This is a genomic window from Nocardioides sp. SLBN-35, assembly GCF_006715725.1.
GTDB lineage: Bacteria > Actinomycetota > Actinomycetes > Propionibacteriales > Nocardioidaceae > Nocardioides.
The window spans coordinates 2246081-2301315 of the sequence record NZ_VFNU01000001.1; the positions used below are offsets into that span (position 1 = coordinate 2246081).

The 55235-nt window shown below is 71.5% G+C and carries 56 protein-coding genes and 1 pseudogene (2 of these 57 running past the window's edge); 29 read left to right on the top strand and 28 right to left on the bottom strand.

Annotated features, from left to right (window positions below; translation table 11 throughout):
* The 7 genes from FBY23_RS10905 to FBY23_RS10935 all read left to right on the top strand — a co-directional run.
* Positions 1 to 671 carry the 3' portion of a protein phosphatase 2C domain-containing protein gene (locus FBY23_RS10905; RefSeq protein ID WP_160158219.1) on the top strand. 160 nt of this gene lie to the left of the window's left edge, so 671 of the gene's 831 nt are visible here — the last part of the coding sequence; its start codon lies beyond the left edge, outside the window; its stop codon occupies positions 669 to 671.
* Entirely contained in the window at positions 668 to 1801 is a 1134-nt protein-coding gene (locus tag FBY23_RS10910) for an FHA domain-containing protein (RefSeq protein WP_141798166.1), read from the top strand. Before FBY23_RS10905 ends, FBY23_RS10910 begins: the two co-directional genes overlap by 4 nt.
* A gap of 10 nt (positions 1802 to 1811) precedes the next feature.
* Positions 1812 to 3335 (top strand): serine/threonine-protein kinase, encoded by a 1524-nt coding sequence (locus FBY23_RS10915; protein WP_141798167.1) that lies wholly within the window; start codon positions 1812 to 1814, stop codon positions 3333 to 3335.
* Between the two features lie 5 nt (positions 3336 to 3340).
* Positions 3341 to 9478 (top strand): Ig-like domain-containing protein, encoded by a 6138-nt coding sequence (locus tag FBY23_RS10920; protein ID WP_141798168.1) that lies wholly within the window; start codon positions 3341 to 3343, stop codon positions 9476 to 9478.
* A 26-nt stretch (positions 9479 to 9504) separates the two neighbouring features.
* On the top strand, positions 9505 to 10476 hold the full coding sequence (locus FBY23_RS10925; RefSeq protein WP_141798169.1) for a MoxR family ATPase: 972 nt from the start codon (positions 9505 to 9507) through the stop codon (positions 10474 to 10476).
* Positions 10473 to 11759, top strand: a complete 1287-nt coding sequence (locus tag FBY23_RS10930; protein WP_141798170.1) for a DUF58 domain-containing protein — start codon at positions 10473 to 10475, stop codon at positions 11757 to 11759. Before FBY23_RS10925 ends, FBY23_RS10930 begins: the two co-directional genes overlap by 4 nt.
* Before the next feature lie 70 nt (positions 11760 to 11829).
* Positions 11830 to 14277, top strand: coding sequence for a transglutaminase domain-containing protein (locus FBY23_RS10935; RefSeq protein WP_141798171.1), 2448 nt, complete (start codon positions 11830 to 11832; stop codon positions 14275 to 14277).
* 581 nt (positions 14278 to 14858) lie between these two features.
* Here the strand turns inward: FBY23_RS10935 and FBY23_RS10945 are convergent.
* The 5 genes and pseudogenes from FBY23_RS10945 to FBY23_RS26925 all read right to left on the bottom strand — a co-directional run.
* Positions 14859 to 15620, bottom strand: a complete 762-nt coding sequence (locus FBY23_RS10945) for a hypothetical protein (RefSeq protein ID WP_141798172.1) — start codon at positions 15618 to 15620, stop codon at positions 14859 to 14861.
* 7 nt (positions 15621 to 15627) lie between these two features.
* On the bottom strand, positions 15628 to 16035 hold the full coding sequence (locus FBY23_RS10950) for a hypothetical protein (protein ID WP_141798173.1): 408 nt from the start codon (positions 16033 to 16035) through the stop codon (positions 15628 to 15630).
* A 610-nt stretch (positions 16036 to 16645) separates the two neighbouring features.
* Entirely contained in the window at positions 16646 to 17089 is a 444-nt protein-coding gene (locus tag FBY23_RS26915) for a transposase (protein ID WP_396954512.1), read from the bottom strand.
* Positions 16995 to 17387: a transposase gene (locus FBY23_RS26920; RefSeq protein ID WP_396954478.1), complete on the bottom strand. Its 393-nt coding sequence runs from the start codon at positions 17385 to 17387 to the stop codon at positions 16995 to 16997. The genes FBY23_RS26915 and FBY23_RS26920 overlap by 95 nt, the downstream gene beginning before the upstream one ends.
* A 109-nt stretch (positions 17388 to 17496) precedes the next feature.
* Positions 17497 to 17748: pseudogene (locus FBY23_RS26925) on the bottom strand (transposase); the annotation flags it as partial.
* A gap of 337 nt (positions 17749 to 18085) precedes the next feature.
* Here FBY23_RS26925 and FBY23_RS10960 point away from each other — a divergent pair.
* The 8 genes from FBY23_RS10960 (at position 18086) to FBY23_RS10995 (ending at position 25230) form a co-directional block, all read left to right on the top strand.
* The gene (locus tag FBY23_RS10960) at positions 18086 to 18439 is read left to right on the top strand and encodes a DUF5994 family protein (RefSeq protein WP_141798174.1); all 354 of its coding nucleotides are present in this window, start codon (positions 18086 to 18088) and stop codon (positions 18437 to 18439) included.
* Positions 18440 to 18506: 67 nt separating this feature from the next.
* Positions 18507 to 19082 (top strand): DUF5994 family protein, encoded by a 576-nt coding sequence (locus FBY23_RS10965; RefSeq protein ID WP_141798175.1) that lies wholly within the window; start codon positions 18507 to 18509, stop codon positions 19080 to 19082.
* Complete coding sequence (locus FBY23_RS10970; RefSeq protein ID WP_141798176.1) at positions 19079 to 19399, top strand: hypothetical protein; 321 nt, start codon at positions 19079 to 19081, stop codon at positions 19397 to 19399. Before FBY23_RS10965 ends, FBY23_RS10970 begins: the two co-directional genes overlap by 4 nt.
* Before the next feature lie 144 nt (positions 19400 to 19543).
* The gene (locus tag FBY23_RS10975; protein WP_141798177.1) at positions 19544 to 20389 is read left to right on the top strand and encodes a triacylglycerol lipase; all 846 of its coding nucleotides are present in this window, start codon (positions 19544 to 19546) and stop codon (positions 20387 to 20389) included.
* Positions 20386 to 21168, top strand: coding sequence for a lysophospholipid acyltransferase family protein (locus tag FBY23_RS10980; protein ID WP_222117794.1), 783 nt, complete (start codon positions 20386 to 20388; stop codon positions 21166 to 21168). Before FBY23_RS10975 ends, FBY23_RS10980 begins: the two co-directional genes overlap by 4 nt.
* Positions 21165 to 22787 carry an AMP-binding protein gene (locus FBY23_RS10985; RefSeq protein ID WP_141798178.1) on the top strand — a complete coding sequence of 541 codons (1623 nt, stop codon included), beginning with the start codon at positions 21165 to 21167 and terminating at the stop codon, positions 22785 to 22787. The genes FBY23_RS10980 and FBY23_RS10985 overlap by 4 nt, the downstream gene beginning before the upstream one ends.
* The gene (locus tag FBY23_RS10990) at positions 22784 to 24250 is read left to right on the top strand and encodes a wax ester/triacylglycerol synthase family O-acyltransferase (RefSeq protein ID WP_141798179.1); all 1467 of its coding nucleotides are present in this window, start codon (positions 22784 to 22786) and stop codon (positions 24248 to 24250) included. The genes FBY23_RS10985 and FBY23_RS10990 overlap by 4 nt, the downstream gene beginning before the upstream one ends.
* Positions 24247 to 25230 carry an alpha/beta fold hydrolase gene (locus FBY23_RS10995; RefSeq protein WP_160158220.1) on the top strand — a complete coding sequence of 328 codons (984 nt, stop codon included), beginning with the start codon at positions 24247 to 24249 and terminating at the stop codon, positions 25228 to 25230. The genes FBY23_RS10990 and FBY23_RS10995 overlap by 4 nt, the downstream gene beginning before the upstream one ends.
* Before the next feature lie 85 nt (positions 25231 to 25315).
* Here FBY23_RS10995 and FBY23_RS11000 read toward each other — a convergent pair whose 3' ends face one another.
* Together FBY23_RS11000 and hisN are read right to left on the bottom strand one after the other, a co-directional pair.
* Complete coding sequence (locus FBY23_RS11000; protein WP_141798180.1) at positions 25316 to 25747, bottom strand: CBS domain-containing protein; 432 nt, start codon at positions 25745 to 25747, stop codon at positions 25316 to 25318.
* Positions 25748 to 25757: 10 nt separating this feature from the next.
* Complete coding sequence (gene hisN, locus FBY23_RS11005; protein WP_141798181.1) at positions 25758 to 26666, bottom strand: histidinol-phosphatase; 909 nt, start codon at positions 26664 to 26666, stop codon at positions 25758 to 25760.
* Positions 26667 to 26745: 79 nt separating this feature from the next.
* On the opposite strand from hisN, the gene FBY23_RS11010 reads away from it, so the two are divergent.
* A complete protein-coding gene (locus FBY23_RS11010; protein WP_141798182.1) occupies positions 26746 to 27204 on the top strand; it encodes a DUF2231 domain-containing protein in 459 nt (152 codons plus the stop codon).
* 114 nt (positions 27205 to 27318) lie between these two features.
* Here the strand turns inward: FBY23_RS11010 and rsgA are convergent, their stop codons facing one another.
* From rsgA to FBY23_RS11025, 3 genes are read right to left on the bottom strand one after another with little or no spacing between them, the layout of a single operon-like run.
* On the bottom strand, positions 27319 to 28320 hold the full coding sequence (gene rsgA / locus FBY23_RS11015) for a ribosome small subunit-dependent GTPase A (protein ID WP_141798183.1): 1002 nt from the start codon (positions 28318 to 28320) through the stop codon (positions 27319 to 27321).
* The gene (gene aroA / locus FBY23_RS11020; protein ID WP_141798184.1) at positions 28320 to 29618 is read right to left on the bottom strand and encodes a 3-phosphoshikimate 1-carboxyvinyltransferase; all 1299 of its coding nucleotides are present in this window, start codon (positions 29616 to 29618) and stop codon (positions 28320 to 28322) included. Before aroA ends, rsgA begins: the two co-directional genes overlap by 1 nt.
* Before the next feature lie 13 nt (positions 29619 to 29631).
* On the bottom strand, positions 29632 to 30144 hold the full coding sequence (locus tag FBY23_RS11025; protein WP_141798185.1) for a DoxX family protein: 513 nt from the start codon (positions 30142 to 30144) through the stop codon (positions 29632 to 29634).
* A gap of 50 nt (positions 30145 to 30194) precedes the next feature.
* Between FBY23_RS11025 and FBY23_RS11030 the strand changes: the two genes are divergently transcribed.
* The 4 genes from FBY23_RS11030 to rsrA all read left to right on the top strand — a co-directional run bounded on the left by FBY23_RS11030 (position 30195) and on the right by rsrA (position 32688).
* Positions 30195 to 31010 carry an SOS response-associated peptidase gene (locus FBY23_RS11030; protein ID WP_141798186.1) on the top strand — a complete coding sequence of 272 codons (816 nt, stop codon included), beginning with the start codon at positions 30195 to 30197 and terminating at the stop codon, positions 31008 to 31010.
* Positions 31007 to 31666 (top strand): alpha/beta family hydrolase, encoded by a 660-nt coding sequence (locus tag FBY23_RS11035; RefSeq protein ID WP_141798187.1) that lies wholly within the window; start codon positions 31007 to 31009, stop codon positions 31664 to 31666. The genes FBY23_RS11030 and FBY23_RS11035 overlap by 4 nt, the downstream gene beginning before the upstream one ends.
* Positions 31667 to 31735: 69 nt before the next feature.
* Positions 31736 to 32395, top strand: a complete 660-nt coding sequence (locus tag FBY23_RS11040; protein WP_141798188.1) for a sigma-70 family RNA polymerase sigma factor — start codon at positions 31736 to 31738, stop codon at positions 32393 to 32395.
* On the top strand, positions 32395 to 32688 hold the full coding sequence (gene rsrA, locus FBY23_RS11045; protein WP_141798189.1) for a mycothiol system anti-sigma-R factor: 294 nt from the start codon (positions 32395 to 32397) through the stop codon (positions 32686 to 32688). The genes FBY23_RS11040 and rsrA overlap by 1 nt, the downstream gene beginning before the upstream one ends.
* 84 nt (positions 32689 to 32772) lie before the next feature.
* Here the strand turns inward: rsrA and FBY23_RS26930 are convergent, their stop codons facing one another.
* The 4 genes from FBY23_RS26930 to FBY23_RS11060 all read right to left on the bottom strand — a co-directional run bounded on the left by FBY23_RS26930 (position 32773) and on the right by FBY23_RS11060 (position 36014).
* Positions 32773 to 32847 (bottom strand): 50S ribosomal protein bL37, encoded by a 75-nt coding sequence (locus tag FBY23_RS26930; RefSeq protein WP_370249596.1) that lies wholly within the window; start codon positions 32845 to 32847, stop codon positions 32773 to 32775.
* Between the two features lie 144 nt (positions 32848 to 32991).
* Entirely contained in the window at positions 32992 to 33384 is a 393-nt protein-coding gene (locus FBY23_RS11050; protein ID WP_222117795.1) for a thioesterase family protein, read from the bottom strand.
* 31 nt (positions 33385 to 33415) lie between these two features.
* A complete protein-coding gene (locus FBY23_RS11055) occupies positions 33416 to 35116 on the bottom strand; it encodes an acetolactate synthase (protein ID WP_222117796.1) in 1701 nt (566 codons plus the stop codon).
* 40 nt (positions 35117 to 35156) lie between these two features.
* A complete protein-coding gene (locus tag FBY23_RS11060) occupies positions 35157 to 36014 on the bottom strand; it encodes a DUF2785 domain-containing protein (protein WP_141798190.1) in 858 nt (285 codons plus the stop codon).
* 111 nt (positions 36015 to 36125) lie between these two features.
* Between FBY23_RS11060 and FBY23_RS11065 the strand changes: the two genes are divergently transcribed.
* Entirely contained in the window at positions 36126 to 37604 is a 1479-nt protein-coding gene (locus FBY23_RS11065) for a sensor histidine kinase (protein WP_141798191.1), read from the top strand.
* A gap of 26 nt (positions 37605 to 37630) precedes the next feature.
* Here the strand turns inward: FBY23_RS11065 and FBY23_RS11070 are convergent, their stop codons facing one another.
* Positions 37631 to 37885, bottom strand: a complete 255-nt coding sequence (locus tag FBY23_RS11070) for a WhiB family transcriptional regulator (protein ID WP_038678054.1) — start codon at positions 37883 to 37885, stop codon at positions 37631 to 37633.
* Between the two features lie 186 nt (positions 37886 to 38071).
* Here FBY23_RS11070 and FBY23_RS11075 point away from each other — a divergent pair, with 186 nt between their 5' ends.
* On the top strand, positions 38072 to 38497 hold the full coding sequence (locus FBY23_RS11075) for a hypothetical protein (RefSeq protein WP_141798192.1): 426 nt from the start codon (positions 38072 to 38074) through the stop codon (positions 38495 to 38497).
* A 76-nt stretch (positions 38498 to 38573) separates the two neighbouring features.
* Here the strand turns inward: FBY23_RS11075 and FBY23_RS11080 are convergent, their stop codons facing one another.
* From FBY23_RS11080 to sodN, 7 genes are all read right to left on the bottom strand, one after another.
* Positions 38574 to 39338, bottom strand: a complete 765-nt coding sequence (locus FBY23_RS11080) for a hypothetical protein (protein ID WP_141798193.1) — start codon at positions 39336 to 39338, stop codon at positions 38574 to 38576.
* A gap of 138 nt (positions 39339 to 39476) precedes the next feature.
* Positions 39477 to 40292 (bottom strand): RNA polymerase sigma factor SigF, encoded by an 816-nt coding sequence (locus FBY23_RS11085; RefSeq protein WP_141798194.1) that lies wholly within the window; start codon positions 40290 to 40292, stop codon positions 39477 to 39479.
* A complete protein-coding gene (locus tag FBY23_RS11090; protein ID WP_141798195.1) occupies positions 40289 to 40711 on the bottom strand; it encodes an anti-sigma factor in 423 nt (140 codons plus the stop codon). Before FBY23_RS11090 ends, FBY23_RS11085 begins: the two co-directional genes overlap by 4 nt.
* Positions 40712 to 40811: 100 nt before the next feature.
* A complete protein-coding gene (locus tag FBY23_RS11095) occupies positions 40812 to 41387 on the bottom strand; it encodes a hypothetical protein (protein ID WP_141798196.1) in 576 nt (191 codons plus the stop codon).
* Between the two features lie 172 nt (positions 41388 to 41559).
* Complete coding sequence (locus FBY23_RS11100; RefSeq protein WP_141798197.1) at positions 41560 to 42114, bottom strand: hypothetical protein; 555 nt, start codon at positions 42112 to 42114, stop codon at positions 41560 to 41562.
* A 215-nt stretch (positions 42115 to 42329) separates the two neighbouring features.
* A complete protein-coding gene (locus FBY23_RS11105; RefSeq protein ID WP_141798198.1) occupies positions 42330 to 43115 on the bottom strand; it encodes a hypothetical protein in 786 nt (261 codons plus the stop codon).
* A gap of 213 nt (positions 43116 to 43328) precedes the next feature.
* Complete coding sequence (gene sodN / locus FBY23_RS11110; protein ID WP_141798199.1) at positions 43329 to 43754, bottom strand: superoxide dismutase, Ni; 426 nt, start codon at positions 43752 to 43754, stop codon at positions 43329 to 43331.
* A gap of 58 nt (positions 43755 to 43812) precedes the next feature.
* Between sodN and FBY23_RS11115 the strand changes: the two genes are divergently transcribed.
* The 4 genes from FBY23_RS11115 (at position 43813) to FBY23_RS11130 (ending at position 48212) form a co-directional block, all read left to right on the top strand.
* Entirely contained in the window at positions 43813 to 44136 is a 324-nt protein-coding gene (locus FBY23_RS11115) for a S24 family peptidase (protein WP_141798200.1), read from the top strand.
* Between the two features lie 130 nt (positions 44137 to 44266).
* Entirely contained in the window at positions 44267 to 45382 is a 1116-nt protein-coding gene (locus tag FBY23_RS11120) for an NADP-dependent malic enzyme (protein WP_260806574.1), read from the top strand.
* Positions 45383 to 45403: 21 nt separating this feature from the next.
* Positions 45404 to 46378: a zinc-binding dehydrogenase gene (locus FBY23_RS11125; protein WP_141798202.1), complete on the top strand. Its 975-nt coding sequence runs from the start codon at positions 45404 to 45406 to the stop codon at positions 46376 to 46378.
* A 349-nt stretch (positions 46379 to 46727) separates the two neighbouring features.
* Complete coding sequence (locus FBY23_RS11130) at positions 46728 to 48212, top strand: DHA2 family efflux MFS transporter permease subunit (protein ID WP_141798203.1); 1485 nt, start codon at positions 46728 to 46730, stop codon at positions 48210 to 48212.
* 53 nt (positions 48213 to 48265) lie between these two features.
* Here the strand turns inward: FBY23_RS11130 and FBY23_RS11135 are convergent, their stop codons facing one another.
* From FBY23_RS11135 to FBY23_RS11145, 3 genes are all read right to left on the bottom strand, one after another.
* Positions 48266 to 49330: an alpha/beta fold hydrolase gene (locus FBY23_RS11135; RefSeq protein ID WP_141798204.1), complete on the bottom strand. Its 1065-nt coding sequence runs from the start codon at positions 49328 to 49330 to the stop codon at positions 48266 to 48268.
* Positions 49331 to 49413: 83 nt separating this feature from the next.
* Positions 49414 to 50019: a hypothetical protein gene (locus tag FBY23_RS11140; protein ID WP_141798205.1), complete on the bottom strand. Its 606-nt coding sequence runs from the start codon at positions 50017 to 50019 to the stop codon at positions 49414 to 49416.
* A gap of 67 nt (positions 50020 to 50086) precedes the next feature.
* Positions 50087 to 50713 (bottom strand): TetR family transcriptional regulator, encoded by a 627-nt coding sequence (locus FBY23_RS11145; protein WP_141798206.1) that lies wholly within the window; start codon positions 50711 to 50713, stop codon positions 50087 to 50089.
* 129 nt (positions 50714 to 50842) lie between these two features.
* On the opposite strand from FBY23_RS11145, the gene FBY23_RS11150 reads away from it, so the two are divergent.
* The 3 genes from FBY23_RS11150 to FBY23_RS11160 are packed head-to-tail and all read left to right on the top strand — an operon-like array spanning position 50843 to position 53478.
* Positions 50843 to 52021: a ferredoxin reductase gene (locus FBY23_RS11150; RefSeq protein ID WP_141798207.1), complete on the top strand. Its 1179-nt coding sequence runs from the start codon at positions 50843 to 50845 to the stop codon at positions 52019 to 52021.
* Between the two features lie 10 nt (positions 52022 to 52031).
* Positions 52032 to 53177, top strand: coding sequence for a fatty acid desaturase (locus FBY23_RS11155; RefSeq protein ID WP_141798208.1), 1146 nt, complete (start codon positions 52032 to 52034; stop codon positions 53175 to 53177).
* A 25-nt stretch (positions 53178 to 53202) separates the two neighbouring features.
* Positions 53203 to 53478, top strand: a complete 276-nt coding sequence (locus FBY23_RS11160) for a hypothetical protein (protein ID WP_141798209.1) — start codon at positions 53203 to 53205, stop codon at positions 53476 to 53478.
* Positions 53479 to 53561: 83 nt separating this feature from the next.
* On the opposite strand, the gene FBY23_RS11165 is transcribed toward FBY23_RS11160, so the two are convergent.
* The 3 genes in view from FBY23_RS11165 to FBY23_RS11175 are tightly spaced (at most 10 nt apart) and all read right to left on the bottom strand, a layout consistent with a single transcriptional unit that may run on beyond the window.
* Positions 53562 to 54203 carry an acetoacetate decarboxylase family protein gene (locus FBY23_RS11165; RefSeq protein WP_141798210.1) on the bottom strand — a complete coding sequence of 214 codons (642 nt, stop codon included), beginning with the start codon at positions 54201 to 54203 and terminating at the stop codon, positions 53562 to 53564.
* A complete protein-coding gene (locus tag FBY23_RS11170) occupies positions 54200 to 54868 on the bottom strand; it encodes a hypothetical protein (protein WP_141798211.1) in 669 nt (222 codons plus the stop codon). Before FBY23_RS11170 ends, FBY23_RS11165 begins: the two co-directional genes overlap by 4 nt.
* 10 nt (positions 54869 to 54878) lie before the next feature.
* Positions 54879 to 55235 carry the 3' portion of a TetR/AcrR family transcriptional regulator gene (locus FBY23_RS11175; protein WP_141798212.1) on the bottom strand. The gene runs 315 nt beyond the window's last position, so the window shows 357 of its 672 coding nt (coding positions 316-672); its start codon lies beyond the right edge, outside the window — the gene reads right to left on this strand; it ends in the stop codon at positions 54879 to 54881.

Sequence of the window (55235 nt, forward strand, 5' to 3'; positions counted from 1 at the left end):
GCATGGGCGGCTACGCCCGCGGCGACGTCGCGAGCCGGCTGGTCGTCGAGTCCTTCGAGTCGCTCGCCAGCCTCCACGAGGTGCAGCCGGCCGACGTCGAGGCCGCCATCGCCACCGCGCAGACCCGGGTCGCCTCGCTGGCAGCCGAGTTCAGCTCCGCGCCGGGCTCCACGCTGGTCACGGCGGCCTACGTCCTCGAGGACGGGCGCGGCTACTGGCTGCTGGCCAACATCGGCGACTCCCGGGCCTACACGTACGCCGGCGGCGTCCTCGAGCAGATCTCCAAGGACCACTCGGTCGTCCAGGAGCTGATCGACGCGGGCCACCTCACCCGCGACGAGGCCATCGGCCACCCCGAGCGGCACGTCGTGACCCGCGCGATCGGCGCGCTGACCACCTCGGAGGCCGACTTCGCGCTGATCCCCGCCGAGCCCGGCTCGCGGTTGCTGCTGTGCTCCGACGGCCTCACCTCGGAGCTGTCCGACACCGCGATCCTGCACATCCTGTCCGAGGGCATGGCTCCCGACCGGACCGTGCTGACCCTCGTCGACGCGGCGGTCGCGGCCGGAGGCCACGACAACGTCACCGTGGTCGTCGTGGACGTCGAGGGCGTCGGTGTCACCGCGCCCGCCGCCGAGCACACCGCCCCCGGCCGACAGGGCGGCCGATGACCAGCTACCTGCCGGGCGAGCTCGCCACCCTCGTCACCGACGAGGGGGTCGTGGTCTCCACCCCGGACCGGCTCGCCGAGGTGGCCGCGCTGCGCGAGCGCGACCTCGAGGCGCCGACGGTCGTGGAGGTGCTCTCGCGCGGCGACCTGCGCGCCCTGCCCGAGTTCGCCGCGGTGCGCCTCGACGGCACGGAGGCCCGGATCCTGGTTCGCGGCGGCCTGGTCGTGCGGGTCGACGGGTTCGCCGTCGACGGCCGCGACGCGACCATGTGGACCGAGGCCACGGCCACGCTGAGCCCCGGCGCAGTGGTCGAGGTCGCCCCGCTCGGCGCGCCGGCCGCCGGTCCCGAGCTGCCGCTCGCCGGTGGCGTGGTCCGCAGCGCCGGGGTGACCTGGCGCCCGGTGCTCTGCGGCACCTCCGCCCCGGCTCCCGCCGCCGCTCCCACGCCGCCCCCGCCACCGGCCGCGCCCGCCGCACCGCACGCCCCCGCGTCCGAGTACACCGTCGTGCGCGGCAGCCAGCGCCCCGCCGTACCCCCGCCGGCCGGGCCGGACGCCCCGACCACCCCGCCGCCCTCGGCCCCGCCCTCGGCCCCGCCGCCGGCATGGCAGCCGACGGGCACGGTCGACCCCTCGCCCGAGCACGACGGCCGCACGATCACCCCCGCCCAGCTGCAGGCCCTGCGCGCCGCCGCGGCGCCGGGTGCGGCCCCGCACGGCACTCCGCCGGGCGCCCCGCCCAGCGCCCCGCCGCCCACCCTGCGCCCGCCGTCGGTGCCGGTCCGTCCCTCAGTGGCCCTCGCCCTCTCGACCGGCCGGGTGGTCCCCGTGCGGCGCCGGGTCCTCATCGGCCGCAGCCCCCGCATCCAGCAGGTCGGGGGTAGCCAGAACCTCCCGGCCCTGGTCACCGTGGACGACCCCTACGTGTCCAGCACCCACCTGGAGGTTTCCGCCGACGGCGGCCGGGTGACCGTGACCGACATGTCCACCAACGGCACGCTGCTCGCCCGCCAGGGCCGCGTCCCCGTCCCGCTCGACCGCGGTGTGGTGACCGAGGTCGCCCTCGGCGACGTGCTGACCCTGTCCAAGGGCCTGACCGCGACCCTCGTCCCCGCCCCGGACGAGGTCTGAGCAGGGCACGATGCAGCAGCCACCGCAGATCCCCGGCTTCCACTTCGTCGACCTCGTCGGCGAGGGCGGCTTCGCGGACGTGTTCCGCTACCAGCAGGAGCTGCCGACCCGCCAGGTCGCGATCAAGGTGCTGCGCAGCGGCAGCGACGCCGCGTCGATCGAGCTGTTCCGCGCCGAGGCCAACGTGATGGCCCAGCTGTCCAACCACCCCTCGATCGTGCCGATCTACCAGGCCGGGGTGAGCTCGGACGGCCGGGCGTTCCTGGTCATGGAGTACTGCCCGCCGCCCCACGTCGCGCAGCGCTACCGGGCCCAGCCGCTCGCCGTCGCCGAGGTCCTCGACATCGGCGTCAAGATCGCCAGTGCCGTCGAGACCGCCCACCGGGCCGGCATCCTGCACCGCGACATCAAGCCCCACAACATCTTGACCAGCACCTTCGGCGTGCCGCTGCTCACCGACTTCGGCATCGCCTCGGTGGTGGGGGAGACCGGTGCCGGCGCCCAGGGCCTCTCGATCCCTTGGTCGCCGCCCGAGTCGCTGGCCGCCGACAGCCACGACGTGCGCAGCGACGTCTACTCGCTGGCCGCGACCCTCTACTCGCTGCTCATCGGGCACCCGCCGTTCGAGCGCCGCGACGCCGCCAACGACAACGCCTCACTGATGACCCGGATCGAGCGCGGCCAGCTCACGCCGCTGCGCCGCCCCGACGTGCCGGCATCCCTGGTCGACGTGCTGCGGCGGGCGATGTCCGTCGAGATCGAGCGCCGCCCCGTCTCGGCGATGGTGCTGGGCCGCCAGCTCCAGGACGTGCAGATCGAGCTGCGGCAGTCGCCGACCCGGCTCGAGGTGATGGACGCCTCGCCGTCCGCGCTCGGCGAGGAGCACCCCAACGACGCCCGGACCCTGGTCCGGCCGGTCTCGGTGATCATCCCGGCGGCGGTGCACGAGCGGCTCGGTCCGCTGCAGCCCGGCGCCGACGAGGACACCCTCAATCCGGGCCACTCCGGTCACTCCGGTCATTCCGGGCACGCCGCGCACTCCGGACACCGCGGCACGACCGGCGGCCGGTCCGCCCGCCGCACGGGTCCGCAGCGCTCCGAGGCCCGCCGCCTCGGCGTACCCGCCCGGATCGGCATCGGCGTGGTCGCGGCGATCCTCCTCGGTGCGGTCGGCTACGCGCTGCTCGCGGGCAGTGCCGGCGACGACAAGGGCAAGGACGGCACCCTGCGCGGCGAGGACCCGCCCGACCCGGTCGAGCTGCTGGACCGCCCGGACCCACCGGTCGTGACCAAGGCCGGCAAGGGCATCCGGTGGACCTTCACCTGGGCGCCCGCCGATCCCCGCAAGGGCGACGAGTTCAAGGTGCTGCTCTCCGGTGACGGCGTGGAGCCGGCGCCCCCGGAGTACACCGACGCCACCAGCAAGACGCTCACCGTCAAGCGCAACGCGACGGTGTGCGTCCAGGTGGCGCTCTCCCGCGAGGGTGGCCAGACCTCCGCCCTCTCCAAGGTCGAATGCGTGACGGGCAGATGACGACGATGACCAGGATCCGCCGATGGCGCCGTACGGCGTCCGCCACCGTCCTCGCGCTGGTGGTGGGCACGCTCGTGGTGCTCGCCTTCGAGCACGACGGCAAGCCGTTCACCGAGGTCGACCTCAACGACGGCGGCGTGTGGGTGACCAACAACCAGCTGGGACTGGTCGCGCGGCTGAACCCGCAGATCAAGGAGCTCGACCTCGGCGTCGACGCCGGCAGCACCGACTTCGACATCTTCCAGCGCGCCACCAGCCTGTACGTCGACGACGACTCCACCGAGCGCATGGTCAAGCAGGTCGACGTCGTCCGTGCGAACGTGCTCGACCCGACCTCGCTGCCGACGGGTGCGATCGTCGCCAACGGCGGGTCCACGTTCGCCGTGGTCGATCCGGTCAGCGGCGACGCCTGGGTCCGCTCGGCCGAACGGTTCCGCGGGTTCGCCGCCAAGGAGACCACCCCCGACCTCAAGCACGCCCTCACCGCCGCGGTCGGGACCGACGGCCGGGCGTGGGTCCTGGGCCGCGACGGCAAGGTCACCTCCTTCACCCTCGACGAGAGCGGCGCCGCCGTCGAGGGCGACACCCACGAGCTCGGCAAGGGCGTCGGCACGGACCCGGCGATGGTCGCACTGACCGTGGTCGGCGACGTCCCCGTGCTCTTCAACCGGTCCTCCTTCGAGCTCTCCCGCCCCGGCACGAAGCCCGTCGTGCTCGAGACCGCCGACCCGTCCGAGGTCGAGCTGCAGCAGCCCTCCGACGAGAGCGACGACGTCTATGTCGCGACCCGGGAGGGCCTGCTGGTCACTCCCGTCGGCGGCGGCGAGGTGCACGAGGCCAGCAGGGGCAGCGTCTCGGGCCGGCCGGCCGCCCCGGTCCAGATGACCGACACCGGCTGCGTCTACGCCGCCTGGTCGGACCCGGGCTCGGCCCACAACTACCTGCGCGACTGCGCGGGCAGCGACCGCGACGACACCTTGCCGATCCCGGGGATGCAGCCGGGCGCCTACCTCCAGTTCCGGGTCAACCGCGATGTCGTGGTCCTCAACGACTCGGTGACCGGCGACGCCTGGCTGGTCCAGGACCCGGGCAAGGCCAAGATCGACAACTGGCCCGCGGTCGACCCGCAGAACGAGAACAAGTCCAAGCTCAAGGAGATCAGCGAGGAGGTCCCCGAGCAGGAGAACCGCGCGCCGGAGCCGGAGGACGACCACCTCGGCGCCCGGCGGGGCCGCACGACGGTGCTGCCGGTCGTGGCGCTCAACGACCACGACCCCGACGGCGACATCATCAGCATCGCGAAGACGACCCACGTCGGCGGCCCGGAGCTGGAGGTCAAGATCGTCGGCGGCGGCACCCAGCTGCAGGTCACCGTGCCCGGCGACGTCACGGGCACCTCGACCTTCCGCTACTACGTCACCGACGGCCGGGTCAACGAGCAGGTCTACGCGACGGTCACCCTCGACATCGAGGAGAACGACAAGAACGTCAAGCCGGAGCTGATGCCGAAGCGGGACCCGAAGCTGACGGTCGCCAGCGGCGCGAGCTCCAGCTACTACCTGCTCGCCGACTTCTACGACAAGGACGGCGACGACCTGACCCTCACCTACGCCGACGCGCGCGGCGGCGAGGTCGAGTACCGCCCGGACGGCACCATCACCTTCACCGACAACGGCACCGGCGCGAAGGTCACCGAGATCGACTACACCATCGAGGACGGCACCACCGTCTACGACGGCAAGCTCCCGGTGGAGATCCTCGGCGACACCGCGCCGCCCGAGCTGATCCCCGACCTGGCCTCCGGCATCGCCGACACCGCGGTCGTCGTGCAGCCGCTGACCAACGACCGCAACCCCGAGGGCACCGACCTCACCCTCAAGAGCGTCAAGGTGCTCGGCGACGACGCGGGCACCGAGATCTCCAAGGACCTCGAGGGCGGCACCTTCACCTTCACCGCCGACAAGGCGCGCAGCTACTACCTCGCCTACACCGCCTACAACTCCTCGGCGACCAGGTCCTCGGTCATCCGGCTCGACATCGAGTCGCCGCCCAAGGACAACCGGCCGCCGATCGCCGTACGCGACAAGGCCGCCATCACGCCGGGCGGCAGCGCCCAGGTCGACCTCCTGCTCAACGACCTCGATCCCGACGGCGACGTGCTCGTCGTCAAGCGGGTCGGGCCGCCGTCGGTCCCCGGCGTGAAGGTCTCCGTGGTCGACAAGCGGATCGCCGTGGCCAGCTCGACGGCCGACCTCACCGGCCGTCCGGCCACCGTCGACTACTGGGTGTCCGACGGCCGCAGCACCGTCACGGGCCAGCTGGTGATCACCCAGCGGCGCTCGACGAAGGAGAACCGGCACCCGATCGCCAACAAGGACCAGGTCACGGTCCGCGCCGGTGCGGTGACGACGATCCCGGTGCTCGCCAACGACTCCGACCCCGACGGCGGCAAGCCGCGGCTGTTCCAGTCCGACCTGCGCAACGAGGACCTCGACGTGTGGGTGGCCGGCGACACGCTGCGCCTGCGCGCGCCCGAGGAGCCCGGCAACTACTCGGTCTTCTACGGCGTCCGCGACGCCGAGGGCCTCAAGGCCTCCGCGGAGGTCGCGATCTTCGTGATCCCCGACTCCGCCAAGAACAACCATCCGCCCCTGCCGCAGCCGATCACCGACCGGGTGATCGCCGGGCGGCCGAAGGTGATCGGCGTCGACCTCGGGGGAGCCGACCCCGACGGCGACTCGGTGGCCTTCCGCAGCATCCTCACCGCCCCCTCGCTCGGTCGTGTGATCGACACGGGCGTCGACTGGATCCGCTACGAGGCGTTCGACGACAAGTTCGGCACGGACTTCTTCCAGATCCTGGTCCAGGACAAGTACGGCGCGACCGGGGTCGCCGAGGTCCGTGTCGGCGTGGTCCCCGAGGAGACCGAGAACCAGGCGCCGGTCGCGATCGACGACAGCGTGCTGGTGCAGCCGAACCGCACCATCTCCTACAACGTGCTCTCCAACGACGCCGACCCCGACGACGACGCGCTGCGGATCGAGTCCCTCAACCCGGACGACAAGGCCAAGCACGACAACGGCTTCGTCGAGCTCGCCGTCGGCGACGCTCCCGAGACCGGGTCGGCGGCCACCAACCTCGGCTACACCATCGAGGACGCCGCAGGGGCCAAGGACAACGCCGTGCTCAAGGTGACCGCGAGCCGCGACGCGCCGTTCTATGCGCCGATCGCCCGCGACGACGTGGCCGACCTGGGCGACATCATCGGCCGCGACCCCGGCGAGATGGTCGAGGTCCCGGTGCTCGACAACGACCTGGACTTCGACGGCGCGAAGGCCGACCTGCGGGTCACCGGCTGCGACGCGGGCAGCAAGGGCATGTGCGAGGTCGCCGCTGACGAGGCGAAGGTGCGGATCGAGCTGGCCGCCCAGGACCAGGTCGTGCTCTACCAGCTCGACGACGCCGACGACGAGTCCTCCGGGACCTTCGGCGTCATCTACGTGACCGGCACCGACAACGTGCCCCCGCAGCTGACCACCGACAAGGACCTGGTGCCGGTCAAGGCCGTCGCCGGCAAGCCGGTCACCTTCGACCTCAAGGACGTCGTGGTCACCCGCGCCGGCCGCGAGCCGCAGATCGTGCCCGACTCCGTGCCGTCGGCCGTCAACGGCCTGGTCGAGGTCTCCGAGGCCTCGCCGACCTCGCTGGTCTTCACGCCCACGCGCAACTACGTCGGACCGGCCTCGGTCACCGTCAAGGTGTCCGACGGGCGCACCGCAGCCGAGGACGCGGCGCTCACCTCGCTGCTCACCGTCCCCGTCGACGTCGAGCCGTCGGGCAACGTCGCCCCGCAGATGCGCGACGCCTCGATCGACGTCACCGAGGACGGCGACGCCGGCGAGGTCGACCTGTCCGGCCTGACCCGCGACGCCAACAAGGACGACCTGAAGTCGATGACCTGGTCGGTCGAGTCGGCCGACAACGGCCTGGACGCCCGGATCGGCTCCGACAGCAGCATCTTGAGCATCAAGGCCGGCGGCGGCGTCAACGACGGCGACGCGCTGCAGGTCAAGGTGCTCGCCGACGACGGCCACGGCGGCACCGACGAGGGCGTGGTCACCGTGCGGGTGGTCGGCAGCGACCGTCCGCTGCTCGACATCCCGGCGATCAACCTGACGGCGACGCGCGACGAGGAGACGACCGTCGACATCGCCGACTACGCGGTGAACCCCTATCCAGGCGAGCCGATCCAGGTCCGTGAGGCACGGCGTGACGGCGGCAGCGGCCGGCTCGAGGGGGTGAAGACCGACGGCTCCACCGTCCGGTTCACCCCCGTCGAGACCGGTACGTCGATCCTCCGCGTCACCGTCGCCGACGCCTCCGACGATCGCGAGCGCGACGCCACCGCACGGATCACGGTGACCGTGGTCGCCGTACCCGATGCGCCGGACCGGCCGTTCCTGTCGTCGGTGGAGGCCTCCTCCGCGGTGCTGACCTGGCAGGAGCCGGCGACCAACGGCGCAGCGATCGACCAGTACGAGGTCTCGGGCGACAACGGCTTCAAGCAGACCTGCACCGACACCACCTGCCGGCTGGTCGACCTGACCCCCGGCAAGGCCTACACCTTCCGCGTCCGGGCCCACAACAGCGAGGGCTGGAGCGAGCAGGGGCCGGCCTCCGAGCAGATCATCCCCAACAAGGCGCCGGAGCTGATGTCGCCGCCGACGATCGTGGTGGAGTCCAAGCCCACCGGGGGACGGATGGACCGCCAGCTCACGCTGCGCTGGTCGCCGCCTGCCAACGAGGGCTCGCCGATCACGTCGTACGAGATCAAGGAGGCGGGCAGCGCGACGACCTGGACCGCCGGTGGCAACGACACCTCGCGCGTGATCCCCGGCCTCGACAACGGGACGCCGTACGCCTTCGAGATCCGGGCGGTCAACGACGTCGAGCCGCGCCGCCAGTTCTCGGGACCCTCGAAGGCCGTCGCGCCGTTCGGCGTACCGATGAGGTCCGGTGTCGCGCCACAGCTGACCGCCAGCGAGGACGGCGCGGTCAGCCAGGACCCGTGGGTGCGCATCGACTGGTCTCGGTGGTCGGAGTCGCAGAGCAACGGCAACGCGGTCTCCTCCTACGAGATCACGTGCAACGGCTGCAGCCGCTCGACGTACACCGTCGACGGGTCGGCGACCTCGAAGACCTTCGACCCCAGCGACGGGATCCAGAAGGGCAAGACGGTCACCTTCACCATCGCCGCCACCAACGACGCGGGGACCAGCGACCGCAGCCCGAGCGTCTCCGGACGTCCGTGGACCAGGTCCGGGCCGGTCCAGAACCTGACCGAGGTCGGCACCTCTCCCTCGGACCGCACCGCCGTGATCGCCTGGGACCCGCCGGCCGACGACGGTGGTCTCGCGATCCGCCACTACGTCGTGCAGTCCGGCGGCACCTACCAGACCTTCGACAGCGCCCCGGGTGCCGGTGGACGCGCGATCACGTTCGTCGACAACGGCAGTCACGACGTCAAGGTGTGGGCCGTGACCTTCAACGGCAACAGCGCGGTGGACGGGCAGACGGCGACGCGCTACGGGGTCAAGACGTGGGGACAGCCCTTCGCGCCGACGAGCTCCGGCTCGGTGGAGAGCAACTACTACCGCATCGACCTGCCGATCGCCGAGGGCCGCGAGAACGGCATGCCGGTCACCGGCGTCGAGATCAGCGTCGACAACGGCGCGTTCACCCCGCTGACCGGCTCCGGCTACGGTGAGGTCGTCGACCAGGGCGGCACCCAGCGCACGATCCGGGCCCGGACCGTCTCCACGGCCGAGGGCGAGCGCAAGTACAGCCCCGTGGCCACCTTCATCGCCAAGTCGAAGCCGAAGGCGCTGTCGGTCAGCATGGCCTGCAACAGCAACAACACGAGGTGCTCGGTCAACCTCTTCGCGGCAGGCTTCCTCCAGCAGCCCAACCCGACCCACTTCACCGTGTCCGGCGCCAACCTGCTCAACAACGACCCCGCGACCTGCAACACCGACCAGTCCGTCAACGGGGGCTACAACGGCTCCGGGTTCGGCAACTGCTACTACGACGGGCCCGGCAACGTCAGCATCACGGTCGCCGGCATGACAGCCAAGAACTACTAGTCCGTCGGGACAACGGAAAGGACACCATGTCGCTCACCACCGAGGAGACCGAGTGGTTCTCGCAGACCTTCGCCCAGCTCGTCGCCAACGTCGAGCAGGCGATCGTCGGCAAGACCGAGGTCGTCCGGCTGGCGTTCGTCACGCTGCTCGCCGAGGGGCACCTGCTGCTCGAGGACTACCCGGGCACCGGCAAGACCTCGCTCGCCCGCGCCATCGCCCAGACCATCCAGGGTGACCACCACCGGATCCAGTTCACGCCGGACCTGCTGCCCAGCGACGTCACCGGCGTCACGATCTTCGACCAGCGCTCCCAGCAGTTCGAGTTCCACCAGGGCCCGATCTTCTCCAACGTGGTGCTGGCCGACGAGATCAACCGCGCCTCGCCCAAGACCCAGTCCGCGCTGCTCGAGGTGATGGAGGAGAACCAGGTCACCGTCGACGGCGTGACCCACCAGGTCGGCCAGCCGTTCATGGTCATCGCCACCCAGAACCCGATCGAGCAGGCCGGCACCTACCGGCTGCCCGAGGCCCAGCTCGACCGGTTCCTGATCAAGACCTCGCTCGGCTACCCCGACCACGAGAACACCGTCCAGATCCTCGCCAACGCGCCGAAGGGCAAGGCGGCCACCGTGCTGCGCGCGATCATCAGCGGTGACAACGTGCTCCACCTGATCCGGCTCGCCCAGCAGGTGCACGTCGAGCCGACCATCTACGAGTACGTCTCGAGCATCACCGAGGGCACCCGCGAGGCGCCCGAGGTCGTGCTCGGCACGAGCGTGCGCGCCGGCCTCGCGCTGGTCCGCGCCGCCCGGGCCCAGGCGCTGTCCTACGGCCGCAGCTACGTCGTGCCCGACGACGTGAAGACCCTCGCGGTGCCGGTCCTGGCCCACCGCATGGTCCTCGACCCCGAGGAGGACTTCCGCGGTACGACGACCCAGGACGTCGTGCGCCGGGTGCTCGAGCGCGTCTCGGTCCCGCTGGAGCCCGCCCGTTCATGAAGGGTCCCCGCTCCTGGGCGGCCGGCCTCCGCCGTACGCTCACCGACCTCTCCCGGCGCCGCCAGGCGCTGGCCGGCCGACTGCGTGACGGCATCGCCGAGCGCACCCGGCGGGTCCGCGGCGTCGTCGAGCCGATCACCCAGACGGTCACCCCGGCCGGCTGGGTGGTCGCGGTGATGGCGCTGGCGCTGCTGGTCGCCGGCCCGATGCTGCACTGGCGCGAGCTGGTCGTGGCGGGGGCCTTCCTGGCGCTGGTGCTGCTGCTCGCCGTGGTGTTCGTGATCGGCCGGCTGCCGCTGCTGGCGCGACTCGACCTCGCCCGGGACCGGGTGATCGTGGGGGAGCGGGCCAACGGCTACCTGACCGTCGCCAACCCGAGTGCGCGGCGATCGCGCTCGCTCGTGGTGGAGTTCCCGGTCGGCGCCGGCCGGGCGGCCTTCGAGCTCCCGGGCCTGGCGCCCGGTGCCGAGCACGAGGAGCTCTTCGCGGTCCCCACCGCGCACCGCGCGGTGCTCGACGTCGGCCCGGTCACGGCGGTACGTGCCGACCCGCTGGGCCTGCTGCGCCGTGAGCGGCACCTCAGCGAGATGGACACGCTCTACGTCCACCCCAAGACCCTGCGCGTCGAGGGCTCCGCGGCCGGCCTGGTCCGCGACCTCGAGGGCCGCACCGTGCCCAAGGTGTCCGACAACGACGTGTCCTTCCACGCCCTGCGCGGCTACGTCTCCGGTGACGACCGGCGCCACATCCACTGGAAGTCCAGCGCCAAGACCGGCACCCTCATGGTCCGCCAGTTCGAGGAGACCCGGCGCTCCCACCTGCTCACGATGGTGAGCTCCCGGCTCGAGGACTATGCCAACGACGACCAGTTCGAGCTGGCCATCTCCGTCGCCGGCTCGCTCGGCACCCAGGCGCTCGCCGACGGCCAGCAGCTCAGCGCCGCGTCGTCGCACGGCTCGCTGCCCGCCACCAGCGCCCAGCGGTTCCTCGACGGCCTGTCCGGGCTGACCTACGACTGGCAGGCCGGCCGTCTCGTCGACGTCGCCCGCCACCTCAGCGGCGACGAGCTCGCCGCGAGCGTGATGGTGCTCTGCATCGGGTCCGGGGTCTCGATCACCGACCTGCGCCGGGCGCGCCAGTACCTCCCCGTCGACACCCGGGTGATCGCGGTGCGCTGCCTGGTCGGCGAGGAGCCGTCGGTGCGCTGGCTCGGCGACCTGGGCGTCGCCACGGTGGGCCGCCTCGAGGAGCTCGGCGTCGCCGTACGACGGGTGTCTGCATGACGTCACCCCACGAAGTTCTTCGCTTCCCCCGCTTCGCTCCTCCAGCGAACAACTCCGCGGGGGCCCCGACATGAGCCACCCGATCGGCGCCCCCGTACCGCCCCCCGCGCGCGAGCGCAGCGGGCCGGTGATGATCGTCCCGCACCGACGCCGCGGCCAGGGCGCCCTGCCGTCGTGGTGGCTGGTTCTCGTCGACGCCCTCCTGGTCATCGGACTGGGTGTCCTGTGCGCCTGGCCGCTGGGGCAGGCCTGGACCGGCCACCGCTGGCTGGTCGCCGTCGTCGTCGGCCTGGCCCTCGGCGTTGCGGTCGCCTGGGCCGGGGCCCGGTGGCGGTTGGGGCCGTGGCTGACCGCGCTCCTCGTGGCCGCCGCCTACCTGCTCGTCGGGTCCGCCGTCGCGGTCCCCAACCGCACCCGCAACGGCTTCGTGCCGACCGCCGACTCGCTGCGCGACCTCGTGGTCGGCCTGGTGCAGTCGTGGCGGGAGTCGCTGACCCTGCCGGTGCCTCTCGGGGAGACCGGCGTCGTGCTGATCGTCCCGCTCGTGACCGGCCTGGTCGGCGGACTGGCCGCCGGCGTGCTGCTGTGGCGATCGCGCTGGCCGGGTCTGGCGGGCGTCGTCCTGGCGCTGGTCCTGGTGCTGGCCTCCGCGTTCGGCGACGTGAGCGCGCAGGCGGCGCTGACCCGCGGCCTGGTCGGCGCGGTCGTCGGCCTGGTCTGGCTGCGCTGGCGCTCGCTGCGCCACGTCCGGGCCCGCTGGGGACGCCGGGTGCTCGCCACCCTGGTCGTGGTCGGCGTCGCCGGCGGTGCGGCGACCGGGCTGGGTGCCCTCGCCGATCCCCAGGCCAACCGGGTCGTGCTCCGCGACCACGTCGACCCGCCGTTCGACCCCCACGACTACCCGAGCCCGCTGGCGAAGTTCCGTGCCTACAAGAAGGAGCCGCTGCGGACCGAGACCTCGCTCTTCTCCGTCGACGGGCTCGAGCCCGGCACGCTCGTCCGGCTCGCGGTGATGGACACCTACGACGGGATCGTGTGGAACGTCTCGGGCGGCCCGAACGCCGCCCACGACTCCGGCACCTTCCGCCGGCTGCGCAACGACCCCGACGCCAACGCCCGGGCCACGGTCCGCGGCGAGATCACGGTCACCGGTTACACCGGCGTGTGGGTGCCGAGTGTCGGTGAGACGCTCTCGATGACCCCGGTCAGGGACGGCCGCACCGACGGCGACGCCGCCGCCGAGCTGGTCATCAACCGCGAGACCGGCACCGTCGCACAGATCGGCGGCGTCGAGACCGGCACCACCTTCGAGGTCGAGGCGATCGACCCGCCGCCGCTGGTCGACGAGGAGATCGCCGTGCTCGCCGCGGACCGCTCGGTCTCGCTGCCGGCGCCCGCGATCGTGCCCGAGGAGCTGGTCGACCGGGTGCAGCGCTGGCAGGTCGAGGACGCCTTCGGCGGTGGCGACGGCGGTCCGCTGGCGCAGTTCCTCCGCGACGCCTTCCGCGAGCACGGCTTCTACTCCGACGGAATCGACGACGACGTCCCCGCCGGTCACGGCGCCAGCCGCCTGGCCGAGCTCGCCAAGACGCCGACGCCGGTGGGCGACGCCGAGCAGTACGCCGCCGCGATGGCCCTGATCGGCCAGCGGATGGGCCTGCCGATCCGCGTGGTCATGGGCTTCAAGGTGCCGCCGGGCGGGGGAGAGGTCCGCGGCGAGAACGTCAGCGCCTGGACCGAGGTCAAGCTCGCCGGCGCCGGCTGGGTGCCCTTCGACCCGACCCCCCCGGAGGAGAAGAAGCTGCGTCGTCCCAACGACGACCCCAACGAGGACCCGCAGCCACAGGTGCTCCAGCCGCCGCGCGTGCCAGGCGAGCCGAAGGAGGCCAGCGACAACCTCCAGCAGGGCGACGGCCAGCGCAAGGAGCTCGACGTCCTCGCGGTGCTGGGCACGATCCTCGGGATCGCCTTCGACATCGCCAAGGTGGCGCTGCTGCTCTCGCCGCTGTGGGGTGTGCTGCTGTTCAAGTTCCTGCGTCGGCGTCGTCGACGCCGCGCCGACGACACGACGCTGCGCCTGACCGGGGCCTGGCACGAGCTCGCGGACCGGGTGCGCGACCTCGGCGTGCGGCCGATGCCGGGCGCCACCCGCCGTGAGAGCGCGTACGCCGTCGCGGAGCGCTACGACGCCGTCCCTGTCGTCACGCTCGCCCACACCGCCGACCGCCACGTCTACGGCGACGGGGAGCCCACCCCCGAGGAGGCTCGCGCCTACTGGGCCGACGTCGACACGGCGCTGCGCCGCATCCGCAAGGCGACGCCGTGGTGGCGCCGCCTGGTGGCCCGGTTCTCCCTGGCCTCGGTGCCGTGGCGCTCCGGCCTGGAGCGGCTCCGCTCCGCGCTCGGGCGGCGGGTCCGTGGTGCGGGGCGCTGGTTCGCCGGGCTCGGCCCGGTGGTCCGGGTCCGCGCAGGTGGGCGTCGCCTGGTGCGGGGAGTGCTGGGGATCTTCCGCCGCTGAACGGGATCGATCCGGGGTGCGGGGCGCAGAGGTCCGTTCCTGCGGCAGGAGGGACGACCCCAGCCGATTTCTGGAGCCCACCTCCCGGCCAGGGCCTCGCCGTCGTGGGCCCGAGATGTCGGCGCCGGACGTCGACTGTCTGTGCACTACCCCTTGCGGGCGCGAGCAAGCCCTGAGGCAGGTCGGCGACAGAGTCCCGTGGGGTGGTGGGCTTTGAGGTGATCCTCGGCGCCTACCCGCCGCTGTCGATCGCGGTTGCCGACGCAAGATCTCGTTCTCCTGCTCCAGCAGCCGGATCCGCTCCTTGGCCTCACGCAACTGGGCGTTGTCGGCCGCGGTGGTCCCAGGCTTGATCCCGTCCTCGACGTCGGCGGTCTTCATCCAGTTCGTCAGACACGACTCGCTGATCCCGAAGTCGGCAGCGATCTGCTTCAAAATGGACGCCCGGCTCACGGTTCCTCGCGACACGGACCACTTCGTCGCGGAACTCCTTGGGGTACGGCTTCGGCACAGTGCACGTCCTTCCAGCGGCGCCCCTCGGCACCACAGATCAGCTGTGACTATCCGTGCAGCAGGCCCAACTAGCCCTTCGCTGCTGTTTCTGCCTCTGCGGCGAGCTTGCCGAATGTGTAGCCTCTCCAACTGCTCATCTCGCCACCTGGTGTGGTCTCGAATGAGATCGCTTGGGGGAGGGTGCCCCGGACGACAATCGCATCCTCGGCGATTCCCGGTGCTGGTTCGACCCGAACTAGGGGGCCCGGAGGGGCTGCCCAGCGTTCGCCCATCACAACCACCCGGGTTGCGGCTGGAAGCGCCTTGGCGAAGGCGTCAAGCCCGGTGATGGTCGAAGGAGCGCCTGCCTTGCGGGTGGACTGGCCCTTCTGGTCGATGACCTCAATCCCTCTAGAAAGCGCGACATAGACGTACTCCTGGTCACCAGTGCTCGGCGGTCGCCGGTAGGTGTGACCGACCTTCACCCGCACCAGAGCGAACTTCTCCCGGATGTCTGGGTATCCGAGTCCAGATTCGGACTCGAGCACAGTCGGACCGTCTTCGATTCCGTCGATCGTCCCGGTGACGGCGATCGTGATTCCGGGGACCTTCAGTAGAGCTTGGGGCGACGGGAACGATTCTGCGTCGATGCTGCCGCCGGCAGCGAGAATTGAAAGGTCGACCTTAGAGCTCTGATCCGCCGTCGAGGAAGCCACTGCGGGATCTCTCGCCGCATCGTCCGTTGAACATCCAGCGAGCACCACTGCTGCTGACGTCAGCGCCACAATGTGCCTGCTCCTGCCCTTGATCGCGGCCCGCAACTTGCTCTGATGTGCACCTGTCTTGGTCATGTTTCTCTCACCACCAGCTCTGTACATGGGCGATGTGGTGGGCACCGTACGTGCGGGTCCACGCTTGGCCACCACCCTGGTACCCCGAGATCATGCAGCTGTCGTACGAGTCCGGAGACGCGTAGTAAGGATCGCCGTTCCCATAGTGGGCCATCCCGGCCGTGTGGCCGATCTCGTGGCACACCGTCTTTCGCGCCGCATATTCAGTCACCCCGCCGTAGTTCCTGAGCTCGGAGAAGTTGATCCTGACGCGCCAGCGATCACAGAAGCCCGTCGACGGATTGGTCACGGCGCACTGCGTCGATCCCCAGGCCTGAATGCCGAGGAACTCCTGACCGATACGTACGTCGGTGCCGGTCTGGCAGGGACTGTGCATGGCGACGCCGACTCCAGTTTGAGACTGGAAGTTGGTCATTGACGCGATCGATTCACCTTGAACCGTGCCGTTCGGAGGGTAGTCCGGCGCCCAGCAATACGTATGGGTCCCTCTGTCCGGAACAATGCCCGGAGCGGGCCATATGTCAGCCCTGGCAGGTGTCGCTGTGAGGGTGATCGTCAGCGCCGTCGGCACTGTCAGCGCTTGGAGAAGAAGTAGGAGCCGGCCGGCGGGCCGGCGTCGCCTGGTTCTGGTTGGGTTCATCGACGTATCTTCCGAGAGCGTGTCCGCGTATCTCAGGAGATCGCCGGACGCCAATACGACGTCGTGGGCCCCCCGCTTTGGTTCCTAGATTTTTGCGCGAGGGTTTACCAGAACACGCAGGTTCGAGGCGGGCATCCCCTCGAGTGGACTCCCTGACGGTTGGTCGCGGCGGCGGCGCCTGGGTGGGCACGACGGCGTGGCCGTTGAGGAACGCCTCGGTCGCATGGGGGTCTTCTCCATTCTCGATTTTCCAGGGTGTTGCGAGGATGAACGGGCACTCCGGGGAGGTGCGCACTGGCACCGTGTGAGGTCGCGGCCGTCGCGGTCAACGGGTCGGGCTGATCTGGGCCCGAAGTCCGGACACACGTCCGGTGAACCGAGGGATCTAGGCGGTCAGCGACCGAAAGAGTCCCGTGGGGTGGTGGGCTTTGAGATGATGCGCTCGCGGGAACGTCGCGAACGCCAGCACTTCGGCCTTCGCCTCGTCCATCAGCGGACCGATCTTGGGGAACGACTTGGTGAGCTGGTCGCGGACCTCGTCCCACGCAGGGCGACCGCGTCGGCGTCGGGTTGTGCGAACGCGGGGCGGAACACTGCGGCGACCATCCCATGACGGGTGGACGTGCGACTTCGGTACGTGGGCGAGCAGGTTGCGGGCGAAGTGCACTCGACACCGCTGGTGGCCAGCGCCTTGGAACGACCGCTTCAGGGCCTTGACCGGGCCGGCGTGCTGATCACTGATGACGAGCTTGACCCCGTGCAGTCCGCGCTGCTTCAGCGTGGCGAGGAAGCCGCGCCAGAACGTCTCGTCCTCCCCGATCTGCGCTATCGCCGACGTCGAGCCCGAGGACTTCGCGTGAGCCGTCGGCGGCGATCCCGGTGGCGACCACGACCGCCATGGACACCACCTGGGAGGTGATGTTGCGGACGTTGAGGTAGGTCGCGTCGAGGTAGACGTAGGGGAACTCGATGTGGTCCAGCGGCCGGGTGTGGAACGCCCCGACCTGCTCGTCCAGGCCGGCGCAGATCCGGGACGCTTCGGACTTGGAGATGCCCGAATCGGAGCCCATGGCTTCGACCAGGTCGTCGACGCTGCGGGTGGATACGCCGTGGACGTAGGCCTCCATCACGACCGCGTACCACCATGGCAGGGCTTGGTCGATGCGGCGGCGGGGTTCGGAGGATGACGGGTAGGAACGATCCCTTGCGGAGTTTGGGGATGCGCAGCTCGACGTCGCTGGCCTTGGTCGTGAGCATCCGTGGCCGGTGGCCGTTGCGTTCTGTGACCCGTTCGGGGGTGCGTTCGTAGGGTGCGGCGCCGATGCGTTCGGTCGCTTCGATCTCGATCAGTTCCTGGAGCGCGACGCGGACCGATTCACGCAGGTCGACGCCGTCGCCGGTGCGGAGCGCCTCGAGGAGCTCGGACAGGGCAGACTGGGGCAAGGCAATCAGTGGTTCTCCTTCAGTGCGTGCTTGGCCGTTACACACCGAAGATCCCGCCGATGGCCGTCTACCTCAGACAGCCCCGCCGTGGTCCCTCAAACCCACCACTCCCGGGGACTCTTACCAGGTCGTCGTCTCGGCAATCTCCGGCGATCGGGCACGGACGCTCGCATGCTCGAGATTGTGGGCGCGGCCCGCAAGGTCGGCTGGCGCTGTCCCCGGATCGAACGTGGGCGGGCCTGCCTGACGTACCGTTGGCTCAAGAGGCTCCTGCGGCACGTCCGGTGCCGTGATGAGCGCGACGAGAGGCGGCACCATGGGTGCGCCCAGATTCCACTACCCACACAGGTATCCCGACGCGCTCGGACTCCTGAGACTGCGGTTGACCGACGCGCCCCACGGTGCCGTCGCCGACGGGATCTGGCTGCCCTACGGCCGCGACCTGGTCCGCGAGGGAGCGCACCTGATCGACGAGTTCCCGGCGGATCGGGGTCGCGTCGACCGCCTGGTCTACGCTCCGGGCGACTGGGGCGTCGCCGCGAGCGAGATCTTCACCCGGCACGGCCGGGTCAAGGTCGGCTTCCTTCCCGAGGCCCGCGGACGCGGGGTGGTGCTGATCCGTCTGCACACCTCCGAGGTGCTGCGGATCCGCATCGTGTGGCCGGACAGGCTCCGTGACGAGGTGTTCGATCCGGACGCTGCCGCGAAGCCGGAGGGTGTTGGCGATGCACGGTAGCGTCGGAGGTGACCGGTCACCCTGAGGCCCACTCCTGGACGCCCGGACCGGTCGAGAGGTGGCCGTCATGACGACGCCAGGCACACCCGCTCTTCCCGCCCCCGACCTGACGGAGGGTCGTGGTCCTGCGCAGGCGCCCGTCCGCCAGCCGCTCCGGCTTCGCATGGCCCGGAAGGGGGAGGGCAACCGGCTCGACGGGGGCTGGTGGCCGCAGAGCCGGGACCTCACGGTGGAGCTGGCAGACCTGGTCGACCACTTCCCGCTCGCCAGCGGTCGCGTGGTGCGAGCTCTGTTCTCCCCACCCGACTGGGATCCCGCGCCGCGGAAGGTGGGCGTCGAAGGCGGGTACGTCAAGGTCGGGTCGTTCCCCGGCGATGACACGCACCTCATCGACCTGAAGACTGCCGACCGCACCGTGCTCCACGTCCTCGTGATTCCTCCGGGTTTCAGCGAAGGTCAGGGCGCCGAGGCGCTGCTGGCGGCTGCGACACCAGGCAACTCGGATGCTGCCGGCGACCTGCTGTCCGTCGTGTCCGAGCATCAGGACGTCGATCCGGCCGACCACTGGGAGGACGACGGCGGCCACTGGTGGGGCGACGGCAGGGTTGCTCCGTCCTTCCGGACGGAGATCCGGAACGGATGAGGTTCTTGGTCGAGTCATCGGTTGCCCGAGAGGCGGCGTGGTGGCTCATCGACGACGACGGTCTCGTTCTCGCCTGGTCAGGCGTCACGTTCGCGAGCCTGGCGATCGCCGACCACGCGGCGCACCGGTTCCGGCTGGAGCCCGACGGCCGTGAGTTCCGGCTCCAGGAGCGTGCAGGGAGCTCGTGGCGCTGGACCGCCTGGGATGCTTCCGGTGAGCGGGTCGCCGTTTCTGGGGACTGGTTCGCGACGAGAGCAGAGGCCGGTGACGCGGCGAGAAGGATGGCCGGCCTCGCCGGCGCAGCCATCGGCCCGTGAGCGGGCTGCGGCGCGCCTGCGCGCCGTAGCCCGACGACTGGTCTGGACCGGTCCTGTGATCTCCGTCCCGGACCGGGGCGGAGCCTTGCTCCGGGGCGTCACCTGTGGGGATACTCGTAGAAACTAGAACGTGTTCTACATGGGGTGAGCAAGGTGTACGACTTCAACGACCACGGCGCCGGGGCGCCCGACGGCGGCGGACCGCACCGCGGGCTGCTCCTGCTCGAGTTGCCGCGCTGGAGCGTGGAGTACGGCGCGTCCCGCCTCGTCGACCTCGCCCGCACGGCCACCGCTCCGGTACTGCCGGGCGAGCGCGACCTCGGCCATGGCCGGCCGGTGCTCGTGCTTCCGGGCTTCTCGGCCAACGACCGGCTCACCGGGCGGCTCCGCGGACACCTCGCCCAGCGCGGCTGGGACGTCCACGGCTGGAACCTCGGCAGCAACCACGGCCTCACCGAGAGGATCGTCACCGGCCTGCCGCGACGCTTCGCCGAGATCGCGGACCGGTACGACGAGCCGGTCGCCGTCGTGGGCTGGAGCTTCGGCGGCCTGCTGGCCCGCTGGCTGGCCCACGAGCACCCCGACCGGGTCCGCCAGGTGGTCTGCCTCGGCTCGCCGTGGCGGGCCGAGGGGGAGCGCACCCGCGCCACCGGGATGTTCGAGAAGTCGCGCGAGAGGCACGGCATCGTCGCCGACGCCCGCGAGATCGTCGACCGGCTCCGAGGCCCGGTCCCGGTGCCGCTGACCGCGGTCTGGTCGAGGACCGACGGCATCGTCCCGTGGCGCGGCTGCACGGTCGAGGAGCAGGACGGCGGTCCCGGGAGGGCTCCCGCCGAGAACGTCGAGGTGGTCAGCAGTCACGTCGGCATGGTCGCCAACCCGCTCGTGCTCTCGGTCGTGGTCGACCGGCTGCGCCAGGACCCGGCCGCGTGGCGGGCGTTCGCCTGGTCGCGGCTGGTGCCGGGGCTGGTACCGGGGATCGCATCGTGAGCGCGCTCGCGGGCCGCGACCCGGCGTACGTCGCCAAGGCACTGCCGCTGCTCAAGCTGGCGATGCGGGCCTACTTCCGCTCCAGCGTGAGCGGCATGGAGAAGGTTCCCGACGGTGGCGCTCTCATCGTCGGCAACCACTCCGGCGGCCTGACGCCGATGGACGTGCCGATCATCGCCGTCGCCTTCGCCGACGCGTTCGGCGCCGAGCGGCCGCTGTACTGCCTGGCCCACGACATGCTCTTCACGGGTGCGGCCGGTCCGGTGATGCGGAGGTTCGGGTTCGTCAACGCGACCCGCGAGGCGGCTCACGAGATCCTCACCAGCGGCGGCGTCACCATCGTCTTCCCGGGCGGCGACCACGACACGTTCCGCCCCACGCTGCAGTCGAGGGTCGTCGACTTCAACGGGCGCACCGGCTACCTCCGCACGGCCCTTCGGGCCGGCGTACCCATCGTCCCGGTCGTCTCGATCGGCGGCCAGGAGTCGCAGCTGTTCCTGACCCGAGGCGAGTGGATCGGCAAGCGCTCGCCGCTGCGCAAGGTGATGCGCACGGACCTGTTCCCGATCGGCTTCGGCTTCCCCTTCGGGCTGTTCCCGGCGCCCCTCAACCTGCCGCTGCCGACCAAGATCACCACCCGGGTGCTCGATCCGATCGACGTCGAGGCGGAGTTCGGGCCCGATCCCGACCTCGCCGAGGTCGACCGCGTCGTCCGCGGCCGGATGGAGGACGCGCTGGCCGAGATGGCGCGCAAGCGGCGCTTCCCGGTGCTGGGGTGAAGGCCGTGCTCGCCAGGCTGCGCACCCAGCTGTGGGTGTTCCGGATGCTCGTCACCAGCCGGATGCTGGTGCCGATGAGCCCGGCGAAGTACGTCCGGCTGGCGCGGATCCTGCGCCAGCAGGGCACGAACGCGACGACGAGCTTCGCCTTGGCCGCCGTACGACGCCCGCACGGCCCGGCCCTCGTCGACGAGCGCGGCACGCTGAGCTGGCAGGACCTGCAGGACCGCTCCGCCGCCCTGGCAGCGGGCCTGCTCGAGGTCACCGGCGGGCCGGTCGAGACCGTCGCGATCCTGTGCCGCAACCACCGCGGCTTCGTGGACGCGCTGATCGGCAGCTCGCGGCTCGGCGCGAGCGCGCTGCTGCTCAACACCGGTTTCTCCGGGCCGCAGCTGGCCGACGTGATGGAGCGCGAGGGAGCCCGCGTCATCCTGTACGACGAGGAGTTCGCCGGTGTCGTCGCCGACGCTCGGGCCCGGGTCGACGGGCTGGTCGAGCTCCTCGGCTGGACCGATTCCCCCGTCCCCGCGGGGGTCCTGAGCATCGACGGCCTGATCGCGGAGCACGCCGGCCAGGTGCCGCCGAAGCCGGCGCGGCGGGGGCGCGTGGTGCTGCTGACCTCCGGCACGACAGGGACGCCGAAGGGGGCGCGACGCAGTGGAGGCGGCGCGGACGAGCTGGCGGGGATGCTGGAGAAGATCCCGTGGCGCGGCGAGGAGACGGTCGTCGTCGCGGCGCCGATGTTCCACGCCTGGGGCTTCGGGCAGCTGGTCATCGCCGCGACGATGACCTGCACCGTCGTCACGCGGCGCAGGTTCGACCCCGAGGCGACCCTCGCGCTGGTCGAGGAGCACGACGCGAGCGGGCTCAGCGTCGTACCCGTCATGCTCGAGCGGATCATGGACCTGCCGGCGGCCACGCTGGACCGCTACGCGCTGCGCTCCCTGCGCTTCGTCTCGGCCAGCGGGTCGCGGATGAGGCCGCAGTCGGTGACCGCGTTCATGGACCGCTTCGGCGACCTGGTCCACAACAGCTACAACGCCACCGAGGCCGGCCAGATCAGCGTCGCCCAGCCCGCCGACCTGCGCCACGCCGCCGACACCGCGGGCCGGGCCGTGCGCGGCACCCTGCTCCGAGTGGTCGACGACGCCGGGCGTGAGGTCGGGACCGACGTGGTCGGCCGGATCCTGGTCCGCGGTGCCTCGCCGTTCGACGGCTACACCGCCGGCGCGTCCAAGGAGTTCATCGACGGCTACATGGTCAGCGGCGACGTCGGACGCCTCGACGCGGCCGGCCGGCTCTACGTCGTGGGCCGCGATGACGACATGATCGTCTCCGGTGGCGAGAACGTGTACCCGATCGAGGTCGAGAAGGTCCTCGGCGCCCACCCCGCCGTGCGCGAGGTGGTCGTCATCGGTGTGGACGACGAGGCGTTCGGCCAGCGGCTGGCGGCGTACGTCGCCCTCTCGGGGGAGGCCACTCCTGACGAGCTCCGCGCCCACGTGAAGGACCGGCTCGCCGGCTACAAAGTGCCGCGCGACGTCGTCCTCCTCGACGCGCTGCCCCGCAACGCCTCGGGCAAGATCATGGTCCGTGAGCTGCCGGGGGTGGCGTCGTGACCCGCCCGGCGATCGAGCGGCCAGCTATCGAGAGGATGGCGGGGATCGACGCGGGATTCCTCTACATGGAGACGCCGTCGGTCCACATGCACACGCTCAAGATCGCGGTGCTCGAGGCCGACGACGCCCTGACGTACGACGCATTCGTGGCCGGCATGCTCGCCCGCCTCAAGCGGCTGCCACCGCTGCGCCGCCGTGTCGTCGAGGTGCCGTTCGGGCTCAACCACCCGGTGTGGGTGACCCAGCCGCGGATCGACGTACCTCACCACATCCGGCGCCACCGTGTCGGCGGTGACGGCACCATGCGCGAGCTGGAGCAGCTCATCGGCATGATCGCCAGCACCCCGCTGCACCGCGACCGGCCGCTGTGGGAGCTGCACTACTGCGAGGGACTCGAGGGCGGCCGGGTCGCCGTCGTCGGCAAGATGCACCACGCCCTCGCCGACGGAGCCGCCGCCAACGCGCTGCTCGCCAATGTCACCGACGTGCGCTCCGCGGCCACGCCGGAGGCGGTCCAGGAGGAGTACGCCTCGACCGACCGGCTGCCGAGCAGGATCAACCTGCTCCGGCACGCCTGGGCCGACGCAGCTGCCCAGATCACCTCCATCCCGGCGCTGCTGCTGCGCACCCTGCTCGGCATCCTCGGCGTGGTCCGCGAGCGGCGGGCCGGTGCGAGATCTCCGGTGCCCGTGCTACACGCGCCCCGCGTGTCCTTCAACGGCGCCCTCACGCCGCTGCGCTCCTTCGCGACCGTCACGCTGCCGCTCGCCGAGCTCAAGCGGGTCCGGGCCCAGCACCGGGCCGCCGGCCTCGAGGTGACCCTGAACGACATCGTCCTCGCCATCACGTCGGGTGCCCTGCGCCGCTGGATGGCCGAGCACGACGAGCGGCCGGCGTCCTCGCTGCTGGCCGGCGTCCCGGTGAGCGCCGACGAGCGCGACGCCGTACCCCGCCTCGGCGGCAACCGGGTCTCCAACCTGTTCACCACCCTGGCCACCGACGTCGACGACCCGGTCGAGCGGCTGCGGACCATCGCCCGGACCACCGCCGACGCCAAGCGGATCAACGCCCAGCTCGGCTCCTCGATCCTCGCCGACTGGTCGCAGTTCACCCCGCCGCGGCCGTTCGCGGCGGCGGTGCGCGCCTACTCGCGGCTGAACGCGGCGTCCTGGCATCCCGCCGCCTTCTCCGCGATCGTTTCCAACGTCCCCGGCCCCCGCGGGCCGGCCACCGTCGGTGGCGCTCGCCTCGCCGACCTGTTCAGCGTCGGCCCCCTCGTCGACGGGATCGGGCTCAACGTCACCGTCTGGTCCTACGTCGACCGGATGAACTTCTCGCTCCTGGCCTGCCCCGACCTGCTGCCCGACGTCCACGTGCTGGCGTCGTACCTCCCCGCTGCCCTGGCCGAGCTCGACCTCGAGCCGCCCGCGGCGGCCCCCACCCTGCGAAGGAACCCCGCGTGACCGCTCGTGTCATCAAGTCCGTCGGCCTGACCGTCGGCCGGACCGCCGTCCGCACTGTCGGCGGCGCCGCCGTGTACGGCGTACGGACCGGCATCCGTCGTACCCAGCGCTTCCCGGCGCTGCCCACGCTGCCGCCCGGACGCCTGGTCGAGCTGCCCGGGCGGGGGGAGACCTTCGTCGTCGACACGGGGGAGCCGGCTCCCGGCGCACCGACGCTGCTGCTCTTCCACGGGCTGGCCACGACGTCGTACCTCACCTGGTTCAGTACCCTCGACGAGCTCGCGGCGAGCCATCGCGTCGTGATGCTCGACCAGCGCTGGCACGGCCGCGGCATCGTCTCGGAGCGGTTCTCCCTCGAGGACTGCGTGGACGACGCGGCCGCCGTCCTCGACGAGCTCGGCATCGCCTCGGTCGTCGCCGTCGGCTACTCCATGGGCGGCGCCCTGGCCCAGCTGTTCTGGCGCCGGCACCCCCGGCGCACGGCCGGGCTGGTGCTCGCCTCGACCGCGGCGTGCTGGAACGAGAGCCGCGGCGACGCGGTGTTCTACCCGACGCTCGGCCGGGCCAACGACCGGTTCCGCGACCACTTCCGCGAGCGGGTGCGCGAGGTGCGCGCCGGCCTCGGCGAGGACCGGCACGTCGGCGACGAGATGTCGACCTGGGCCTGGGGCGAGTTCCGCAGCACCAGCGCCTGGGCGATGCCCGAGGTGCTCGGCGCCCTCGGCGGCTTCGACGCGCGGCCCTGGCTGGGCGAGATCGACGTCCCCACCGCCGTCGTCGTCACCGGCCGCGACCACGCCATCGCGACCTCACGCCAGCGCGCCATGGCCGCCGCCATTCCCGGCGCGAGTGTCCATGAGACGCCCGGCGGCCACGCCTCGGTGGTCTTCGACGTGCACCGGTGGCGCCCGGTCTTCCTCGCCGCCGTCGAGGGCGTCGTGTCCGAGCTTGCGAGGACACGAGACACGGCCGAAGGTTGAGGAGCGTCGGCTCGGCCCGAGCCTGCGAGGGCCGAGTGACGCGTCTCGAAACCGGGTGAGGTGCTGCCCGGACTTTCCTGGGTCCCTAGCTCTGATGCACGTAGTTGTCGAGCTGGTCGCGCTCGAACTGCAGCTGGTCGATCTTGTGCTTGACCAGGTCGCCGATGCTGACGATGCCGACCACCTGATCGCCGTCGGTGGCGGGGATGTGGCGGAACCGGCGCTCGGTCATCACGGCGAGGACCTCGTCGAGGTCGTCGTCGGGGGAGCAGGTGCTCACCTCGGTGGTCATGATCGCCGAGACGACGTTGTTGATGACCGTGCCGTCGCTGTGCAGGTGGCGTACGACGTCGCGCTCGGACACGATCCCGTCGAGCGAGGTGCCGTCGGAGCTCACCACCACCGCACCGATGTTGTGCTCCGAGAGGAGCGCGAGCAGCTCGCGGACCCCCGCCTCGGGACTGATGGTGACCACGTCGCGAAGCGACTTCGACTGGAGCACGTCAGCGATGCGCATGTGACGCAGGTTACTCGGCGTCGCCCTCGTCGTCACTGCCCTCGTCCGACACGCGGTGCCGGCGGGAGCGCAGGTCGGACACGCTGCCCGGTCCGGTACGCGGCCAGTCGGGGTCGTCGTCGAGGTCGCTGACGCTGCCGAGGAAGGACAGCGCGGCCTCGTGGAGGTGTCCGTTGCTGGCCAGCGCGTTGCCGCCCCACGGGCCCTCGCGGCCCTCCAGCGAGGTGAACCGGCCGCCCGCCTCGCGCACGATGATGTCGAGCGCAGCCATGTCGTAGACCTCGAGCTCGGGCTCGGCCGCGATGTCGACGGCGCCCTCAGCGAGGAGCATGTAGGACCAGAAGTCGCCGTACGCCCGGGTCCGCCAGACCCGGCGCATCAGCGCCAGCATGTCCTCGCCGAGACCGCGATCCTCCCAGCCGCTGATCGAGGAGTACGAGAACGAGGCGTCCTCCAGCCGTCGTACGTCGGACACGTGGCACTCGGTCGCCTTCATCAGCGACTTGCCGGTCCACGCGCCCTGGCCGGCCGAGGCCCACCAGCGGCGCTGCAGCGCGGGCGCCGACACCACGCCGAGGACGACCTCGTCGTCGACGGCCAGCGAGATCAGCGTGGCCCACACGGGCACGCCGCGCACGTAGTTCTTGGTGCCGTCGATCGGGTCGATGATCCAGCGTCGCTGCGAGTGCCCGGAGGTGCCCTGCTCCTCGCCCGTGACGGCGTCGCGGCTGCGCGCCTTGGAGAGGGTACGGCGGATCGACTCCTCGACCGCCTGGTCGGCGTCGGTCACCGGCGTCAGGTCCGGCTTGCTCATCACGTGCAGGTCGAGCGCGCGGAACCGGGCTTGGGTGAGCGAGTCCGCGTCGTCGGCGAGCAGGTGCGCCAGACGCAGGTCGTCGGTGTAGTCGGGGGCAGCCACAGGGGCACCCTAGCCGTCGGGCGCCGCGCGACCGGCGCGGGTGCGGCTCCCGTGACCAGCGGTCGTGCAGGATTCAACCATGGAGATCAACGGCCTTCCGCTGCACCCGCTCGCCGTTCACGCCGCCGTGGTGCTCGCGCCGCTCGTCGCCCTCCTCGCCCTCGCCTCCCTCGTGCCGGCCTGGCGCGACCGCCTGCGTTGGCCGCTCGTGGTCGGTGCCGTGATCGCGATCGGCGCGGTGGTGCTGGCGTTCGTCTCGGGCAACAGCTTCCGCGACGCCAACGAGTTCTTCTCGACGCCGCCCTCGGAGATCACCCGCCAGATCGACCACCACCACTCGCTGGCGCTCAAGCTGCTGTGGACCTCGATCGGGTTCAGCGTCGTCGCATTGGTCTCCGGCCTGCTCCACCCCAAGGAGGGCGCGCTGCGCTGGCTGCTCGGCGTGCTTCTCGCCGCCGGCGCGGTCGCCGTCATCGTGCTGGTCGCTCTCACCGGAGACGCGGGCGCCAAGGCGGTCTGGGGCGGCTTCAACGGTTGAGTTGCCGCATCCTCACCGTTGAGTTGCCCCGAACTCGCCGTTGAGTTTCCGGCAGCGGCAACTCGACGGTGAGGATGCGGCAACTCGACGGTGAGGATGCGGCAACTCGACGGGTCAGTAGTCGGTGACCGACCGCGCGGCGAGCAGCCGCCGGAACGAGGCCACGCGCTCCGGATCGGCCTCACCGGCCGCCACGGCCTCGTCGAGCCCGCACTCGGGCTCGTCCTCGCCGTGGGTGCAGCCGCGCGGGCAGTCCTCGGTCATCTCGTCGAGGTCGGGGAACGCCTCGATCAGGTGCTCGGGCTGGACGTGCGCGAGCCCGAAGGACCGGATGCCGGGGGTGTCGATGATCCAGCCGTCACCGTCGGCCAGGGGCAGCATCAGCGCCGACGTCGACGTGTGCCGGCCTTGACCGGTCACCGCGTTCACGTGCCCGGTCTCGCGGCGCGCGTCGGGGACCAGCGCGTTGACCAGCGTGGACTTCCCGACGCCGCTGTGCCCGATCAGTACGCTGGTCTCGCCGCGCAGCCGGTCGTGCAGCGCGTCCAGGCCGATGATCGCGCGGTCGGCGCCGCGGCGGGTGACCTCCCACGGCACCCCCAGCGACCGGTACGTCGCCAGCAGGGTCTCGGGGTCCTCCAGGTCCGCCTTGGTGAGGCACAGCAGCGGCGCCATCCCGCCGTCGTACGCCGCCACCAGGGCGCGGTCGATCCACCGCGGCCGGGGCTCGGGGTCCGCGAGGGCGGTGACGACGACGAGCTGGGTGACGTTGGCGACGATGACGCGCTCGACCGGGTCGTCGTCGTCAGCGGTACGGCGCAGCGTGCTGCTGCGCTCGAGCACCTCCACGATCCGCGCGAGCGAGCCGTCGGCACCGGACACGTCGCCGACCACGCGCACGCGGTCGCCGACGACCACGCCCTTGCGGCCCAGCGGGCGGGCCTTCATGGCCAGCACGGTGCGGTCGTCGATGAGCAGCGTGAACCGGCCGCGGTCGACGGTGACGACGAGACCCTCGACGGCGTCGTCGTGGGTGGGGCGATCCTTGGTCCGGGGGCGGGTACGACGACGCGGACGCTCGTAGTGCTCGACGTCGTGCTCGTCGTACCGCGGCATCAGAACAGCCCGGACCAGAAGCCGGCGAAGTCGGGGAAGGTCTTGCTGGTGGTCGCGACGTTCTCGACGAGGACGCCGGGGACCGCGGCGCCGACGATCACGCCGGCGTGGGCCATCCGGTGGTCGGCGTAGGTGTGGAACACGCCGCCCGTCAGCGCCGCCGGGCGCAGGGTCAGCCCGTCCGCGTGCTCGACGACGTCGGCGCCGAGCGCACCCAGCTCGTGCGCCAGCGCGGCCAGCCGGTCGGTCTCGTGGCCACGGATGTGGGCGATGCCGGTCAGGTGCGAGGGCGTCTGAGCGAGCGCGCAGAGCGCGGCGATCGCGGGCGTGAGCTCCCCGACGTCGTGCAGGTCGGCGTCCAGTCCCTGCAGCCCGCGCCAGCCGTCGGCGGGTCCCGTCACCCGCAGCCCGTCGGACTCCCGCTCGACCGTGCAGCCCATCCGCGCCAGCAGGTCGCGCAGCGTGTCGCCCGGTTGGGTGGTGTCGCTCGGCCAGTCGCGCACCAGCACCGAGCCGCCGGACACGGCCGCCAGCGCCAGGAACGGCGCGGCGTTGGAGAGGTCGGGCTCGATCGCCTCCTCGTGGGCCGCGATCGGGCCGGGGGCGACCGCCCACCGGTTCGCGTCGCCGTCGTCGACCGCGACACCGCGGTCGCGCAGCATCGCGATCGTCATCTCGATGTGGGGGAGCGAGGGGATCGGCTTGCCGTCGTGACGCACGTCGATTCCCGCCTCGAACCGCGCGCCCGCGAGCAGCAGAGCCGAGACGAACTGCGAGGACGCCGACGCGTCGATCACGACGGTCCCGCCCGGCACTGTTCCCGCGCCGTGCACCGTGAACGGCAGCGCGCCGTCGGTGTCGTCGATCGCCATCCCGAGCCCACGCAGGGCAGCGAGGATCTCGCCGACCGGCCGCTTGCGCATGTGCTCGTCGCCGTCGAAGGCGACCTCCCCGCGCACCAGCCCGGCCGCGGGCGGCACGAACCTCATCACGGTCCCGGCCAGCCCACAGTCCACCGACGCCCGGTCGCCGGCGACGGCGCCGTCGAGCGGGGTCACGGTCCAGTCGTCGCCCGAGGTGTCGACGCGGGCGCCCAGTGAGGTCAGCGCCTGCGCCATCAGCAGGGTGTCGCGCGAGCGCAGCGCCCGGCGTACGACGGACGGCCCGTCCGCCAGCGCCGCGAGCACGAGCGCCCGGTTGGTGAGCGACTTGCTGCCCGGCAGCGTCACCGTCGCGTCGAGGGGCCCGGTGGTGGTGGGCGCGGGCCAGGGGTCGGCGTGCGTGGCGGGAGTCGTCATCTCCCGGCTGAGTCTAGGAGACCCGCGCCCTCACCCGGGCGCCCACCAGCGCGGCCTCGCGCCGAGCGTCGTGGGTGGCGTGCCGGGCCCGCCAGGCGACCCCCGGCTTGCCGGCGGTGTCGAGCGCCGCGATGAGCAGGCCTCCGGCGAGGGCGGTGTTCTTCACGAAGTGGGTCAGCTGCTCGCGGCGCTGCTCCTTGTCGGTGGCCTCCCAGAACCGGTACCGCGCAGCGGTCGACGGCACCAGGGTCCCGCCGAGCAGCGCGGCGGAGAGCCGCGGGAAGTGGCCGGTCGCGAGTGCCAGGCCGGCGACGACCTGCACCGCGCCGCTGGCCCGCACCCACAGCACGGGGTCGCGTGGCACGGAGACGCTCTCCGGGGTCGCGTTGTCCAGAGCCGGCGCAAGCGTCTCGGTCACGGGTGCCGCCTGTGCAGCCAGCGCGGGAGCCTCGCGCAGGTCCTGGGCACCGTTGGCGAGGAAGTACGACGCCAGCAGCGGTCGGGCGATCAGTCTGCTCAGAGCCATGGCCGGTCGGTACCCGGGCACTGTCCGCGCAGACCGATAGATTGACGACCATGTGCGGCCGCTACGCCTCCAGCCGGAGCCCGGAGGACCTCGCGGAGGAGTTCGAGGTGCTCGACCCACGTCTCGAGCGGGCGATCCCACCCTCCTGGAACGTCGCGCCGACCGACGAGGTGTACGCCGTGATGGAGCGCGCCTCCCGTGACGCCGAGGGCCACAGGACGGACGAGCCGACCCGCCAGCTGCGCGCGCTGCGCTGGGGCCTGGTCCCGTCGTGGGCCAAGGACGCCGGCATCGGCAGCCGGATGATCAACGCCCGGATGGAGACGGTCGCCGAGAAGCCCGCCTTCCGCAAGGCGTTCGCCGCCCGCCGTTGCATCGTGCCGGCCGACGGCTACTTCGAGTGGTACGAGACGCAGCACTCATCGACGACCGCGAAGGGGAAGACCCGTCGACCTGCGAAACAGCCCTTCTTCATCACCTCCGGCGACGGCACGAGCCTGGCGATGGCCGGCCTCTACGAGATCTGGCGTGACCCGTCGAAGGCCGAGGACGCCGACGACCGGTTCCGCTGGACCTGCACGATCCTGACCACCGAGGCCACCGACGACCTCGGCCGGATCCACGACCGGATGCCGCTGCTCGTCGAGCCCGAGCGGCGCCACGAGTGGCTCGACCCGCGCACACCGGCGGGCGACCTGCCCGGACTGCTTCAGTCGCTGCGGCCGGCCCAGCAGACCGGCCTGACGGCGTACCCCGTCTCGACGGCGGTCGGCAACGTCGCCAACAACGGCCCCGAGCTGGTCGAGCCGATCCCGTTCGCCGATGACCAGGGCGAGCCCGACGACGGACAGGGCACCCTGCTGTGAGCGACGAGCGCATCGTCGAGACGCCGTACGGCGAGGGCCGGCTCGTCGTCCGCCGGGCCCGCGGGCCGGTGGCCACCCTGCTCGTCAGCCACGGCGCCGGCGGCGGCATCGACGCCCGCGACCTCGAGGCGCTGGCCGCCCAGCTGCCGGGGCAGGGGATCAGCGTGGCCCGCTTCGAGCAGCCCTGGCGCCGCGCCGGCCGCAAGGTCGCCAGTGCGCCGGCCACCCTCGACGTCGGCCTGCGCGCGGCCGCGAAGGCGTTGCGCACCCGCACCCCGCTGGTCGTCGGTGGCCGCTCGGCCGGCGCCCGCTCGGCCTGCCGCACCGCGGCCGAGCTCGGCGCCGCCGGCTGCCTGGCGCTCTCGTTCCCGCTGCACCCGCCGGGCAGGCCGGAGCGCTCCCGACTCGACGAGCTCGCCGGCGCCGGGGTGCCGACCCTGGTCGTGCAGGGCGAGCGTGACCCGTTCGGGCGACCCGAGGAGTTTCCCGACCCGTTGCCGGGGCGCACTGACCTCGCCGTGGTCCCGGGAGCCGACCACGGCCTCGCCGTACCCAAGCGGGGTGCGCTCACCGAGGCCGAGGCGATGGGCATCGTGGTGGAGTCGACTCTCGAGTGGATCGTGCGCGAGGTCGTCGGGAATGACGCCCGCACCTGAGGCGTTCTGGCTTCCATGATCGCGACGCTGGAGCGCCCCCGGACCGGGAGCACCGTAGTCTGGGACGCGATGACCGAGATTTCCGATCTTTCGTCCCTGGACGCCGACGCCTCTCACCCCGAGGACGTCGACGTCGCGTCGGAGACCCCTGAGGAGCGGGCCGCGCGCTTCGAGCGTGACGCCCTGCCCTTCCTCGACCAGCTCTACGGCGCCGCGATGCGGATGACCCGCAACCCGGCCGACGCCGAGGACCTGGTCCAGGAGACCTTCGCCAAGGCGTTCTCCGCGTTCCACCAGTTCAAGCCCGGTACGAACCTGAAGGCCTGGCTGTACCGGATCCTGACCAACACCTTCATCAACTCCTACCGCAAGAAGCAGCGCCAGCCTCAGCAGGCGCTCGCCGGCGACACGGGGGACGTCGAGGACTGGCAGCTGGCGCGCGCGGAGTCGCACACGTCGAGCGGGCTGAAGTCGGCCGAGATGGAGGCGCTGGAGCACCTCCCCGACAGCCAGGTGAAGGACGCCCTGCAGCGGCTCCCCGAGGAGTTCCGGCTCGCGGTCTACCTCGCCGATGTCGAGGGCTTCGCCTACAAGGAGATCGCCGAGATCATGGACACCCCGATCGGGACGGTCATGTCCCGCCTCCACCGCGGCCGGCGCCAGCTGCGCGACATGCTCTCCGACTACGTCCGCTCCGGCGGCGACGCTCCGCTCGAGGGAGGCAAGTGATGTCCGAGCCGAGCCACGAGCACCTGCACGTGTCTGACGACCCCAGCAACGCCGAGTGTGCCGACTTCCTCGAGCGCATCGTGCGGCTGATCGACAACGAGCTCGAGGCCGGCGACTGTGCCATCGTCCGGGCCCACATCGACTCGTGCAGCCCCTGCCTGGAGCGCTACGACCTCCAGCGCACGGTCAAGGCCGTGGTCGCCCGCTCCTGCGGCGAGACCGCCCCGGCCGAGCTGCGCGAGCGGGTCCGGATCCAGATCCAGCAGATCCAGGTCCGCATCACCGAGGCCTGAGCCGCTCAGCGACGCCGGTTCGCGGCTCGAGAATGAGGCGAACCCCCGGACCGTGAGGTCGCGGGGGTTCGTCGGTGCGTGCGCTCAGCTGTTGGGGCGCTTGCCGTGGTTCGCGCCCTTCTTGCGGCGCGCGCGGCGCTTGCGGCCGGTCTTGCCCATGGTTCCTCCTGAAGTCGTGAATCGAGCCATTCTCTCAGGCCCGGCTACTGCGGCGAAATCTCCGACGCTCCGTGGCCGCTTGCGGCCGCGGAAGAACCGCGAGGAGGTTGAGGAAGTCGGGAACGGGCGGAGCGAAATGACGGACTATCCCGACTGTCTCGAAACCTTGGCCATGAAGCGGTCGGCGTCCACCACGACGCGAGTCACCTCTCCGGACCCGACCAGCTTGCCCGCCGTGCCGTCGGGACCGACCTCACGCGCGGAGACGGCGAAGCGGCGCAGCCGACCGTCGGCGTACACCTGCCGGGCGGTGACCTCGACCGTCCCGCCGACCGCCGTGGCGGCGAGGTGCTCGAGATCGACCCGGGTGCCGACGCTGGTCTCACCCGCGGCGAGCTCGGCCTCGACGGCGGCGCACGTGGCTGCCTCGCACCAGGCCAGCAGCCGCGGGGTGCCGAGGACGGGGAGGCTGCCGGAGCCGACCGCGAGCGCGGTGTCGGCGTCGGTCACGGCGAACCGCACGGTCGAGCCGGCCATGCTCATCCTCCTCGGTGACTGTGGTTCGACATCAGATGCCGAACGTGGTGCGCGGGTAGGCCGCGTCGACGTCGGTGATCACGTTGACCAGGTACGGCACGTTCGCCGCGAACGCGCGGTCCAGAGCCGGCCCGATCTGCCGCGGGTCGGTGACCGTCTCACCGGCGCCACCGAGGGCGGCCACGACCTGGTCGTACGCCGTGCGCGGGGCCAGGTCGGCCGCGACGTCGTAGCCGTAGAGCATCTGCATCGGGCCCTTCTCCAGGCCCCATGCGGAGTTGTTGCCCATCACCATCACGACGGGCAGGTCGTGGCGTACCAGGGTGTCGACGTCCATCAGGGAGAAGCCGGCGGCGCCGTCGCCGAGGAGCAGCACGACCTGCGACGACGGGCGGGCGATCCGGGCGGCCACGGCCGCGCCGAGACCGGCGCCGAGACAGCCGTAGGGGCCGGGGTCGAGCCAGCAGCCGGGCCGCTTCGGCTCGACGAACTTCCCGGCGAAGGAGACGAAGTCACCGCCGTCGCCGATCACCACGGCGTCGTCGGCGAGCCGGGGGACCAGCTCGCCGTAGATCCGGGCCGGGTGGACCGGGTCGGCCTCCGCGCCGAGCAGCTCGGCGTCCTTCGCGCTCGCCGCCGCGACCGTGTCCTGGAGCAGGGTGATCCACTCGGAGCGGTCCGGCTGGCTCGCGCCGGCCAGTGTCTCCAGCAGGCCGTCGAGGACCGTGGTCAGGTCGCCGCTGACCGACGCCGCGAGCGTCGCGTGGCCGGACAGCTGGCCGGGGGAGTCGGCGATGTGGACGACCGGTGTCGGTGTGGCCGGCTCGGCGTCGCCGCCAGATCCGCGCGCGCCGAACACGCCGTACCCGAGCCGGAAGTCGAGCGGCGTCCCGACCACGACCACCAGGTCGGCGCCGTTGATCGCCGCGCCGCGGGCCTTGGTCACCAGCAGCGGGTGGCCGCCGGGCACCACGCCGCGGCCCATGCCGTTGGTGATCGCCGGCAGCCGCATCTCCTCGACCAGCCGCAGCGCGGCCTCCTCGGCGTGGTCGGCCCACACGTCGGTGCCGAGGACCAGCACGGGACGGCGCGCCTTCGCGATGAGGCCCGCGATCCGCGCCACCGCGTCGCTGTCCGGCTCCGCGCCGCGCACGTCGCCGACCACCGGCGCCGGTCCGGTGCCGACGTTGAAGAACTCGTCCATCGGGACGTCGACGTACGTCGGCCCGCGGTGCGACGAGCGCGCCTCGGTGAACGCGGTGTCGAAGCCGGCGGCGACGTCGTTCGCCGTCATCAGGGTCGCCGCGTGCTTGGTGACCGGCGTGACGATCGGCAGGTGGTCGATCTCCTGCAGCGCGCCGGTGCCCCAGCGGTTGTTGGGCGCGCGGCCACCGACCACGACCATCGGCGATCCCGCGAACCGGGCCTGGGCCAGGGCGCTGACCCCGTTGGTGACACCCGGCCCGGCGGTCAGCACCGCGAGCCCCGGCACCCGGGTCAGCTTGCCGGTCGCCTCGGCCGCGAACGCCGCCGTCTGCTCGTGGCGCACGTCGACCAGCCGGACCGGCGTGCCGCCGTCCTGCTGTGACTTGACCGCGCCGTCGTACATCGGGAACACGTGGGCGCCCGAGAGCGTGAACATCGTCTCGACGCCGTGCGCGCGGGCGACCGCGGTGGCGATCTCGCCGGCGTGGCCGGTCAGCGGGGTCTGGTCCGGGGGAGTGGAGGTCACCCGGGCACCCTAGCCAGCGGCGCCCGCCCGGTCAGCCACCTCAGCCGACGTCGTCGAGGAAGTACGGGTGCACCCGGCGCAGGGAGGCCACCAGCGCGAGCAGCAGGTCGGGGCGGACCGAGGGGTGGCGCGGCGAGATGGTGAGCTGCAGGTAGATCGCGCGCAGCACCGCCTGCGCGTTGCCGGTCGCCCGGTAGGGGTCGCGGCCGCTGCGAGCCTTGGCCCGGGCGCCCTGCTCGAGGCGGACCACCCACGGCTCCAGCACGTTCAGCGGGACCCGGTCGCGGCGCAGGATCTCCATCACCGCGTGGGCGATCCGGTCCGGCTCGCCGTGCACCAGCGGCGGCGTGTCGGGGTTGAGCACGCGGTCGGCGATCACGTCGAGCAGCACGGTCAGCTCCGTCATGCCGAAGTGGCGCGAGGCGGCCAGCGCGGCGACCGCGTCGGCGCCGTGGGCGGCGGAGTGCGCCCAGCCCTTGCCGGGCACGAACCCGCGCAGGTCGCGCTCACGGACGTACCAGGCCGCGATCCGGTCGCCCCAGTGCAGCACCTTGCTCGGGGGGAGCCGGCGGATCCGGGTGTCGCGCTGGATGCACTCGGCCAGCAGCAGCACCGAGAAGCTGCGCCGGAAGACCGAGTCGGTGTCGCGCTCGCCGAGCCCGGCGTTGAGCCCGGCGCACATGCCGTCGCCGAGCCCGGCCAGCAGGTCGTCGTAGGCGCCGTGCTCGATCCAGGTCGCGAGGAAGGAGTACGCCATCCCGTCGCGCACCTGCGGGTCCGGGTCGCCCAGCATCTGCGTCAGCTGGGCGGTCAGGTCGCCGATCGGGTGATCGGCAGGGGGACGCCGTTCACCGTCGCGGAGGGCCTGTTGGAGGCGCGCCCAATCCACCGACACCATCAACCCACACCCTCCGGAGCAGCCGAGCCTTCATCCCCCGGCCCCTATCCTGCCAAACAATGTGAAGGGACCCTAAGTGGGGAGGCACCCTCCCTCTCTAGAGTTGTGCCCGTGCCCTCCCTGTCCGCGATCGCCCGGCGTCACACCGACCTCGACGACGCGGACATCGCCTGGCTGCAGCTGATCCAGGCCGACTGGCAGGTCATCGCCGACCTGTCCTTCGCCGACCTCGTCCTGTGGCTGCCCGACCGGGGCGGGGCGGGCTTCTGGGCGGGGGACCAGATGCGCCCGACGACCGGCCCGACGGCGTACGTCGACGACATCGTGGGCACCTTCGCCCCCACCGGGCGCCGTCAGCTGGTCGACGCCGCCTTCGAGCTCGGCCGGATCGCCCGGGAGGGCGACCCCGAGTGGCGTGACGACGTGCCGGTGCGGGTCGAGGCGATCCCGGTGCGCCGGGCCGGCAACGTGATCGCGGTGATCAGCCGCAACACCAACCTGCTCGGCGTGCGTACCCCCAGCCTGCTGGAGATCAACTACCTCCAGGCCGCGACCGACCTGTCCCAGATGATCGCCGCCGGCCTGTTCCCCTCGACCGCCCAGCGCAGCGACCACGCCGACTCGCCGCGGGTCGGCGACGGCTTCCTGCGGGTCGACGCGGCGGGCCGGGTCATCTACGCCAGCCCGAACGCGCTGTCGACCTACCGCAAGCTCGGGCTGACCGGCGACCTCACCGGCCACCGCCTGCCCGACCTGACCCGCGAGCTGGTGCCGCCGAAGAAGCGCCCCGACGAGGAGACGCTCAGCGCCGTCCTCGGCGGCCGCGCGCACCGCGACACCGAGCTCGGCGCGTCCGGCGGTCCCGGCGACGGCGCCGCGCTGATCGTGCGCTCGATCCCGCTGCGGCCCAAGGGGGAGCACATCGGCGCGATCATCCTGCTGCGCGATGTCACCGACCTGCGCCGGCGCGACCGCGAGCTGGTCACCAAGGACGCCACGATCCGCGAGATCCACCACCGGGTGAAGAACAACCTGCAGACCGTCGCCGCCCTGCTGCGCCTCCAGGCCCGGCGGATCGGCTCGCCCGAGGCCGCCTCGGCCCTCGAGGAGGCGGTACGCCGGGTCGGCTCGATCGCGATCGTCCACGAGACACTGAGCCAGGCCGTGGAGGAGACCGTCGAGTTCGACGACATCGCCGACCGGCTCGCCCGGCTGGTGGTCGACGTCGGCTCCACGACCGCGCAGATCGGCGTGCGCCGCGAGGGCAGCTTCGGCGTCCTCGCCTCCGAGGTCGCCACGCCCCTGGCCATGGTCGTCATGGAGCTGATGCAGAACGCCGCCGAGCACGGGTACGACGCCGGCGGCTCCGGCCAGATCGCGATCCACGCCGCCCGACACGGTGCCGTGCTGGAGGTCGCCGTCGAGGACGACGGCCGCGGGCTGCCCGAGGACTTCGACCTGGACGCCGCGACCAGCCTGGGGCTCTCCATCGTGCGCACGCTCGTCGAGTCCGAGCTCGGCGGGCACCTGACGCTCGGTCAGGCGCCCGGTGGCGGCACCCGGGCAGGCTTCAGCATCCCGGTCGAGTGACCGGGCCGGGCCGCGAGCGGCGCCGGTCAGACGGGGGTGCGGACGCGCGCGCGGGCGTTGCGGCGCTTGAGCGCGCGGCGCTCGTCCTCGCTGAGGCCACCCCACACACCATGGTCCTGACCCGCCTCGAGCGCCCACGCGAGACACTGCTCACGCACGTCGCAGCGACGGCACACAGCCTTGGCCTCCTCGATCTGGAGGATCGCAGGGCCGGTGTTGCCGATCGGGAAGAACAGCTCCGGATCCTCGTCGAGGCATGCGGAACGGTGTCGCCAATCCATGGGTGGGAAAGCCCTCTTCTTTCACTACCGGGGGTGCCCTCGACCGGGCACACGTGAAGCCGCAAAAGTGAACGGCTTCACGATCGCTCCGGCAAGGTTTCCAAGGATTGCGTCACGAATCAAGCAATTCCGGTGGTTCGTTGGGTCACAACCGGATCGTGGACACCCACCGCCTAGGCTGCGGCGGTGACCGAAGGGCCCCTCGACCACCCGTCCGACCGCTCTGCCGACCCCGGCGCCGACCGTCCGCCACCGCTGACCGTGGCCGCCTCGCTGGCCGCCGTACAGGCGCTCGTGCTGCTCGTCCTGGCAGTCCTGGAGCTCGCCAGCGTGTCCTCGGAGCGGCTCGGGTTCGGGGTCTCCACCGCGGTCTTCTTCGCGGCGTACGGCGTGGTGCTGATGGGCGCGGCCCTGGCGCTGTGGCGCCGGCACGGCTGGGCGCGCGGCCCGGTGCTGATCACCCAGCTGATCGTGCTCGGGCTCGCCTGGAACCTGCGCGAGCACGTGCTCGCCGCCATCGGCCTGGCCGTGGTCGGCCTCGTCGTCGTGGCCGCGGTCGTGCACCCCGACACGGTCGCGGCACTCGAGGACCACCCGGGCGAGGACGACTAGGACACGCCCTGGCTGCCCGGTACGCCGACGGCCCGGCCCCCGCGAGGGGACCGGGCCGTCGTTGCGTGCTGGGTGATCAGGGGACCACGGTCACCGAGATCAGGTTCGACGAGAAGTAGTCGTCGTACCCGGCGTCCTTGGTGTAGTACGCCTGGAACACGTAGTTGCCGGCCGGCAGGCCGCTGCGCAGGGCGCTACCGGTGCCGCCGGTGATGACCCGGTCGCAGATCTTGGTGCCGAAGTCGAAGGTGCCGGTGGCGGTGTTGACCGAGGCGAAGGTCAGCAGGTACGGCGAGGACGAGCCGCCGGCCGCGTTGCCGTTCTGGTAGACGTCGACGTAGCCCGAGGTGGCGGGGCCACCCTTGTACTTGACGCTGCCGGAGAGCGAGGTGCGGGCCTTGTAGTCGCTGATGTCGCAGGTCAGGGCCGTCGTGCTGAGCGTCAGGTTCGAGTCGTAGACCTCGAACTTGGTCTTGCCCTTGCGGCCCTTGAACTTGGCCTTGACCTTGTAGTGGCCGGTGCCGAGGGCCGGGACGAGGTACTTGGCCTTGCCCTTCTTGACCTTGGCCTTGCCCTTGAAGGCCACGCCGTTGTCGCCGGTGATCGAGTACTTCACCTTGCCCGAGCCCCGAAGGCCCTTGGACGTGAGCACGAGCTTGCTGATGCCGGGCTGGACACCGGCGGCCGACTTCTTGATCTTGAACTTGCCGGCCTTGACCTTCGCCGCCACGACGGCGGTGTCGGCAGTGCCGGGGGTTGCCGCGGCGGTCGACGTCAGAGCGGGCGTGGCGAGCGCGAGCGAGGTGATCGCGATGACGCCAGCGGAGACGAGCCTGCGCATGGAGGAGCTCCTTCGGGGAGGGACCGACCCGTCCGGAACGAGGTCTCTGGAATCGGTCAAGAAGTGTGAGACGCAGGGGTACTGCCCGGCGGCCGCGACGGTAAACGTCGCTCCTGCGACGATTTGCCGACCGCTTGCTCAGCCTTCCGACTCGAGCGATTCGCGCAGCTGGGCCAGGGTGCGGCTGAGCAGCCGGGACACGTGCATCTGCGAGACGCCGATCTCCTCGGCGATCTGCGACTGGGTCATGTTCTTGAAGAAGCGCAGCAGCAGGATCTTCTTCTCACGCGGCGGGAGGTTCTCCAGCAGCGGCTTGACCGACTCGCGGATCTCGACGTGCTCGAGCGCCTCGTCGTCGACGCCCATCGCGTCGAGCATGCTCTGGCCGCTGCCGCCGTCGGAGTCGTCGTCGGTGGCGTCCAGGGAGAGCGTGGAGTAGGCGTTGCTCGACTCGAGGCCCTCGACGATCTCCTCCACCGAGCAGCCGATCGCGTCGGCGAGCTCGCGCGGCGTGGGGGAGCGGCCCAGCGACTGGGTGAGCTCGGCGGTGCTCGCGCTGATCTGCATGCGCAGCTCCTGGAGCCGTCGCGGCACCCGGATCGCCCAGCCCTTGTCGCGGAAGTAGCGCTTGATCTCGCCGATGATGGTCGGGGTGGCGTACGTCGAGAACTCGACCCCGCGCTCGGTGTCGAAGCGGTCGACGGACTTGATCAGGCCGATGGTGCCGACCTGGACCAGGTCCTCGTAGGGCTCGCCGCGGTTGCGGAAGCGCCGGGCGCAGTGCTCGACGAGGGGCAGGTGCAGGTGGACGAGGGAGTCGCGGGCGGTGTCGCGCTCGGCCTGGGAGGCGTCCTCGTCGCGGAGCACCACGAAGAGCTCCGCGCTGCGCCGGCGGGTCACCTCGATGTTGGTCGGCCCGCGCTGGCCGCCGCCCCGAGACAGGTCGGTGGTCATGACGCCAGGGACGACCGCACGAGGAGACGGACGGAGTAGCGCCCGGCGACGGCGTCGATCGCCGCCTCGTCGGCGAGGGTCGCGAGCACCTGCCACCCGAAGCTCTCGTAGTCGGGAGCAGTGGGGGTCTGGGCGGCCGCGGCGATGGTGAGGGCCAGCTCGCTGGTGCCGAGCTGGAAGCGGCAGTCGAGCACGGCGTCCGCGTCGGCCTCGTCGAGCACCATGGCGGCGGCCTCGGAGACGGCGATGCGCAGGTCCTCGATGTCGTCCATGGTGAAGTCGAGACGAGCCGCGAGGCCGGCGGTCAGCGTGCGCAGGACCGAGGCGTAGGCGCCGTCGGCGGGGAGCCGCAGCTCGACCTCGTCGGGTCGGCCGGCGGCCGTCGTACCACCGACAGCAGGGCTGCTCGTCTCCGACATGCCGCATCCTCCGGGTTGGCGTTGGGGAACCAGGTCGGGACCGACCCTACGCCAACGGCCGCGCCCCGGAGGACGCGGCCGTTGGAGGGGACGGGTCGCGTCAGGGACGCAGGTCGCCGAGACCCAGCAGGTCGAGCAGGCCCGTCTGGTCGAGCAGGTCGAGGACGGCCTCGAGGCCGAGCGAGTCGAGCAGGAACCCGATGCCCAGCTTGTCGAGCGCGTCACCGACGTAGTCCAGCAGGTTGTCCTTGTCCGGCTTCGCGCTCGGGAGGGTGACTCCGTTGCCGGCCTGGCAGGAGGCGAGCAGGACCAGGGTGCCGCTGACGGCCTTGGCGGCGTTGGCGCGCAGCACCTTGGTCTGGCGGAGCTTGCGCTGGGTCTTGTTGAGCTTCTTGGTCAGCTTCTTGACCTTCGCCGCCTGGTGGTGGCGCTTGGCCTTCTTGATCTTCTTCTGCAGCTTGACGATCTTGGCCTTGAGCTGCTGGATCTTGATCCGGGCCGCGGAGCGGGTGATCGTCGCGACGTCGACGGCCTTGGCCTGGGCGACGCAGTCAGCCGCGCGCTCGGTGGTGGCCGGAGCGGCTGCCGGAGCAGCCGAGGCCACCGGAGCGGCGGTCAGGGTGAGGCCGATGGCCACGGCGATGCCGAGGATCAGCTTGAGCAGGGCACGATTCATGCCGGTTTCTCCCTCAGGTGAAGTCGACAGCCGCTCGCCCCCCATAGGCGACAGCCGAGAATCGGCCGGGCGCACTGAGGCCCGACTCGGCGGTCACCCTATGGCATTTGGTGAGCCTCCATGCAGCAGGTCCCGGAATGTGTCGCATCCCGGGGCCCGCCACAGGTGGTCGTCAGTCGAGGATCGCGCCCAGGCCGAGGCCCTCGAGGAGCGGGCGCAGGCCCAGCATGTCGATGACCCGGTCGAGGCCGAGCAGGTCGACCAGCCAGCCGACGCCGAGCATGTCGAGGACCTCGCCGAGGAAGTCGAGCGGGGTGGTGCCGGCCGGGACCTGGCTCGGGATGGCGGTGCTCCGGCCGCTCAGGCACGCGGTGTACGTCGTACCGGTGGCGGTCGCCGCGGTGGTGGCCTGGGCCAGGAACGCCCGTGCCGCGCGCTTGCGCGCCTTGGCCTTCACGAGCTTCTTCTCCAGCTTGACCGCGGCCCGCCCGTGCGCCTTGGCGGCCTTCTTCTTGAGCCTCTCGACCTTCTTCGCCAGCTTCGCGGCCGTGGCCTTCGCGGCGGTGTAGGTGGTGTAGGCGCCCTGGGCCGCGGTGTACTCGACGGTGCAGCTCGCGGCGCGCGCATCCGGCGCGGACGGGGCGGCCGAGGCCACCGGGGCCATGGACAGCGTCAGGCCGAGTGCGACGGCGACGCCGAGGACGATCTTGAGCAGGGCACGATGCATGCCGGTCTCTCCCTTGGGTGTGGCCGGCCGTCAGCAGCTTCCCTCCCCGACGACCGGTCGCGGACACCGGGCGTGAGGATGCCCGGCTCGCCGGTCACCCTAAGGCATCGTGGTGAGCCCTTCATGGACGGAGTGGAGGGCGGAACGCACAGGACCCCGGGACGTTCGTCCCGGGGTCCTGAGTCGTGTCAGTTGTTCAGTTGCCTGCGATCAGATCACAGACCGGGGAGGCTCGGCAGACCGGGGAGGCTCGGCAGGCCGGGCAGGCTCGGGAGGCCGCCGCCGAGCACGCCGCCCAGCTGGCTGACGACGGAGTCGAGCGCGTCGAGCACCGGCTTGAGGGCGTCGACCGCGGCACCGAGGCCGAGGTTGGTCAGCGTGGCCTCGAGGATGTCGACCAGGCCGGTCGGGTCGGCCAGGCCGGCCTTGAACGCGTCGCACAGGCTCTGCATCTGGGCCGGGGCCGCCGCGCAGAGCTGGTTGAAGGTGTTCATCAGCGGGTCCAGCACCGTCGGGAACAGGTCGCACAGCTGCTGAAGCTGCGGGACCGCGTCGCAGAGGGCCTGGATCGGCAGCTCGGGCGTGGCCGGCGGGATGGCACCCGGGCGGCCCTTGCAAGTGGCGTAGGCCGAGTAGGCGCCGTTGTAGTTCGCGACGGTCTGGTTGCGGTAGGCGATGCCGGCGCGCTTGGCCTTCTTGGCCTTCTTGAGCTTCTTCTTCAGCTTCTTGATCTTCTTGGCCGGCGCGTGGTGCTTCTTGGCCTTCTTGAGCTTCTTCTTGAGCTTCTTGACCTTGGCGTCGGCCGCAGCGACGTACGCGTTAGCGGCGGCGTAGTTGTTGTACGCCTTGGTCAGGGCAGCGCCCTGGGCGCTGCAGTCAGGCTCTGCTGCCTGCGTCGCGGCCGGGGCCGCCGGGGTGGCCGACGCGACGGACGCCGTCGTGAAGGTCAGACCGAGCGCAACCGCCAGGCCGATGAACATCTTGAAAAGGGCGCGATGCATCGCGACTTCTCCCTCCGGATGGTGTGGGTCCCCCCGACCCTGTGCTCCCTGGTCGGTTGGTGATTTCGGTACAGACAACGACTTGCCTGACTCGCCGTCACGCTAAAGGAACCGGGACCTTGATGGGACGAAAACGACGGGCCGCACGCCCGAAATGGACGTGCGGCCCGTCTGGCCTGGGCACTGTGGCCCGGAAGGACTAGTCCGAACGGATCAGGCCTTCTTGGTCGCCCAGAAGATCTCGGCGATCTCGTCGATCTTCGCGAGCAGCTCGTCGGCCTTGGCCAGGTCGAGGGTGCCCTTGGTGCCGGTCGCGCCGGCGAGCTTGGTGGCCTCGTTGACCAGCGTGTGCAGCTGCGGGTAGGCCTCGAAGTGCGGGGGCTTGAAGTAGTCGGTCCACAGCACCCACAGGTGGTGCTTGACGAGCTCGGAGCGCTGCTCCTTGATCAGGATGGCGCGGGTGCGGAAGTCGGCGTCGTCACTGTCGAGCGCCTTGGCGATGACGGCCTTGACCGACTCGGCCTCGATGCGGGCCTGGGCGGGGTCGTAGACACCGCAGGGCAGGTCGCAGTGGGCGGAGACGTCGACGGTGGGGGCCACGAAGGCCGCGCGAATCGATTCGGCGATACGGGAGAACATGTCGGTCCTCTCAGAGGTTCAGGCGGGCAGGTACTTGCTGCCTGCGACACTACTCGTCATGGATCGAGCGGCAACGGGAGGTCGGCGTCGGGTCGGCATCGCCGTCGTCCGGGGCGATTCCATGCGGCCCGCGCTGCGGTCCGGGCAGCGCCTGCTGGTCCTGTACGGCGCGCGCGTGCGCCCCGGTCGCGTCGTCGTCGCCCGCTTCGCCGACGGGACCCTCGCGGTGAAACGGGTCGCCGGACGTCGGGAGAGCGGCTGGTGGCTGCTCAGCGACAACGCCGACGCCGGCGTGGACTCCCGCCACCGCGGTGCCGTGCCGGACGCCGACGTCGCGGGCGTCGTACGGGCTCGGGTGTGGCCGTGGCCCCGATGGCTGTGACCCGTCCCATCCGGACACGTCGGCTGTCGGGCCGGACGGTGTGAAAGGATGGATGACCGTGGCTGACGACGTTCTTCCCTCCCACCCGCGCGCGGGTGAGCCGGTCTTCGATCTGCACCTCGGCGGGAAGATGGCGACCGTACCCACGGCCGATGTCAGCACCCGCGACCAGCTCTCGCTGGCCTACACCCCCGGTGTGGCCGAGGTGTGCGAGGCCATCGCCGCCGACCCCGGCCTGACCCGCCACTACACGTGGGTCCCCAACACCGTCGCGATCGTCACCGACGGCACCGCCGTGCTGGGCCTGGGCGACATCGGCCCGGCCGCCGCGATGCCGGTGATGGAGGGCAAGGCGGTGCTGTTCAAGCAGTTCGGCGGCGTCGACGGCATCCCGATCTGCCTGGCGACCACCGACGTCGAGGAGATCATCGAGACCGTCGTCCGGCTCGCGCCGAGCTTCGGCGGCATCAACCTCGAGGACATCTCGGCCCCGCGCTGCTTCGAGATCGAGGACCGCCTCAAGGAGGCCCTCGACATCCCCGTCTTCCACGACGACCAGCACGGCACCGCCGTGGTGACCCTGGCCGCGCTCGTCAACGCGCTCAAGCTGACCGGCCGGACCCCGGAGTCGACCCGCGTGGTCATCTCGGGCGCCGGCGCCGCCGGCGTGGCGATCGCGAAGATCCTGCTCGCGGCCGGCATCAAGGACATCGCGGTCACCGACCGCAAGGGCGTCGTGAGCTCGGACCGCACCGACCTGACCTCGGCCAAGAAGGCGCTCGCCGAGCTCACCGCCGACCAGTGTGGCCGCCGCGGCACGCTCGCCGAGGCCTTCGACGGCGCCGACGTCTACATCGGCGTCTCCGGCGGCACCGTGCCCGAGGAGGTCGTGGCCACGATGGCCGACGACGCGATCATCTTCGCGATGGCCAACCCGAACCCGGAGGTCCACCCCGACGTGGCGCACCGCCACGCGCGGGTCGTCGCCACCGGTCGATCGGACTTCCCCAACCAGATCAACAACGTGCTGGCCTTCCCGGGCATCTTCCGGGGCGCCTTCGACGTGCACGCCAGCGCGATCACCGAGGGCATGAAGGTCGCCGCGGCCGACGCGCTCGCCGCGCTGGTCGGCGACGACCTGTCCGAGGACCTGGTCATCCCCTCGCCGTTCGACCCGCGGGTCGGCCCCGCGGTCGCCGCCGCTGTGGCGGACGCCGCACGACGAGACGGTGTCGCTCGGATCTGATCGGCCACTAGCGTCGGGGTCATGTTCGCCGTCTACGCCGACTCCTTCGCCAACTCGTCCGACGACCCGCTGACCGGTCTCGTGCTCGGGGAGCGCCCCGACCCGGTCGCGCCCGACGGCTGGACCACGGTCACCGTCAAGGCCGCCTCACTGAACCACCACGACCTCTGGTCGCTGCGCGGGGTGGGGCTGAAGGCCGAGGCGCTGCCGATGATCCTGGGCTGCGACGCCGCCGGGTACGACGAGGACGGCAACGAGGTCGTCGTGCACGCGGTCGTCTCCGACCCCGACTGGACCGGCGACGAGACCTTCGACCCGCGGCGCTCGCTTCTCTCCGAGCGGCACCAGGGCACCTTCGCCGACAAGGTGATCGTGCCGCGGCGCAACGTGGTGCCGAAGCCCGCGTCCATGTCCTTCGAGGAGGCGGCCTGCCTGCCGACGGCCTGGCTGACGGCGTACCGGATGCTCTTCACGCAGGGCGCGCTCAAGGCGGGCGACACCGTGCTCGTGCAAGGTGCCGGCGGCGGCGTCGCCACCGCCCTCATCGCGCTCGCGCGGGCCGGCGGCCTGCGCGTGCTCGCGACCAGCCGCGACGAGGCCAAGCGGGCAAAGGCGCTCGAGCTCGGCGCGCACGAGGTCTTCGAGTCCGGCGCGCGGCTGCCGGTGAAGGTCGACGCCGTCATGGAGACCGTCGGCCGCGCGACCTGGTCGCACTCGATCCGCGCGCTGCGCCCGGGCGGCCGCATCGTCATCTCGGGCACCACCTCCGGTCCCGACCTCGACGACGCCGAGCTGACCCGGATCTTCTTCCTCCAGCTGTCGGTGATCGGCTCGACGATGGGCACCCGCGGCGAGCTCGCCGGGCTGGTCAACCTGCTCGACAGCACCGGTGTGCGTCCGGTCATCGACCGGGTGCTGCCGATGACGGAGGCCCGCGACGGGTTCGCGGCGATGGCTGCCGGAGACGTCTTCGGGAAGATCGTCTTCACCCGCTGACGGGAGTTTCACCGGCCGACCGGTGAAACTCGCGCTTGGACGAGGAAGCTTCATCGTCCAAGCGCCGGTTTCGTCGTCCAGGCTCGCCAGTTTCACCGGCCGACCGGTGAAACTTGTGACTGGTGGGGTTTGGTGAGGCGTTTTTAACCAGTGGCGGGAATGACTGTCGGTGCTGGACGATTGACTCCTGTCAGCGCCCCGACGGTGCGGCCGATGAATTTTCTCGGCTCGCCATGTCGATCTGGTGACGGCCGGTTCGTCGTACTTGTGAAGCGACGGCCAGCCCGAACCGCCCGGCGTCATGGGGTCGGCCACCGCCAAACCCTGCCACCAACCGATAGGACCTGTCATGACTGCGCCCTCCGGACCCGCTGAGACCGGCGACCTCGCCGCCTTCGAGCAGGAGTTCACGAGCGCCCCGGCGACCCCGGGGCGGACTCCGCTCGTCATCAAGCTGCTGGTCGCGGCGACCTTCGTCGTGATCCTCAACGAGACCACCCTCGTCAACGCGGTCCCGCGGTTGATGACCGACTTCAAGATCACCGAGACCACCGCCCAGTGGTCGCTGACCGTGTTCATGCTGACCATGGCCGCGGTGATCCCGGTGACGGGCTGGTTCCTGCAGCGGGTGACCACGCGCACGGCGTACGCCACCGCGATGCTGACCTTCAGCGTCGGCACCCTCGTCGCCGCGCTCGCGCCGACGTTCGGTGTGCTGCTGGTCGGCCGCGTCGTCCAGGCCGGCGGTACGGCGGTCATGATGCCGCTGCTGATGACCACCCTGATGACGGTCGTCGCCGCCGAGGACCGCGGTCGCGTGATGGGCCAGGTCACCCTCGCGATGTCCTGCGCCCCGGCGCTCGGTCCGGCGGTGTCCGGCGTGCTGCTCCACTTCGGCTCGTGGCGGCTGATCTTCGCGGTCGTCCTCCCGATCGCCGTGCTGGTCGGCTTCTTCGGCCTGCGCCAGCTCGAGAACGTCGGCGAGACCAACCGCAGCCCGATCAGCTGGCTGAGCGTGGTGCTCGCGGCCGGTGGCTTCAGCACCTTCGTGTTCGGCCTGAGCAAGGTCGGCAACGCCGACTGGCCCGAGCCGGCGCTGCTCATCGGTGCGGGCGTCGTGCTGATCGCGGCCTTCGCCGGCTATCAGCTGTTCCTGCAGCGCTCGGACCGGCCGCTGATGGACCTGCGCACCCTGAAGGTCCGCAACTTCACGGTGTCGCTGATCCTGATGTCGGCCGGCTTCATGGCGTTCCTCGGCTCGATGCTGCTGCTGCCGCTCTACCTGCAGAACCTGCGCGGCCTCAGCGAGCTGCAGACCGGCCTGCTGGTCATGCCCGGTGGCCTGACCATGGGCCTGCTCGGCCCGCAGGTCGGCAAGGTCTTCGACCGCATCGGCGCCCGGCCGCTGGTCATCCCCGGCTCGGTCGTCATGGTGGCGCTGCTGTTCGGGCTGAGCCGGATCGGCGTCGACACGCCGTACGCCGTGCTCGTCGCGCTGCACGTCGCGCTGATGGCCAGCCTGGCGACCATCTTCACGCCGGTGTTCACCATCGGCCTGGGCGACCTGGCGCCGCAGCTGTACTCACACGGCAGCTCGCTGCTCGGCACGCTCCAGCAGGTCGCCGGCGCCATCGGCACCGCGCTGCTGGTCGTGATCATGACCAACCGCACCGAGAGCCTCGCGGAGTCGGGCAGCTCGCCGGCCGACGCCTTCATGGGCGGCCTGCAGTGGGCGTTCTTCGCGGGTGCCGTGATCGGCCTCGTGGTGATCGCGATGTCGCTGCTGCTGCCGGCGAAGGCCGACGCGCCGGCCGGTGCCCACGGCGGGCACTGACCGATCGTCGTACGACCGGCCCGGCCCCCTCGGGGACCGGGCCGGTCGGCGTCTCAGGGCCTGTCGAGGAAGGCGTCGAGCAGCGGCCAGCTGATCTCGGCGGCCTTCGGGCCGGCGACGAGGCCGAGGTGACTGAGGCCGTCGGCGGCGGCGTACCGGGCGCCCGGCACGACGTCCGTCCCGGCCCGCACGGCCGGGCCGTCGGCGATGTTGTCACTCTCGCTGCCGACGAACAGCACCGGCGTGCGCACGTCGGCCAGCCGGACCTCGCGCTTGCGGCTGAGCCGCACGGTGCCGGAGGCCAGCTCGTTGCGGACCATCAGCCGGGTGTGGATCTGGTGGTAGGCCCGTCCCGGGTAGCCGGGCATCTCGCCGATGAAGCCGTCGATGGCACCGGTGCGCGCGAGCGCCTCGGTGTCGAGGATGTTCTTGGCCAGGTGCACGGCCTTGGTCAGCTCGCGCCTGGGCGCCATCGCCCGGTAGCTCGCCCGGACCAGGTGCCGCGGCACACCGCCGAGGGCGGCGGTGGGCGCGGTGACGGCGCGGGTGCCGAGCAGGCGATCCGCGACGACCAGCGGCTGGACGGCCGGGATCTGCGTGTAGTCGATCGGGGTGCCGAAGGCGGTCAGCGACGCGATCGGCAGGTCGGGGTGAGCGGCGGCGGTGAGCAGGCTCATCGTGCCGCCGAGCGACCAGCCGACCAGGTCGACGCCGTCGGCCTCGTCGCCGCCGGCCGCGTGGTCGGCGAGCACGGCGTGGATGGCGGTCGGGAGGATGTCGTCGACCCAGGCCTCGAAGCCCATGCCGCGGTCGGCGAAGGTGATCCGCCCGTAGTCGACCAGGTACGTCGCCCGGCCGGCCTCCAGCAGGTGGCCGGCCAGGCTCTGGCCGGGACGCAGGTCGAAGCAGCGGGCCGAGACGGCCAGCGGCGGGACGAGGAGCACCGGGCGTGGGACCCGGGCGGCGGTGGTCCGGTCGTAGCGCACCAGCCGCCGGTGCGGGGCGTCGGACAGCACGGTGGCCGGCAGGCCGTCGTACTGCTCGACGCCGTCGCCGAGGGGCGAGATCGCCCAGGCGTTGCGGGCGGCGGTGCTCAGGAGGTCAGCTGCGGTCGGCACCGCGACATGGTCGCTGCCACGCGCACCGGCCGTCCACCGAACGTGACGAGCGTGACGCTCGCCGTGGACCGCTCAGTCGGAGCTCACCAGCAGGGCACGATGTCCTGCGCGCCCGCGACACCGTCGAAGACCTCCATCATGGTGCTGCGCATGGTGCGGACCTGCGGGTCGGCCCACGCCATCGTGGTGTCGGCCGGCCCACCGTTGCCGGCGACGGTCACCTTGCGGGCGGTGACGTGGAAGACCACGCGGTGCGCGTTGGTGCCGGGGAAGCAGGCCGAGGCACGCTGCTTCGCCTGCGCGCTCGCCTGGTCGATGCCGGTGCCGGCGGCGACGCCCTTGTAGCGCATGGCCACGATCGCCTGGAAGCCCGACGGGTGCGGCGACGCGGCCTCCCAGGTGCCGGTGATGCCGATGGACAGGCCGCGGGTCCGGCTCGACGGGACCACGAAGACGGCCTTGCCGTCGCGCACGGTGCGGGTCTTGCTCGCCCACCAGCTGTGGCGCAGGCCCTGCTGGACGAAGACCTGGCAGCCCTCGCAGTCGGCGACCTTGACGACCACCCGGGTGCGGGCGGGTGCTGCGGCGTCCGAGGGCGGGGGCGCGGCGAGGAAGGTGGCGAGCAGGCCGGCCACGAGGGCGAGGACGGCGGCGATGGCGGGGGCGGTACGGCGGCCCGAGACGGACATGCGGCTTCTCCTGGAGATCGGGGGACGGTCCATCACCTAGACGGACGCGGGTACCTGCGGGGTTGCATCAGCTGGTTCGGGAACGCCAGTTGCGCGCGCCGACCAGCATCATCCGCAGCTGGGTGCGCGCGGCCTCGGCGACCCGCTGCTCGGCGACCGAGCCCGGCGCGGTGCCGAGCAGTCGCTCGGCGGTGGTGACCATCGAGCCGACGATCAGCTCGGAGAGCACCTCGAGGTCGCGCTCGGTCCAGGTGTCGGTGCCGGGCAGGTGGGCGATGTCGGTGGCCAGCTCACGCTCGGCGAGCTCGATGCCGCGGGCGATCGCGTCGCGGACCCCGGCCGGGCCGGCGAACCGCTCGCGGGCGATGAAGCCGTAGTGGGCGTGGTCCTGGCGCACCTGCTCGACGAGGACCGCCACGGAGCCGTCGATGATCGTCCCGGCGTCCTCGCCTGCGGTGTGCCGAAGCTCGCGCAGCAGGGCACGCAGGGTGTCGAGCGACTCCTCGACCAGCGCGAGCCCGAGGTGCTCGATCGAGGGGAAGTGCCGGTAGAACGCGGTCGGCACGATGCCGACCTCCTTGGCGACCTGGCGCAGGGACAGTGCGACGAGCGCGGAGTCCTCGGACAGGGTCAGCGCCGCGTCGAGGATGGCACGGCGGGTCCGCTCCTTCTGCTCGACACGGGTCTGGGCCATGGAGCCACTCTACGTGAGTGAACATGTGTGCACTGTCACGTGGTCGGGTCGTTGACCATCGCGGGACGGACGAGAGAGAGTTTCGGAGTACGGATGTACACCGAATTTTCCGCCAACGAAGGAGGCGCGATGTCCGCGCTCATCTCCCCGCCGGCTCCTGGCGGCGCGGGTCACCTGGTCGGGCGGCTGCTGCGCTCGCGGCTCGCCGCCGCGCTGGCCACCCCGCACGGCGTCGACCGGTACCTCGAGCGGTTCAACCCGATGTGGGCGGCGCACGAAGTGCGCGCCCGCGTCGTCTCGGTCCACCGCGAGACCAGCGGGACCGACTCCGCCCCGGTCGCCACCCTGACCCTGCAGCCCACCAGCACCTGGCGCGGCCATCGCGCCGGCCAGCATGTACTCGTCGGCGTCGAGCTGCCCGGCCCAGAAGGTCGAGGGAAGCGGCACACCCGCGCGTTCTCCATCTCCTCGGCCGCCTCGGCGCCGGGGGAGCAGTTCACGCTCACGATCCGCGCGCACGACGAGGGCCAGGTGTCGTCGTACCTGGTCCGCGAGGCGCAGCCCGGCACCCTGCTCCACCTGAGCCAGGCCCAGGGCGAGTTCACCCTCGTCGAGAGCCCGGCGACGCCGACGATCAGCCGGCTGCTCTTCATCACCGGCGGCTCCGGCATCACCCCGGCGATGTCGATGGTCCGCACCCTCCTGCGCGACGGGTACGACGGCCACGCGGGTCGCCGGGTGACCTTCCTGCACTTCGCACGCAGCCCCGAGGACCAGATCTTCGCCGACGAGCTCGCCGAGATCGCCGCCGCCGACAACGGCGTCGACGTCCACCTGCGCTATGCCGACCAGCTGTTCAGCGAGTTCGAGCTGCGCCGCCTGGTGCCCGACTACCGCGACACCGACACCTGGCTGTGCGGCCCGGCCGGCCTGGTCGAGCTGGTCAAGGACGCCTACACCGACCCGGAATCGTCGGGGGGCGAGCTCTCGCCGCGGCTGCGGATGGAGTTCTTCAAGCCCGCCGTCGCCCGGGCTGCCGCACCGGGCGGCGAGATCGAGGGCGAGGTGTCCTTCACCCGCTCCGGCGCGACGACCGCCGCCACCGGCGCCAGCCTGCTCGAGCAGGCCGAGGAGCTGGGCCTGAAGCCCGAGTTCGGTTGCCGGATGGGCATCTGCTTCTCCTGCACCCGCACCAAGTCCGCCGGCACCGTCCGCAACGTCCTCACCGGCGAGGAGTCCTCCCTGCCGGACGAGGAGATCCGCATCTGCGTCACCGCCGCTGCCGGTGACTGCCACATCGACCTCTGAGGAGAGTCCCATGAGCACCGACACCCTGAGCACCCCCGTGGCCGACGAGAAGTACCACGGCCTGACCGCCGACCAGATCGAGCAGCTGGGCGCCGAGCTCGACGCCCTGCGCCAGCGCGTGCTCGCCGACCTCGGCGAGGCGGACGCGGCGTACCTGCGCAAGGTCGTCACGACCCAGCGCAAGATGGAGATCGCCGGTCGCGCGCTGTTTTACCTGCCCGTGATCGGCTGGCTGCCCGCCGTCGCCTGCCTGAGCGTGTCGAAGATCCTCGACAACATGGAGATCGGGCACAACGTGATGCACGGTCAGTACGACTTCCTGGGCGACCCGGCCTTCAACTCCCGGATGTTCGACTGGGACACCGTGTGCCCCGGCGAGCAGTGGAAGTACAGCCACAACTACATCCACCACACGTTCACGAACATCGTCGGCAAGGACCGCGACGTGGGCTACGGCATCCTGCGGATGGACCCCGAGCAGAAGTGGCACCCCTACTACCTCGGCAACCCGCTCTACGCGTTCTTGTTGATGACCTTCTTCGAGTGGGGCGTCGCCCTGCACGACCTCGAGGTCGAGAACATCGTCTCCGGCAAGCGGAAGATGGCCGACAACAAGCCGCTCTACCCGGGCCTGATGCGCAAGATCCGGCGCCAGGCGCTCAAGGACTACGTGCTGTTCCCCGCGCTGACCGGACCGCTGTTCCCGCTCACCTTCGCCGGCAACGCCGTGGCCAACCTGGTCCGCAACGTGTGGGCGTTCAACATCATCTTCTGCGGGCACTTCCCGGCCGGCGTCGCATCGTTCTCCGAGGAGGAGACCGCGAACGAGACCCGCGGCCACTGGTACCTGCGCCAGATGCTCGGCTCGGCCAACATCAAGGGCAGCAAGCTGATGCACCTGATGAGCGGCAACCTGTCTCACCAGATCGAGCACCACCTGTTCCCGGACCTGCCGGCCCGCCGGTACCCGGAGATGGCCGTCGAGGTCCAGGAGATCTGCGAGCGCTACGGCCTGCCGTACAACACCGGTCGCCTGCACCAGCAGCTGTGGAGCGTCTTCAAGAAGATCTGCCGCTACTCGCTGCCGGGCGGGGACGCGAAGGTCGCTCCGGTCCGCGGCCCCGAGGCCGTGACCGAGGACTCGTTGGCAGCCTGAGGCCCGGCGAGGGAGACTGACGCCCATGAGCGACGGACGCGACCACCTCAGCAAGGCCGAGATCACCAAGGACGCGCTCCAGGCGGGCGCCGAGGCCGCGGCCCAGACCGTCGGCGAGGTCGCGAGCATCGTGACCCGCGCTGTCGGCGAGGTCGCCGCGGCCGTCGGCGGCTTCGCGACCGAGATCTTCGAGATCAAGGACTCCTCGCAGCGCGCGCTCGCCGAGCACGGCACGACGACGCCGGGGCTGCCGGAGGCGTCGGGGCTGCCGGAGTCGTCGGAGGTCGCCGACGCCGATTAGGCACCGCGATTGGGCAGAGACCGCATGTCCGAGCCCCGAAATGTTGCGGTTTGGGACCAAACCGCAACGCCAGGCGTTCCAGTTCAGTCGAACGCGAGCCGGAACCCGGCCATCCGGAACGACCCCAGCTGACGGGCCTCTCGCATGAACCCGAGAGGCCCGTCAGCGGCGAAGGACCACCGGCCGCGGCACGGCAGGGCCTTGGCGGTGCCCTTCATCACGACGTTCGCGGTCTCGGGATGCTCGGGGATGCCGGGCTGCTCGACCAGGCCGGTGAACGGCACCCGGATCGCGGCGCGGGACACGTCGGTGAAGCTCGCCTCGACGATCGGGCGCCGCTCGACGGTGGCCGTCCAGTCGGTCGAGGTGACCGGTCCCCGGAAGGACGTGTCCAGGTCGAAGTCGCACAGCTCCTTGGGGATCGCCCACAGCGCGCGGCCGCCGGCCTGCGAGGCGGGGGAGTCGACCCAGATGTCGGTGATCGTGACCGCGCCCTTGCCAGCACTGTTCGGGCGTCGGTCGCTGGCGCTCCCCGCCGGCTTCGCCTTGACGGTCCTGGCGAGCAGCAGCTCGTGGTACGTCAGCGGGCTCGGCTCCTCGTAGGAGACCAGCGCGACGCCGTACGTCCCGGCCGGGTGGTGCGCGTCGACGTCGCGGCCGAGGCGGAACACCGAGAGCCACAGGGACCCGTGCATGTGCCACGGGGCCGGGGGATAGGAAGTCACGACTCGTCCTCCAGGAACAGCTGGGCGGTGTGCTCGAGCTCGGCCTCCATCGCGGCCGGCAGGTCGTCGGTCAGCTCGTCGGCCATCGGGCTCTCCTCGCGCGGCCCGAGCCCGGCGGCGGCCTTCTCGACCGCGGCGCCGACGTCGATGGTCGTGGCTTGGCGGACGTAGGGCTTCTCGAGCTCCTTGGCGACGTACTTGGCCACGAACCGCCGCAGCTCGCCCTCGACGTTGGCGGCCTTGCTGGTCAACGAGGCGCGCAGCCCCTGCGCCTTGAGCCGTACGACGACCTGTGCGGCGGGCGGCGGCGTCACCTCGAGGGCGATGGCAAGGTCGGCGCGCCCGTGGGCGGTGATCACCAGCGGCACCGTGATCTCGGCGTCGAAGTTCTGCTTGTCCATGCCCAGGTCGATGCTGAACTTCAGCGTCACCGGCAGGTCCACGTGGAAGGACACCGGGTCGGCGCCGACGCGCTCGCCGGTCGCCGTACCGATGGTGCCCTGGGCCGTCACCTTGGCGATCCGGCCGGGACCGACGCCCAGCGGGCCGACGTCGATGGGGCGGCCCGCCAGCACGTTGACGCCGTTCAGCACCCGCTCGGTGGTGACGGCGGTGGCGAAGAACCGCTCGCCCCAGGCCGCGTAGTCGATCAGCTCCTCGCTCACGCGGGTGACACTAGCGGTGCGCACGCCCCTGCGGGCCGGTCGCCAGTCCGCGGCTGACCATGTCGAGGGTGCGCGCGATGGCGATGTCCTGCTCCGCCGGGCCCAGCTCGGACATCGGGCCGTCGATGAGCAGCATCGCCAGCCCGTGCACGGCGGCCCACGGGCCGGCCTCGGCGTCGGGGCGGTCGGCGGGGTCCAGGTAGCCGACGGCGACGAGCTGGTCGAGCATCTCCCCGAGCAGCAGGTACGGCGCCGGCTCGCCCATCCCGTCCTGGCCGCCCTTGCCGCCCTTGCCGCCCTTGCCGCCCTGGTCGCGCAGTCCGCCGGTGAAGCAGGTCCGGAAGACGCCCGGCTCCTCGATCGCGAA

What these genes read in the sequence shown, in the direction of transcription:
- FBY23_RS10920 (WP_141798168.1), top strand. Translation starts at nt 3,341, where the DNA reads ATGACCAGGATCCGCCGATGGCGCCGTACGGCGTCCGCCACCGTCCTC.
- FBY23_RS11040 (WP_141798188.1), top strand. Translation starts at nt 31,736, where the DNA reads ATGACCGAGATTTCCGATCTTTCGTCCCTGGACGCCGACGCCTCTCAC.
- FBY23_RS11070 (WP_038678054.1), bottom strand. Translation starts at nt 37,885, where the DNA reads ATGGATTGGCGACACCGTTCCGCATGCCTCGACGAGGATCCGGAGCTG.
- FBY23_RS11060 (WP_141798190.1), bottom strand. Translation starts at nt 36,014, where the DNA reads ATGGTGTCGGTGGATTGGGCGCGCCTCCAACAGGCCCTCCGCGACGGT.
- FBY23_RS10915 (WP_141798167.1), top strand. Translation starts at nt 1,812, where the DNA reads ATGCAGCAGCCACCGCAGATCCCCGGCTTCCACTTCGTCGACCTCGTC.
- FBY23_RS11160 (WP_141798209.1), top strand. Translation starts at nt 53,203, where the DNA reads ATGAGCGACGGACGCGACCACCTCAGCAAGGCCGAGATCACCAAGGAC.
- FBY23_RS10925 (WP_141798169.1), top strand. Translation starts at nt 9,505, where the DNA reads ATGTCGCTCACCACCGAGGAGACCGAGTGGTTCTCGCAGACCTTCGCC.
- FBY23_RS11140 (WP_141798205.1), bottom strand. Translation starts at nt 50,019, where the DNA reads ATGTCCGTCTCGGGCCGCCGTACCGCCCCCGCCATCGCCGCCGTCCTC.
- rsgA (WP_141798183.1), bottom strand. Translation starts at nt 28,320, where the DNA reads ATGCCGCGGTACGACGAGCACGACGTCGAGCACTACGAGCGTCCGCGT.
- FBY23_RS11085 (WP_141798194.1), bottom strand. Translation starts at nt 40,292, where the DNA reads ATGACCACCGACCTGTCTCGGGGCGGCGGCCAGCGCGGGCCGACCAAC.
- aroA (WP_141798184.1), bottom strand. Translation starts at nt 29,618, where the DNA reads ATGACGACTCCCGCCACGCACGCCGACCCCTGGCCCGCGCCCACCACC.
- FBY23_RS10910 (WP_141798166.1), top strand. Translation starts at nt 668, where the DNA reads ATGACCAGCTACCTGCCGGGCGAGCTCGCCACCCTCGTCACCGACGAG.
- FBY23_RS11095 (WP_141798196.1), bottom strand. Translation starts at nt 41,387, where the DNA reads ATGAATCGTGCCCTGCTCAAGCTGATCCTCGGCATCGCCGTGGCCATC.
- FBY23_RS11120 (WP_260806574.1), top strand. Translation starts at nt 44,267, where the DNA reads ATGGCGACCGTACCCACGGCCGATGTCAGCACCCGCGACCAGCTCTCG.
- FBY23_RS10930 (WP_141798170.1), top strand. Translation starts at nt 10,473, where the DNA reads ATGAAGGGTCCCCGCTCCTGGGCGGCCGGCCTCCGCCGTACGCTCACC.
- FBY23_RS11125 (WP_141798202.1), top strand. Translation starts at nt 45,404, where the DNA reads ATGTTCGCCGTCTACGCCGACTCCTTCGCCAACTCGTCCGACGACCCG.
- rsrA (WP_141798189.1), top strand. Translation starts at nt 32,395, where the DNA reads ATGTCCGAGCCGAGCCACGAGCACCTGCACGTGTCTGACGACCCCAGC.
- FBY23_RS11050 (WP_222117795.1), bottom strand. Translation starts at nt 33,384, where the DNA reads ATGGCCGGCTCGACCGTGCGGTTCGCCGTGACCGACGCCGACACCGCG.
- sodN (WP_141798199.1), bottom strand. Translation starts at nt 43,754, where the DNA reads ATGTTCTCCCGTATCGCCGAATCGATTCGCGCGGCCTTCGTGGCCCCC.
- FBY23_RS11010 (WP_141798182.1), top strand. Translation starts at nt 26,746, where the DNA reads ATGGAGATCAACGGCCTTCCGCTGCACCCGCTCGCCGTTCACGCCGCC.
- FBY23_RS11025 (WP_141798185.1), bottom strand. Translation starts at nt 30,144, where the DNA reads ATGGCTCTGAGCAGACTGATCGCCCGACCGCTGCTGGCGTCGTACTTC.
- FBY23_RS11155 (WP_141798208.1), top strand. Translation starts at nt 52,032, where the DNA reads ATGAGCACCGACACCCTGAGCACCCCCGTGGCCGACGAGAAGTACCAC.
- FBY23_RS11080 (WP_141798193.1), bottom strand. Translation starts at nt 39,338, where the DNA reads ATGCGCAGGCTCGTCTCCGCTGGCGTCATCGCGATCACCTCGCTCGCG.
- FBY23_RS11150 (WP_141798207.1), top strand. Translation starts at nt 50,843, where the DNA reads ATGTCCGCGCTCATCTCCCCGCCGGCTCCTGGCGGCGCGGGTCACCTG.
- FBY23_RS11115 (WP_141798200.1), top strand. Translation starts at nt 43,813, where the DNA reads ATGGATCGAGCGGCAACGGGAGGTCGGCGTCGGGTCGGCATCGCCGTC.
- FBY23_RS10935 (WP_141798171.1), top strand. Translation starts at nt 11,830, where the DNA reads ATGAGCCACCCGATCGGCGCCCCCGTACCGCCCCCCGCGCGCGAGCGC.
- FBY23_RS10970 (WP_141798176.1), top strand. Translation starts at nt 19,079, where the DNA reads ATGAGGTTCTTGGTCGAGTCATCGGTTGCCCGAGAGGCGGCGTGGTGG.
- FBY23_RS11090 (WP_141798195.1), bottom strand. Translation starts at nt 40,711, where the DNA reads ATGTCGGAGACGAGCAGCCCTGCTGTCGGTGGTACGACGGCCGCCGGC.
- FBY23_RS11100 (WP_141798197.1), bottom strand. Translation starts at nt 42,114, where the DNA reads ATGCATCGTGCCCTGCTCAAGATCGTCCTCGGCGTCGCCGTCGCACTC.
- FBY23_RS11105 (WP_141798198.1), bottom strand. Translation starts at nt 43,115, where the DNA reads ATGCATCGCGCCCTTTTCAAGATGTTCATCGGCCTGGCGGTTGCGCTC.
- FBY23_RS26920 (WP_396954478.1), bottom strand. Translation starts at nt 17,387, where the DNA reads ATGGAGGCCTACGTCCACGGCGTATCCACCCGCAGCGTCGACGACCTG.
- FBY23_RS10965 (WP_141798175.1), top strand. Translation starts at nt 18,507, where the DNA reads ATGACGACGCCAGGCACACCCGCTCTTCCCGCCCCCGACCTGACGGAG.
- FBY23_RS10950 (WP_141798173.1), bottom strand. Translation starts at nt 16,035, where the DNA reads ATGACCAACTTCCAGTCTCAAACTGGAGTCGGCGTCGCCATGCACAGT.
- FBY23_RS11145 (WP_141798206.1), bottom strand. Translation starts at nt 50,713, where the DNA reads ATGGCCCAGACCCGTGTCGAGCAGAAGGAGCGGACCCGCCGTGCCATC.
- FBY23_RS11000 (WP_141798180.1), bottom strand. Translation starts at nt 25,747, where the DNA reads ATGCGCATCGCTGACGTGCTCCAGTCGAAGTCGCTTCGCGACGTGGTC.
- FBY23_RS11130 (WP_141798203.1), top strand. Translation starts at nt 46,728, where the DNA reads ATGACTGCGCCCTCCGGACCCGCTGAGACCGGCGACCTCGCCGCCTTC.
- FBY23_RS11030 (WP_141798186.1), top strand. Translation starts at nt 30,195, where the DNA reads ATGTGCGGCCGCTACGCCTCCAGCCGGAGCCCGGAGGACCTCGCGGAG.
- FBY23_RS10945 (WP_141798172.1), bottom strand. Translation starts at nt 15,620, where the DNA reads ATGACCAAGACAGGTGCACATCAGAGCAAGTTGCGGGCCGCGATCAAG.